The 44,549-nt window shown below is 49.7% G+C and carries 35 protein-coding genes, 2 tRNA genes and 1 pseudogene (1 of these 38 only partly in view); 31 read left to right on the top strand and 7 right to left on the bottom strand.

From position 1 onward, the window contains the following. The 11 genes from ACTQ3K_RS07845 to ACTQ3K_RS07795 all read left to right on the top strand — a co-directional run. Nucleotides 1-566: ATP-binding protein (locus ACTQ3K_RS07845; RefSeq protein WP_441578593.1), on the top strand; the 566-nt coding region annotated here is incomplete at its 5' end. 480 nt (nucleotides 567-1,046) lie between these two features. Further along, entirely contained in the window at nucleotides 1,047-1,295 is a 249-nt protein-coding gene (locus ACTQ3K_RS07840; RefSeq protein WP_021905858.1) for a type II toxin-antitoxin system prevent-host-death family antitoxin, read from the top strand. Nucleotide 1,296: 1 nt separating this feature from the next. Beyond that, on the top strand, nucleotides 1,297-1,596 hold the full coding sequence (locus ACTQ3K_RS07835) for a type II toxin-antitoxin system RelE/ParE family toxin (protein ID WP_441566867.1): 300 nt from the start codon (nucleotides 1,297-1,299) through the stop codon (nucleotides 1,594-1,596). A 226-nt stretch (nucleotides 1,597-1,822) separates the two neighbouring features. Next, nucleotides 1,823-2,035: a transposase gene (locus ACTQ3K_RS07830; protein WP_441566869.1), complete on the top strand. Its 213-nt coding sequence runs from the start codon at nucleotides 1,823-1,825 to the stop codon at nucleotides 2,033-2,035. Nucleotides 2,036-2,198: 163 nt separating this feature from the next. Continuing rightward, nucleotides 2,199-2,693: a YaiI/YqxD family protein gene (locus ACTQ3K_RS07825; protein WP_441566871.1), complete on the top strand. Its 495-nt coding sequence runs from the start codon at nucleotides 2,199-2,201 to the stop codon at nucleotides 2,691-2,693. Beyond that, nucleotides 2,690-3,076: a YccF domain-containing protein gene (locus ACTQ3K_RS07820; protein WP_441566873.1), complete on the top strand. Its 387-nt coding sequence runs from the start codon at nucleotides 2,690-2,692 to the stop codon at nucleotides 3,074-3,076. The genes ACTQ3K_RS07825 and ACTQ3K_RS07820 overlap by 4 nt, the downstream gene beginning before the upstream one ends. 271 nt (nucleotides 3,077-3,347) lie before the next feature. Continuing rightward, nucleotides 3,348-4,055 (top strand): phosphatase PAP2 family protein, encoded by a 708-nt coding sequence (locus ACTQ3K_RS07815; protein WP_441566875.1) that lies wholly within the window; start codon nucleotides 3,348-3,350, stop codon nucleotides 4,053-4,055. Beyond that, on the top strand, nucleotides 4,045-5,103 hold the full coding sequence (locus tag ACTQ3K_RS07810) for a lysylphosphatidylglycerol synthase transmembrane domain-containing protein (RefSeq protein WP_441566877.1): 1,059 nt from the start codon (nucleotides 4,045-4,047) through the stop codon (nucleotides 5,101-5,103). The genes ACTQ3K_RS07815 and ACTQ3K_RS07810 overlap by 11 nt, the downstream gene beginning before the upstream one ends. After that, nucleotides 5,087-5,707, top strand: coding sequence for a CDP-alcohol phosphatidyltransferase family protein (locus ACTQ3K_RS07805; RefSeq protein ID WP_441566879.1), 621 nt, complete (start codon nucleotides 5,087-5,089; stop codon nucleotides 5,705-5,707). Before ACTQ3K_RS07810 ends, ACTQ3K_RS07805 begins: the two co-directional genes overlap by 17 nt. A 75-nt stretch (nucleotides 5,708-5,782) precedes the next feature. Continuing rightward, nucleotides 5,783-6,676 carry a phosphatidylserine decarboxylase gene (locus tag ACTQ3K_RS07800; protein WP_441566881.1) on the top strand — a complete coding sequence of 298 codons (894 nt, stop codon included), beginning with the start codon at nucleotides 5,783-5,785 and terminating at the stop codon, nucleotides 6,674-6,676. Nucleotides 6,677-7,542: 866 nt separating this feature from the next. Beyond that, complete coding sequence (locus ACTQ3K_RS07795; protein ID WP_441566883.1) at nucleotides 7,543-17,346, top strand: Spy0128 family protein; 9,804 nt, start codon at nucleotides 7,543-7,545, stop codon at nucleotides 17,344-17,346. 159 nt (nucleotides 17,347-17,505) lie between these two features. Here the strand turns inward: ACTQ3K_RS07795 and ACTQ3K_RS07790 are convergent, their stop codons facing one another. Continuing rightward, nucleotides 17,506-19,260, bottom strand: a complete 1,755-nt coding sequence (locus ACTQ3K_RS07790) for an ABC-ATPase domain-containing protein (RefSeq protein WP_441566885.1) — start codon at nucleotides 19,258-19,260, stop codon at nucleotides 17,506-17,508. A gap of 309 nt (nucleotides 19,261-19,569) precedes the next feature. Between ACTQ3K_RS07790 and rpsB the strand changes: the two genes are divergently transcribed. Together rpsB and tsf are read left to right on the top strand one after the other, a co-directional pair. Then, nucleotides 19,570-20,301, top strand: a complete 732-nt coding sequence (rpsB, locus tag ACTQ3K_RS07785; RefSeq protein WP_441566887.1) for a 30S ribosomal protein S2 — start codon at nucleotides 19,570-19,572, stop codon at nucleotides 20,299-20,301. Nucleotides 20,302-20,340: 39 nt separating this feature from the next. Further along, on the top strand, nucleotides 20,341-21,276 hold the full coding sequence (gene tsf, locus ACTQ3K_RS07780; protein WP_441566889.1) for a translation elongation factor Ts: 936 nt from the start codon (nucleotides 20,341-20,343) through the stop codon (nucleotides 21,274-21,276). Nucleotides 21,277-21,461: 185 nt separating this feature from the next. Here tsf and ACTQ3K_RS07775 read toward each other — a convergent pair whose 3' ends face one another. Beyond that, nucleotides 21,462-21,698, bottom strand: a complete 237-nt coding sequence (locus tag ACTQ3K_RS07775; protein ID WP_441566891.1) for a chorion class high-cysteine HCB protein 13 — start codon at nucleotides 21,696-21,698, stop codon at nucleotides 21,462-21,464. A 222-nt stretch (nucleotides 21,699-21,920) separates the two neighbouring features. Between ACTQ3K_RS07775 and ACTQ3K_RS07770 the strand changes: the two are divergent. The 10 genes and pseudogenes from ACTQ3K_RS07770 to ACTQ3K_RS07725 form a co-directional block, all read left to right on the top strand. Next, nucleotides 21,921-22,349: pseudogene (locus ACTQ3K_RS07770) on the top strand (Lrp/AsnC family transcriptional regulator); the annotation flags it as partial. 128 nt (nucleotides 22,350-22,477) lie between these two features. Beyond that, the gene (locus tag ACTQ3K_RS07765; protein WP_441566892.1) at nucleotides 22,478-23,023 is read left to right on the top strand and encodes a DUF5662 family protein; all 546 of its coding nucleotides are present in this window, start codon (nucleotides 22,478-22,480) and stop codon (nucleotides 23,021-23,023) included. Between the two features lie 283 nt (nucleotides 23,024-23,306). Then, nucleotides 23,307-23,987 carry a response regulator transcription factor gene (locus ACTQ3K_RS07760; RefSeq protein ID WP_441566894.1) on the top strand — a complete coding sequence of 227 codons (681 nt, stop codon included), beginning with the start codon at nucleotides 23,307-23,309 and terminating at the stop codon, nucleotides 23,985-23,987. After that, nucleotides 23,984-25,453, top strand: a complete 1,470-nt coding sequence (locus ACTQ3K_RS07755) for an ATP-binding protein (RefSeq protein ID WP_441566896.1) — start codon at nucleotides 23,984-23,986, stop codon at nucleotides 25,451-25,453. The genes ACTQ3K_RS07760 and ACTQ3K_RS07755 overlap by 4 nt, the downstream gene beginning before the upstream one ends. A 34-nt stretch (nucleotides 25,454-25,487) precedes the next feature. Next, complete coding sequence (locus tag ACTQ3K_RS07750) at nucleotides 25,488-26,387, top strand: metallophosphoesterase (protein WP_441566898.1); 900 nt, start codon at nucleotides 25,488-25,490, stop codon at nucleotides 26,385-26,387. A 20-nt stretch (nucleotides 26,388-26,407) separates the two neighbouring features. Further along, a complete protein-coding gene (locus ACTQ3K_RS07745) occupies nucleotides 26,408-27,211 on the top strand; it encodes a segregation and condensation protein A (protein ID WP_441566900.1) in 804 nt (267 codons plus the stop codon). Between the two features lie 104 nt (nucleotides 27,212-27,315). Then, nucleotides 27,316-27,885 carry an SMC-Scp complex subunit ScpB gene (scpB, locus tag ACTQ3K_RS07740; RefSeq protein WP_441567009.1) on the top strand — a complete coding sequence of 190 codons (570 nt, stop codon included), beginning with the start codon at nucleotides 27,316-27,318 and terminating at the stop codon, nucleotides 27,883-27,885. A 10-nt stretch (nucleotides 27,886-27,895) separates the two neighbouring features. Further along, nucleotides 27,896-28,693 carry a pyrroline-5-carboxylate reductase gene (gene proC, locus ACTQ3K_RS07735; protein WP_441566902.1) on the top strand — a complete coding sequence of 266 codons (798 nt, stop codon included), beginning with the start codon at nucleotides 27,896-27,898 and terminating at the stop codon, nucleotides 28,691-28,693. 113 nt (nucleotides 28,694-28,806) lie between these two features. Then, nucleotides 28,807-30,072 carry an aminotransferase class I/II-fold pyridoxal phosphate-dependent enzyme gene (locus ACTQ3K_RS07730; protein ID WP_441566904.1) on the top strand — a complete coding sequence of 422 codons (1,266 nt, stop codon included), beginning with the start codon at nucleotides 28,807-28,809 and terminating at the stop codon, nucleotides 30,070-30,072. 105 nt (nucleotides 30,073-30,177) lie between these two features. Beyond that, nucleotides 30,178-31,362, top strand: a complete 1,185-nt coding sequence (locus ACTQ3K_RS07725; RefSeq protein WP_441566906.1) for a pyridoxal phosphate-dependent aminotransferase — start codon at nucleotides 30,178-30,180, stop codon at nucleotides 31,360-31,362. A 245-nt stretch (nucleotides 31,363-31,607) separates the two neighbouring features. On the opposite strand, the gene ACTQ3K_RS07720 is transcribed toward ACTQ3K_RS07725, so the two are convergent. Next, a tRNA-Leu gene (locus ACTQ3K_RS07720) sits at nucleotides 31,608-31,692 on the bottom strand. A 218-nt stretch (nucleotides 31,693-31,910) separates the two neighbouring features. On the opposite strand from ACTQ3K_RS07720, the gene ACTQ3K_RS07715 reads away from it, so the two are divergent. The 6 genes from ACTQ3K_RS07715 to ACTQ3K_RS07690 all read left to right on the top strand — a co-directional run bounded on the left by ACTQ3K_RS07715 (nucleotide 31,911) and on the right by ACTQ3K_RS07690 (nucleotide 35,989). Next, nucleotides 31,911-31,995, top strand: a tRNA-Leu gene (locus ACTQ3K_RS07715). A 334-nt stretch (nucleotides 31,996-32,329) separates the two neighbouring features. After that, entirely contained in the window at nucleotides 32,330-32,707 is a 378-nt protein-coding gene (locus tag ACTQ3K_RS07710; RefSeq protein WP_441566908.1) for a CidA/LrgA family protein, read from the top strand. Further along, nucleotides 32,700-33,395: an LrgB family protein gene (locus ACTQ3K_RS07705; protein ID WP_441566910.1), complete on the top strand. Its 696-nt coding sequence runs from the start codon at nucleotides 32,700-32,702 to the stop codon at nucleotides 33,393-33,395. Before ACTQ3K_RS07710 ends, ACTQ3K_RS07705 begins: the two co-directional genes overlap by 8 nt. Nucleotides 33,396-33,866: 471 nt before the next feature. Then, on the top strand, nucleotides 33,867-35,003 hold the full coding sequence (locus ACTQ3K_RS07700) for a sodium ion-translocating decarboxylase subunit beta (RefSeq protein WP_441566911.1): 1,137 nt from the start codon (nucleotides 33,867-33,869) through the stop codon (nucleotides 35,001-35,003). Between the two features lie 12 nt (nucleotides 35,004-35,015). Continuing rightward, nucleotides 35,016-35,174, top strand: coding sequence for a hypothetical protein (locus ACTQ3K_RS07695; RefSeq protein ID WP_441566913.1), 159 nt, complete (start codon nucleotides 35,016-35,018; stop codon nucleotides 35,172-35,174). A gap of 143 nt (nucleotides 35,175-35,317) precedes the next feature. Further along, nucleotides 35,318-35,989, top strand: a complete 672-nt coding sequence (locus ACTQ3K_RS07690; RefSeq protein WP_441566915.1) for an acyltransferase — start codon at nucleotides 35,318-35,320, stop codon at nucleotides 35,987-35,989. A 153-nt stretch (nucleotides 35,990-36,142) separates the two neighbouring features. Here the strand turns inward: ACTQ3K_RS07690 and ACTQ3K_RS07685 are convergent, their stop codons facing one another. The 4 genes from ACTQ3K_RS07685 to ACTQ3K_RS07670 form a co-directional block, all read right to left on the bottom strand. Beyond that, nucleotides 36,143-37,840: a [FeFe] hydrogenase, group A gene (locus ACTQ3K_RS07685; protein WP_441566917.1), complete on the bottom strand. Its 1,698-nt coding sequence runs from the start codon at nucleotides 37,838-37,840 to the stop codon at nucleotides 36,143-36,145. A gap of 11 nt (nucleotides 37,841-37,851) precedes the next feature. Next, a complete protein-coding gene (locus ACTQ3K_RS07680; RefSeq protein WP_441566919.1) occupies nucleotides 37,852-39,735 on the bottom strand; it encodes an NADH-ubiquinone oxidoreductase-F iron-sulfur binding region domain-containing protein in 1,884 nt (627 codons plus the stop codon). Next, nucleotides 39,735-40,211, bottom strand: coding sequence for a complex I 24 kDa subunit family protein (locus ACTQ3K_RS07675; RefSeq protein WP_441566921.1), 477 nt, complete (start codon nucleotides 40,209-40,211; stop codon nucleotides 39,735-39,737). Before ACTQ3K_RS07675 ends, ACTQ3K_RS07680 begins: the two co-directional genes overlap by 1 nt. A gap of 250 nt (nucleotides 40,212-40,461) precedes the next feature. After that, on the bottom strand, nucleotides 40,462-41,400 hold the full coding sequence (locus ACTQ3K_RS07670; protein ID WP_441566923.1) for a YihY/virulence factor BrkB family protein: 939 nt from the start codon (nucleotides 41,398-41,400) through the stop codon (nucleotides 40,462-40,464). Between the two features lie 539 nt (nucleotides 41,401-41,939). On the opposite strand from ACTQ3K_RS07670, the gene pheS reads away from it, so the two are divergent. Beyond that, nucleotides 41,940-42,959: a phenylalanine--tRNA ligase subunit alpha gene (pheS, locus tag ACTQ3K_RS07665; RefSeq protein ID WP_441566925.1), complete on the top strand. Its 1,020-nt coding sequence runs from the start codon at nucleotides 41,940-41,942 to the stop codon at nucleotides 42,957-42,959. A gap of 17 nt (nucleotides 42,960-42,976) precedes the next feature. Next, nucleotides 42,977-44,549 carry the 5' portion of a phenylalanine--tRNA ligase subunit beta gene (gene pheT, locus ACTQ3K_RS07660; protein ID WP_441566927.1) on the top strand. It continues 842 nt past the right edge of the window, so only the first 1,573 of its 2,415 coding nucleotides appear in the window; it begins with the start codon at nucleotides 42,977-42,979; its stop codon lies beyond the right edge, outside the window.

The raw sequence follows: 44,549 nt of genomic DNA, 5'->3' as shown, positions 1-44,549 counted from the left end.
ATATCATGGATATCAACTACACTTCCGGTCGCAAACTCAACAAGGCTCTTATTAACCGGCTTGCAACTTGTGAGTATATATCTGAACACCGGAACCTTTTTATTACCGGTGTTACAGGCTGTGGTAAGACTTACATGGCCTGTGCCTTTGGCATGGAGGCATGCAAGCGGTATTACAACACCAAGTATGTCCGACTTCCGGATCTGCTCATTGATCTGGAAATCGCAAGGACAGAAGGTAACTATCGAAAGGTCATGGTTAAATACGCTAACCCGTTGGTTCTCATTCTTGATGAATGGCTTCTTCTAAAACCAACGGAAGCCGAGCAGAAGGATATCTTTGAACTCCTTCATCGAAGACGCAAGAAATCATCTACGATTTTCTGCTCTCAGTATGAATTCGAAGAATGGTATGATCAGCTTGGTGGTGATGACAGTCCTCTTGCAGATGCAATCATTGATCGTATTGCCCATGACAGCTATCGAATAAATATCACAAGCATTGATGCGGAACATGATCGATCAATGCGAGAAGTATATGGCTTGGATAAAGCATTACGCGAGTAAACTCGCATATTTATTGTGGCTCACTCCGTCTGGACAGGTGGCTCACGTTACACTGGACAGGCGGCTCTGCCGCACAAGAATATTCATATAATTGGTCTTATTTCAGAAGGTATAGCTCAATATGGAATAGATACTATTTTTTTCTGCGGTTGTAAAAGAATTGTATCGAAAAGGTGAAACCAAAGAACAGCTATTACAGAAAATTGGGAGATATCCGATTTCAAAGGATTTAAAAAGAAAATTGAAAGAACACGTAGAAAAGGCATGAGGAGGACATTCAACCGATTTTACTTATTGATGATTAAGATCGACTATTTATAGGGTATGGTGAAGAATATCCAGATTTGTGTGTTTTGCATTATAAATAACCGAATGTAATTTGAATTAAAGCTGTAAAAATCTACGTTGAATTTTACAGCTTTTTGTGTATAATAGAAGTAACAGAAACAATTTAAAATCAAAGGAAGGAGCTGAAAGAATATGGCAAATATTTTACCAGTGTCTGATTTGAGAAATTATAATGAAGTTCTGAAGAACTGTCATAAAGGAGAACCAGTATATCTGACAAAGAATGGCAGAGGACGTTTTGTAGTTATGGATATTGAAGACTATGAGCGTGATCGTGCAGAGAAAAAGCTTCTCCTGAAGTTGCAGGAAGCTGAAGAAGCAGTGAAAGATGGCGAAGGTTGGCTGGATCTGGACGAACTGAAAGCACTTGTGGGGGAATAAGATGTTAAAACTGCGGATCAATCCGATTGTTGCGAGGGATCTTAAGAATATTCGGGATTACATTGCTGAAGATAATGAAGAGTATGCAGCAAAGACCATACAGGAAATTTACGGTAAATTTGAGAACCTTCAGATGTTTCCAGGAATGGGTTCAGATCTTTCAAAACGAGTCAGCTTTCGGACGGACTATAAATATGCAATATGGGAAGATTATGTGATTATTTACAAAATAGGAAAAGAATATGTAGAGATTTATCGTGTAGTTAATCGGTATCAAGATATTACAAGAATTTTTGAGTGATAAATCAATATCACCGTCATCCTCCTTGCGAGGATGTGAGTTGAAATGTCTCCACATACATAACAGAGTTTACATCTCTAGTCATCCTCCTTGTGAGGATGTGAGTTGAATTTTTTTAAATTTGGACTGGTGGTGCTATAATATAAATAGTACAAGTCAAAATGAGAATTTTTTATTACTTATTTTGCGATACTGTATATGTATCGCACTGAAGGAGGATCTCATTATGGCAAAACACTATGATAAACAATTCAAGATAGATGCAGTCCAGTACTATCATGATTACAGAGATTTAGGACTGCAGGGTTGTGCTTTAAACTTAGGAATCAGCCAGCAGTCTTTATCTCGCTGGCAAAAAGAACTGCGCGAAACAGGAGATATTGAAAACCGTGGCTTTGTAACTATGCTTCTGATGAAGCAAAAGAAATTGCACGTTTAAAGCGTGAACTACGTGATGCTCAGGATGCGCTCGATGTATTAAAAAAGCAATCGTGATTATGACTACAGGAGCCAATGAATCAGATACCAGTTCAGTTGAAGCGCGAAGCAGAATATGAGCAGCAGAGTTTATTCTTATAATGGCTCAGAGGAGAGATAGAAAGATGCAAGTATTTGTTGATGCAGATGCCTGCCCAGTAGTCGGTATTGTTGAAAAAATTGCAAAAGAGCATAAGGTTCCGGTAACATTACTGTGCGATACGAATCATGTCCTGTCATCAGATTATAGTGAAGTTATTGTTGTCGGTGCAGGAGCAGATGCGGTAGATTATAAACTGATCAGTATCTGTTGTAAGGGTGATATTGTCGTATCACAGGACTACGGTGTTGCGGCAATGGCGCTGGGGAAAGGTGCTTATGCCATTCATCAATCGGGGAAATGGTACACGAATGACAATATTGATCAGATGCTCATGGAACGTCATCTGAATAAAAAAGCTCGAAGAAGTTCCCATAAGAATTATATTAAGGGACCGAAAAGACGGACAGAGGAAGACGATGAAAGATTTGCACAGTCTTTTGAAAAAATGCTTTTGATGGCTCAGGAGAAACTTCAAATGAATAATAAAAAAATGGGGACAGGAGAAATGCTGTTATGAAAACTTTGGGAAACATTCTCTGGTTTATATTTGGAGGATTGCTGGGTGGACTGGCATGGATTTTTGCAGGATGCATATGGTGTATTACAATAGTTGGAATCCCAGTGGGAGTGCAATGCTTTAAATTTGCATCACTGGCATTCTGGCCTTTTGGAAAAGAAATTGTGTATGGAAATGGAATGTTTTCATTTCTGGTGAATTTAATCTGGATTCTGTTCTTTGGCTGGGAAATGGCACTCGGAAATCTGATAATTGGTTTCGTATGGTGTATTACGATAATTGGAATTCCATTTGGAAAGCAATTTTTTAAGATGGCAAAACTTTCTTTTATGCCATTCGGGGCAAGTGTGATAGGGCATGCGGACGGTGGAATTTACTTTTGAAAGTTTCGGGAAAACAGTCTTCCGTTTTTCCTCATTGATTTTTCCCTGTATTCTGTTATAATAGACACAGCAGTTTGAATCACGGACTAAACCTCGGAAAGGTCTGTACAACAGGCTTTTCCGGGGGTTCTTTTGTGTTTGCAGGAGAGACGGCGGAAGGCCGGGAACTGTCGGAGGTGTTAAGAAAACAGGTGAAAATCATGAAGATACCGGGAAAAAACTTGTCATTTTCGAAACGGTGTGTAAAATAGAGGTTATGAGAAAAGAAGAAATGAGAAGCAAACTGAAAACGGTAAGTCTAAAGACCTGGCTGGAGATTCTTCTGCCGCCGGCCTTTACGTTTCTGGTAAATTCTTTGGTATACTGGGGAGCGCCGCTTCTTCGGACGGGAATTCCAGTTCATAACCTGTCCGGCAGACTGGATGAGCTGGTGCCGTTTCTGCCGCCGTTCATCATCGTATATTTTGGCTGCTATGCTTTCTGGGTGGTCAACTACCTGATCATCGCGGTGCAGGAAAAGGAGCATCGTTACCGGTTTTTTACGGCAGATCTGTATTCGCGCCTGATCTGTTTTGTCTGCTTTGTGCTGATTCCGACGACAAATACCAGGCCGGAGCTTTCGGGAAGCGGATTTTGGGTTGAAGCAGTCCGATTTCTGTACCGGGTGGATAAGCCGGTCAATCTGTTTCCGTCGATCCACTGTATGGCAAGCTGGTTCTGCTGCATCGGACTTCGCGGAAGAACAGGAGTCCCGAAATGGTATAAAATGGTTTCCGTGGTGATTACCGTTCTGGTGTTTATATCAACACTGGCGCTGCGCCAGCATGTGCTGATCGATGTGATCGGCGGCGTGCTCACGGCAGAGCTTACCTGGTTTGTCAGCAGACATACCGGAGGTTATCTTATCTATGAAAGAGTTGTGGAATCTTTGGCGGGAAAGATGAGCAGACTGTTCGGAAAGAGGAAGCATGGGAAATAAGAAAAAAATGATTTTCAATGTGGTCTTTCTGATCCTGGTATTTGTGGCAACGCTGTACGGCGTCTTTCGTGGCGAGGATCTGAAAGAGACCATCGAGGTGTTAAAAACGGTGAATCTGGTGTGGCTGATCCCCGGAGTGATCGGAGTGATGATCTTTATCTGGGGCGAGTCCATTATTATTCATTACATGATGCGGACCCTGGGAATCCGGCTGAAAAAGTGGACCTGCTTTCTGTTTTCGTCCATCGGTTTTTTCTTCAGCTGTATCACACCGTCTGCATCGGGTGGCCAGCCGGCACAGATTTATTATATGAAGAAAGAGGAGATTCCGATCCCTGTATCGACACTGGTGCTGATGATCGTGACGATTACCTATAAGTTAGTGCTGGTAATGATCGGCATTCTTCTGATAATCTTCGGACAGGGCTTTATTCATCAGTATCTGGGAGATGTGCAGTTTGTGTTCTACCTGGGAACCGGGCTTAATGTGTTTTGTGTGACATCTATGCTGATCCTGGTGTTCCATCCGGTTCTGGCAAGAGAAATCCTGGTGCGTGGAATGAAGCTGCTGGAAAAGCTTCATCTCATGAAACGGAAGCCGGCAAGACTGGAAAAGCTCAGTGCGTCCATGGATCAGTACCGGGCAACGGCGGTTTATCTGCGGGATCATAAGCTGGTTCTGGTTAAGGCCTTTGCTATCACGGTATTCCAGCGGTTTGCGCTGTTTTCAGCAACCTGGTTTGTCTATAAGGCATTTGGATTATCCGGCTATTCGGCGGCGGTTATTATGCTTTTGCAGGGAACCATCTCCGTGGCGGTGGATATGCTTCCGCTGCCGGGGGGAATGGGAATCAGCGAGCAGCTGTTCCTGATCATTTTCCTGCCGGTCTTTGGCAGCGAGCTTCTTTTGCCGGGCATGATTTTAAGCCGGGGACTGGGCTATTATACGGAGCTGATCCTCAGCGCACTGCTGACGATCGTGGCGAATTTTACGATAGGAAGAAAGAAACACGGAGGGGTGGAAAAGAAGTATGTTAGGAGTTTATGATTATACGGTGATACTCACTTATATGAGTCTGATGGTGTCCGTGGGTGGAATCCTGTTTTCTGTCAATGGACATCTGAACCTGGCAGTACTCTGCCTGGCGGTTTCGGGACTTTTGGATATGTTCGACGGAAAGGTTGCGCGGACGAAAAAGAACCGGACTGAGGTGGAAAAGAAATTCGGGATCCAGATTGATTCCCTGTCGGATATTGTGTGCTTCGGCGTTGGTCCGGCAGTGATCTGCTACTGTATGGGCATGAAGGGTGTGACGGGGATCCTGATTCTGCTGTTCTACGTGACAGCGGGGCTGATCCGTCTGGCCTGGTTTAACGTTTCAGAGGAGATCCGTCAGAATGAGACGGAGGAAAAGCGGAAATGCTATCAGGGACTTCCGATTACGTCCATGGCCATTGCGCTGCCGCTTCTGGTGGTGTTCCGGCCGCTTTTAGGAAAACGGGAATTTATGCTGAGCCTTCATGCGCTGGTGCTGATCGTGGGGCTTTTGTTTATCACAAATTTTAAACTGAAGAAACCTGGAAATTTAGTGATCAGCGGTCTGGTTATTGTTGTGGCAGCGGCAGTTTTACATATTCTGCATATCTGGTAGAAAACCAATCGCAGCGGGAGGAACCGGGCAAAACGAAGGCTGTCCGGCTTTCGGAGAATAAGAGGAGGATTTCATATGGCAGAGATCTGGTATGCGGACCGGAACGGAAAGAGAAAAAACGGAACGACCGGTCAGGATCGGCTGTTGGAATTTTTATACGGGCATCGGCTGACAAGAATACTTCTTCGTCCGCTGGTGTCACCTGTGGTGTCCCGCCTTGGCGGGGCATTTCTCGATTCGGGGATTTCCCGGATCTTTGTGGATTCCTTTGTGAAGAAAAACGGGATTGATCTGAGTCTCTATGAAAAGCAGACCTTTTCTTCTTATAATGAGTTTTTTACGAGAAAGATCCGGCCGGAGCTTCGTCCGGCAGATCCGGACAGACAGGTGCTCATCAGCCCCGGCGATGGAAAGGTAAGTGTTTATCCGATCCGAAAAAACGGGCGTTTCCTGATCAAGCATACCCGCTATACGGCAGAACAGCTTCTGGGAGACCGGATGCTGGCAAAACGCTATCAGGGCGGCTGGATTTATGTGATCCGTCTGACAGTGGACGATTATCATCGCTACTGTTATCCGGCAGATGGCGTGAAGTCAGAACAGAGAATCCTTCCTGGTGTGCTTCATACGGTGAATCCGGTGGCAAATGACTGTTATCCGATCTATAAAATGAACAGCCGGGAATATTGTCTGTTAAAGACAAAGCAGTTCGGAACGCTGGTTTTAATGGAGGTGGGAGCTTTAATGGTCGGACGGATCTGTAATAACGATCCGGGAAAACAGAAGGTGACACGCGGAGCAGAAAAGGGACGGTTTGAATTTGGCGGATCAACGATCATCGTCATGACGCAGCCGGGGGTTGTGGAGCCGGATCAGACGCTGCTTGTTCATTCGGCAGAGCAGATGGAAACCCTGGTAAAGCAGGGAGAATCGCTGGGAAGGAGTAAAAAAATTCCCGGAGCACGTTAAAAACTGCCGAATTTCCAAAATACCAGGAAATACCGGCAGACGAAACCGCTGCACCGAGAAAAATAGGCTGTTTCAAAAAATGAAGCTGGCTGTAAAAATATTTAGATAAATAATAGTTGGATAAATGCTTCTTCACAGGCTGGATACAGGCCATAAAAGGGGACAATAGACCGGAAAATCTTTCGTCTGTGAAGAAGCGATACAGAGCAAAAACGGAGAATCATCAAAACAGCAGGCTATAACTGGGCGGGAGTATAGACCGGGGATCTGTTCCTGTGAGCTTCGCTTTCAAAATTCTCTGTGTATGCATTTATCATAAAAGGTTGGAAGAGAAAAAACAAGGGAATCTGCACAAGCGGTCAAAAATCCGCACAAGCGGTAAGCGGAAACACTGAAATTGAACGATTTAAGAAGAAAATTAACGAATAAACATGAAATTGCGCGAATTGTACAATTAAATTCAAAAAAAATATCGGGGGGGGTACAAAAGAAACAGTAACAAGGGAGCTGATACAGGCATTGACAGATCTTTGATATGGAAAAATGTTCCAAAATACTTGAAAAAACAGGAAATATATGATATTATATTTACCATAAGGGGGGGCTATTGATCCTGATTCCAGGGAAAAGAAAATCTGGGCACATAAGATAAAGAATTGTGTGACAGTTTATTTTTTCTTGTGGATGGGAGGCAATAGTTCTTTTTTGTTTGTTTTCCGGCGAAAAACCATCTCGGAGGGAGGGAAAAGAGAAGGGTTCTGGAACGTCGTTGAATACATATAGGCCAGAAGGGCGGACTGGCGGTGTCAGAGAGGGACTGACACAAAACGAAACAGCTTTTATAAAAAAAGGAAAGGAATGATGGTATGAAGAGTAAGTGGAAAAAACTATGGTCCGTGCTTCTTACAGTTATCATGACGGTTTCTCTGCTTTTGCAGCCGGGCTTCGGAATCTATGCGGCTGAAAACGGGGATACCGGGAGCAGTACCTCACAGACAGTGGCAGATCCGGTCACCATTGATAAATGGATCTGGACCCAGGGGAAAAATACCGCTACGATGGGAAGAATCTGGGCGGACAAGTCGGTCAGCTCCGATTCCATAACATATGGGAATCATACAAAGCTGACCGTTGAAAAGAGCGAAGCCGCCGATTTTCTGGTGGCACTGTCGGCACTGTCCTCGACTCAGCCAATGGAATCAGAAACACCGGTACCGCTGGATATTATCATGGTACTGGATGTATCAGGAAGTATGGATGATCCGTTTGGCAGAAATGACTCGACGAAGAGACTGACCGCGTTAAAAAATTCGGTGAATGCCTTTATCGATCTGGTAGAAGAACGGAATAAAAGCGAGGCAATTACCGACGACAGTCAGAAGAGCCGGATATCACTGGTACAGTTTGCCGGAAAAAAGAAAGATTCTGAATACTATGAAGACGGAAACAGAATCCAGCCGTCGAAGGTGCTGAACAGTTTTACGGTCTGTGATACCAATGGTGCAGACAAATTAAAAAGAAGCGTCAGCGGACTGCGTGCCGCAGGCATGACCCGCGCAGACTATGGCATGAGTCTTGCAGAAACGGAAATGGACAGTAGTGCCCGTAAAGACGCACATAAGGTTGTGATCTTCTTTACGGACGGTGCGCCTTCGTCATTCAGTTCGTTTGATTACAGTGTTGCCAAGGGAGCGGTTGAATCGGCAAATCGTATGAAGGCCTCCGGGACCACGGTTTATACCATTGGTATTTTCAGCGGAGCAGATACGTCCGATACGAGTAAAAAGGAAAATCAGTTCATGCATGCGGTTTCCAGTAATTATCTGACTCCCAGCGTGTCCACCGGGAGCTATTTGACAGATCCTAAAATTACTCTTGGAACCCGTGTGGCCGGTTCGGAGTATTATCTGAAATCTGAGAATGCAGAAGGACTGATGAAGAACTTTGAGGATATTTTCACCAAGATCACGGTAACTGCGTATGCACCGACGGAGATCGGGGGTGATAACCCGTCCCAGAGCGGTTATGTGACCTTTAGGGATGAGCTGGGCGCCTTTATGGAGGTTGCCGATTTCAATGCGGTAGCTTATGGCGATCATATTTACAAAGTACATGAAAAAGGCGAAGCGGAAACGCTGGCCAACGGGAATGTTCGGTATCGTTATACCTTTACGGAGGAGGCGAAGCAGCCGGCCAACTCCATTTATGCCGACGTGGATCTTCGGAACATTCTGATCACGGTCACGAAGAAGCAGGACGGCTCCGGAGATCTGGTAGAAGTAAAGATCCCTGCCACCATGCTGCCGTTATGGTCGTATGAAGTAAAAACTGACAAGGCAGAAAAGACCACGTTAACGATTACCGATACGGATCCCATTAACGTGTTCTATTCGGTACAGCTTCAGGACGGCGTGCGGGAGGCCATCGAGCAGGGAAATCCCATCGGGATCGATGCGCTGAACGAAACCCAGAAGCAGGCACTGAAAACATATGTGGCAGAGCATACGGATGAAAACGGAATGTTTTATCTGTATTCCAATCTCTTTACCGGAACGAAGGGAAGCGACGAAAATGGAAGAATCAACGGCGATACGGAGGTAACCTTCTCGCCGGCGACCACGAACTCCTTCTATTATTATACAGAGGATACGCCGCTTTATATCGATCAGAGTTGTACGACACCGGCATCGGGAGCGGTGGAGTTTGGAAAGACCTATTATTACAAATGGTCTTATTATGATAACAAGCTTCTGGATGATGATCCCAATGCGGACATTCTGGTGAATGGATCGATCAGATTTCAGCTGAACGAGGGCAATGATACCTCGGTGATTGGAAATGATGCAGACGGAAATCTGTATGTTAAGAAGGGAACACTGAAGGGCAGTATGCCGCGGGCGCTGGATAATCAGCTCGGTGGAAAGGATGAGAATACAACCGATACTGCGGGAATGCGAATCAATTTTGAATGGCAGATTGAGGACGGCATCGCGCATCTGTTCCTGGGCAATAATGGCCGGCTTGGATTTGCAGCGGCAGGAGACCTGCAGATCACCAAAAATGTGGAAGCAGAGACAGGAATGAATCCCAATACAGAGACGGAGTTTTCGATTGTCGTGAACTTCTATGATCCTGAGGGAACGGAGTTTTCTGATTCCAGGAATTATGAATATACCATCAGCAGAAAGTCCGAAACAGGAGAAAACGGCGATGCCGAGGAGGGAGCAGGCAGTAATTCTGCGGCAGCAGAAAGTGCTGAGACGAAAACCATCAGCAGCGGCGGAACGATCACGTTAAAGGCCGGTGAAACGGCAAAGATCCGAAATCTTCCGGCCGGAACGAAGTATCAGATCAGTGAGCCGGTGGTTCCCGATGCATACCAGTTAAAGGAAATAACAAACGGGACAGGAACCATCGAAGCCGGAAAGGTTGATGAGGAAGCACCGGAGGCAGTTGTTACCAATACCTATGATCCGGAGCCTTATGTGACACCGGGAGATCCTGCTGATACAGAGGATGTATTCCGGGCAAAGAAGGCGTTAGTACATGCAGACTGGGAGGATGGACTTTCCTTTACGTTCCGTCTGCTTGCGTTGAATGAAGCGAATCCTCTGCCGGACGATGCCGAGGTGTATACACTGGAGTCCCAGGCGAATGGAACCGCTTACCGTTATGTGGAAACAACGGTAAACAGCAGTGCGCCTGTCAGCTTTGGAACGATTACGTTTACAAAGCCAGGTGTATACGAATATGATATCCTTGAGTATATTCCGGAAAGCACCGGAAAGATACCAGGCTACGTCTATTCAACGGCCGTGTTCCGTGTGACCGTTACGGTTGCCGACGACGGGGAAGGGCATCTGTATTGTGCATCGAAGACGATTGCACTGGTGCAGCCCGGAAATGACAGTCTGGTAGATGAAGCAGACGGAATTCCGAAATTCAACAATGTATTTGATGCGGTGGAAGAATCGGTCAACCTGAAAGCAAAGAAAGTGTACCGCGATCCCTCCGATGCGACAAAGCTGGAGGCCGGACAGTTTACCTTTGAGGTATCGGCTGTCTCCGGACAGAAGGCGGATGGGACAGCAATTGATCAGACGGAGATCCCCATGCCGGAGGATGAGAATGGAAACCGCATTGTTACGGCATCGAATCTGGAAGATGGAGATATCGTATTCCGTGAGATCACGTTTGATGAGAACGATATCGGAAATACGTATTTTTATGAGATGAAAGAAGCCGTGCCCGCCGATGCCGATAAGGTACCCGGCATGCAGTACAGCAGTCAGGTTTACCGGGCAAAGGTGGTAATCGGCAAAGAGGTTTCCGGAGAAGAATCGCAGACCGTGATCGTGAAATCCACGATTACGTATCTGAAGCAGGATGCAGACGGAAACTGGGTGTCCATGGGCGGTGAGTACGGAAATGTGATTTTCCAAAACGAACTGGAGACCGTTCCGGCCACGCTGGAGGGTGATACAGCACTCGGTGTAACCAAGACTTTGACCGGACGGGAATGGAAGGAAACTGATGAATTCACCTTTACTCTGACCGCAAAGGATAACGCACCGATGCCGGCCGAGGGCGGAGAAACCGCTGTGGTTCGCGGAAGTGCAGGCGGAAACGATCCGATCCAGGCATTCTTCGGCCCGATCACCTATCACAAAGTCGGAGCTTATCAGTATACGATCACTGAAAATGACACAGAGCTCGGCGGGATCACAAAGGATCCCAGAACGGTAAATGTAACGGTTCAGGTAACCCTGAAGGCAGGAACAAACGAGCTGGAGGCAGCAGTTCTCTATGACGGAGCAGAAGAAAAGCCGATGTTCCGGAATACATATGCCACCACACCGCTGGCTGAAAATACGAATACGCTGTTTAAGGTACAGAAGGTCCTGTCCGGAAGAGAATGGAAAGATACTGACTCCTTCCAGTTTATCCTGACCGGTGAGGACGGAGCGCCGATGCCGGACCGAGACATGGTGTGGATCAACGAGTATCAGTCCGGACAATCAGTACAGATTGGTGACACGGTGATCTATGACGCGGCCGGAACCTATGTTTACTATATTACGGAGCAGACCGGAAGCATTGGCGGGATCACCTACGACAGAACCAAATATAAGGTGGCTGTTGAAGTGACTGACAACGGCGACGGAACCTTATCGGCAGCCCCTGGCTATTTCGTTGTCGGTGAGAACGGAGAGGAAACTCCTTATACGCCGGAAACAGCCAGCACGGTAGTCTTTACAAATACCTATCGGGCCGGATCGGTTACGCTGAGCGGTGAGGAAAATCTGAAGGCAGAAAAGATTCTGACCGGTCGTGACTGGGGCGAGAATGAGACCTTCCGGTTTGAACTGGCGGCAATCAGTACAACGGCTGATGAAGAAAACGCTGTGATTCCCATGCCGGCAGGTGCGCAAAACGGAAAAGCGATCCTGGAGCTGACCAAGGCAGACCAGAGTGGAAGCTTTGGAGATATCTCCTATCAGACGCCCGGAACGTATGTATATACCATTTCAGAGCAGGAAACCGGAAATGCGATAACCTCCTGGGATAAGAGTGTCTATACCATAACGGTAACCGTGACCGATGACGGAAGCGGAACCTTAAAGGCTCAGGCAGTTATGCGGAAGGACGGAACGGAGATCGGCGGAAAGACTGCGGTCTTTACCAATGGATACGATGACAGCACCGATCAGCCGGTCAAAACGGTTTCAAAAGAAGAAAACGGAACAAAGACGCTGATTGACGGAGCTATGGTGGGCGTTGGTGATATCCTGACCTATGAGATCCAGTGGAAGAATACTGCCATGGACGAAACAGGAGCTTATGCTCCGGCAGATGTGGTGATCACGGATCAGATTCCGGCAGGAACTGCACTGGTTTCCGGCAGCCTCAGCAACGGCGGCGTAAATGAAAACGGTATGATCACCTGGACGTTAAAGAACCAGGCGGCAGGGGCATCGGGAACGGTTTCTTTCCAGGTGAGAGTTCTGGAAAGTGCGGCAGCCGTATCACCGATCACCAATCAGGCATCGGTAACGATCGGAGATCATGATCCGAAGGTGACCAACACGATCACCAACTATGTACCGGAAAAGTCGGTGGCTGCGGTGACAGATCAGCAGGAATACCGGCCCGGGGATTTGCTGACGTATCAGATCCGGTTCCACAATACGGAGGGGGAAGACGCGGAAGCAGTTGTTAAGGATATCCTTCCCGATGGACTGAGCTATGTGACCGGAAGCGCGAAAGTACAGATCAATGGCGGCAGCGGAGCTCAGACAGAGCCTGTACTGTCCGGACAGACGCTGACCTGGAATCTCACAGGACTTTCGGAGAACGCGGAAGTGACGGTAATTTTCCAGGCAAAGATCGAGGACGGTGCTCCGGCACAGATCCGGAACCGGGCCTTTGTGAATGAGTATCAGACGAATGTCGTTCCCACTACGGTTACGCAGCTTGGAAGTCTGACGATTTCCAAGGAAGTACAGACAACCCTGACCAATGTAGACGGAACCGCAGCGGCCATCGATGCCGATAAGGAATTTACATTCCGGATCAGCTTCTGGGACAGCGAGAATCATGAGCTGACAGAGGAATTCCCCATCTCCGGCGGACGGACAGTGAAATCCGGGGATTCCATCACGCTGAAGCACGGCGAGAGCCTGACGATCCTTGGAATTCCGGAGGGCACCCGCTATACGGTTACAGAGGATGCGGCTGCCGGATATACGGCAGATGAGACCGTAAAGACCGGAACGGTACAGGGAAATACAGCGGATACCGTAATGTTTGTCAATACCTACAGAACGGAAACTCTGACAAAGAATACCAGTGAGCTGTTTAAGGTACAGAAGCTTCTGGAAGGACGCAGCTGGAAAGACAGCGACCAGTTTACCTTTACGCTCAGCGGCATAGGAAATGCACCGCTGCCTGATGAGAAAACGGTGGTGATCGGAGCCGGACAGGCAGATCATAAGGGTCAGATCGGTACCTCTGTGAACTTTGATGCAGTCGGAACATATGTGTATGAGATCACAGAAGCAGCCGGAGCTATCGGCGGAATCACCTATGATACAACGAAGTATCAGGTGGTGGTAACGGTAACAGACAAGGGTGACGGCACACTGGAAGCATCGGCAGTATATGCGACAGTTACTGAAGGCGGAGAGCTGGCACCGTATGAGGCTGTGGATCATACCGTGGTCTTCACCAACATCTACAAGGCCGGATCGGTGACGCTGGACGGCGAAACCAACTTAAAGGTATCCAAAACCCTGACCGGCCGTGCATGGGAAGATGAGGAAGCATTCCAGTTTAAACTGACCGGAACCGATGGCCCGGATGGCATCGAGATTCCCATGCCGGAGTCGGATACGCTGACCCTTACGAAGGCAGCACCCAATGGTTCATTTGGATCCATCACGTATACGGAGCCGGGAAGCTACCGTTACCGGATCGAGGAAATGGAAACCGGAAATGCCGGAATCACCTGGGATAAGAGTGTTTATCTCGTAACCGTAACGGTGACCGATGACGGAAGCGGAAGCCTGAAGGCAGAAGCCGTGATGACGAAGAACGGCGAGAGCGTATCCGGTGCAGATTTTACAAACGTCTATGATCCGGACGGAGATCAGCCGTTAAAGGACGTGACGAAGGAAACAGACGGAACAAAGATGTCCGTCAACGGAACCCTGGTGGGTGTGGGAGAAATCCTGACCTACGAGATCCGGTGGAAGAATTATGAAACAGATGGAAAAGGAAACTATGCGCCTGCGACTGTGGTGATCACGGATCAGATCCCGGCCAATACCGAGCTGGTGGAGGGCTCCGTTGACAACGGCGGAAGCTATGCAGATGGAACGATCACATGGACCCTTGAAAATCAGGATCCGGGAGCAGAAGGAACCGTAAGCTTTCAGGTGAAGGTTCTGGAGGGTGCGGCAGGTGCACCGATCAACAATCAGGCAGAGGTCAAGGTCGGGGAGCGCGATCCCAGACAGACCAACATGACCAGCAATGAAGTGCCCGGAAAGTGGGATATTACCGCAGAAGGCAAGCATAAGCCGGGAGATGAGCTGACCTATCAGATCATGTTCAAAAATACCAAGGGTGCAGAGGCGGCAGCCGTTGTGAAGGATCTGCTTCCGGAGGGACTGTCCTATGTGACCGATTCTGCCCGGGTAAGCTTTAACGGCGGAACTGAAACCGAAGCGGAACCGGAGGTATCGGGACAGACGCTTACCTGGAACCTGAGTGCCATTCCGGAAGAGGCAGCTGTGAAGCTGACCTTCCGTGCACAGATCAATGCGGATGCAGCGGAGCTGGTGGAAAATACCGCTTTTGTCGATGACCATCAGACCAACGTGGTTCCGACTGAGATCACGCAGCTTGGAGATCTGACGATCACCAAGGAAATAGAGACAACACTGAAAAACACAGACGGAACTGAGGCGGCAATCGATACGGAGCGGGTATTCGACTTTACCATTCGGCTGACCGATGAAAACGGAGACGAGCTGACAGACGGATATCCGACCAATGACAACCGGATGCTTCATTCCGGAGATACGATCATGCTGAAGCATGGGGAAAGCCTGACGATCAGGAATATTCCGGCAGGCTCCCAGTACACCGTGAACGAGGCGGCAGCCGACGGATATACGGCAGATGAGACCGTAAAGACCGGAACGGTTCACAGTCGGGAAACTGCAGCGGCGGCATTTGTGAATACGTACCATGCAGATACTCCGGCAGCAGTTGTGCTCCACGGAAGCAAGAATCTGACTACCAGTCAGGGAACCGAAAAAGTCCTTTCAGACGGACAGTTTACCTTTAATGTTTATCAGGATCAGGCCTGCACGGCGGCCAGTCTTGTGACCTCGGCGAAGAACCGGGCGGATGGAACCATCGAGTTCCCGGAAATCCGACTTTCACAGGTGGGAACCTATACCTGGTATATGAGCGAGGTGGACAGCGGACAGGGCGGTTATGTATATGACAAGGCTCTTTACCGCGTAACGGTGACCGTATCGGATCAGAAGGATGGTACGCTGGCAGCGTCCGAACCGGTTTACGAAAAGCTGACAGAGAATCAGTGGCAGGCAGTGGATGCAGCGGTATTTACCAATGATTATCATGCCGATCAGCCGGAGACCGATACCTTTGATCTGGAAGTGAAAAAGTCCCTGACCGGACGGCAGATGGAGGAGGGAGAATTCTTCTTCACCATCGAGGATGAAAACGGACAGATCGTCGGAACAGCAGAAAACGGTGCAGACGGAAGCGTACGCTTTAACGGAATCGGTCTCAATGCCGTACAGGAGCAGTATACGCTGCTGAGGACACAGCTGGAGGCGCTTCAGAAGGCAGAGACAGAAGCTGAAAACGAAAAGGTTCCGGAGACTGGAGCCGGGACCGGAGCCGAAACGAACGGATCGGACAGCGGAAACGCTCCGGCGAAGACCGAAGATGCGGTCGAGAGTCCGGAAGCTGAAAAAACATCGGAGCCCGAAAACGGGGCTGGAGCTCTGAAGGGAGAAGCACCGGAGCCCGAAAACGGAGCAGAGGCTCTGAAGGGAGAAGCACCGGAGCCCGAAAACGGAGCAGAGGCTCTGAAGGGAGAAACACCGGAACCTGAAAACGGAGCAGAGGAGCTGAAGGGAGAAGCAGCCGCTCAGGCTGACCTCGAAGCGGACAAAGCGGCTGAAATTGAGCCGGCTAAAGAGAATAAAGCGGAAGGAAAGAAGGAAGAAGCTGTATCAGAAAATAAGAGTGCTTCTGAGCTGTCCGGTCACATGGCCATTGCGCAGGCAGCCGGAGCGCCTCCCATGAGAGTGGTTACAGAGGAAGAGGCAGCTCTTGCCGAAACCATGAACGGTCTCATGATCCGCTGGTATACCATCCGCGAAGCGGCAGGAAACCGCGGCGGCGTGACCTATGACCCCACCGTTTACAAGGTGAAGGTGCCGTTGGTTGATGACGGAGAAGGAACTCTGACCTTTGATACAGAGCATATTCAGTACTTTGCCGAGGATGGTGTAACAGAGCTTACCAGGGAGCAGGTGGAATTTAAGAACAGCTATGTTTCCAATGAAGGTAAGGGAGTGGATCTTACCATCACAGCAAACAAGTTCCTTGCGGGACGGATCCTAAAGGATGGAGAATTTACCTTCGTTCTGACCGACGAACAGGGGAATACGGTAACTGCAGTCAATGATGCAGACGGACGGATACTCTTTACCTTCCATTTCGATGACCAGGACGGAACCGGCGTGCAGGAGACTCACACCTATACGCTGACCGAGGTCAACGACGGACAGGACCGGATCACCTACGATACGGCTGAGCATACGTTTACCGTGACGGTTTCCGATGACGGCGAGGGCTATTTGACGGCAGAGGTATCGGAGCATCAGGCACTGGAGTTCCATAATACCTACACACCGGCAGAACCGCCTAAGGAGCCGACTCCCAAGCCGCCGGTTACGCCTCAGACACCGAGTAAGCCGACGCCCGCAAAGCCGACGCCTGTGACAACCGCACCGGCGACCGGTGATGAAACCTCCTTCCTGAAATTCCTGCTTCTGTTAGCAGGAAGCGGCGTGGCCATGCTCGGAGCCTGGTTCAGTGCCCGGAGGAAGAAGGACTCATAAGCTTTCATAGAAGTATAAAAAAATAGAAATAGTTAAGCGGAACCCGTGGAGATCGTGAATAATGGAATCCACCGGGTTCCGCTTCTGTGTCTGGACAGGGCAGAAGTATGAAAAGCGAAGAGAAAAGAAATGCCGGGAGCGGAACAAAAGCGAAAATGCTTATCCACGGAACCGGTTTACGCAGGCGAAGAGCTCCTGCAGCCTTGGCATGGCCATAAAGGGCGGACAGGAGGGGTTGGTGACGGATTCCAGACCGTCGTCTGTTACCTGCTTATACAGAGCCGTTAGCCGGTCTGCCAGCGGCTTGTCTGAGGCAGGCTGTTCCAGAAAGGTAAGGAGCAGATGGCCCAGGGCACGAACCTGTTCCTCATCACTGAGCTGCTCCACATAACGGAGATCGACAAACTCTTTGTCTATTGAGAAACCGTCGGTTCCCTGCGTCCGGATCTTTACCGGGCGGAGGGCGGAGCCGTGCCGGTTATTTCGTGTTTTCCATGAACGGGAAAGGCGGACAGACGGGAAGTGCGTTTCCGAACCGGGTGAAAAGGCTCTGGAAGAGCCGGGTTCTGCTTCAGCGGTTGTTTTCTGTCCGTCTGAGAGCGCACCGGTCTGATAAAACCGTTCGGCTTCCTCGTGGGCCCGTTCGGTGATATCGTGAGCTTCATACTGGTCCATCTGGATCACGCAGTCTGCCGGCTGAAAGAAAGCACCGGAGCTTCCCACAACCAGGATCGTGGAAATTCCGAGGTCGGTAAATAAGGGGCGGATCCGGGCAAGAAACGGCGTGATGGGTTCTTTATCAGGGGCGATAACCCGCTTCATCAGCTCGTCCCGCACCATGAAGTTGGTTGCACAGGTATCCTCATCAATGAGGAATAAACGGGAACCGGATTCGATCCCTTCCATAACACCGGCTGCCTGGGAGGTGCTTCCGCTGGCATCGGCGGTAGAAAAGCAGGTAGTGTCCTTACCGCCCGGAAGATGATTGATGAATGGAGAAATATCCACATTCCGGACGCTTCTTCCTTCTTCAGCACGGAGCTTGACTGCGGAAGCGTCGGTCACAACAAATTCCCTCCCGTCTCCGGCGATATGGTTATAGACACCGGCTTCCAGAGCTTTTAGCAGTGTGGATTTTCCGTGATAGCCGCCGCCGGTAATCAGCGTGATCCCGCGCCGGATGCCCATGCCGTTAACAGATCCGCAGTGAGGGAGGGGAATGGTGACGGAGAGAGAAGCCGGGCTTTTAAAGGGAACAGCATGGGCTAACGGTGTGTCGGAGACGCCGCTGGTTCGGGGGAGAATCGATCCGTCTGCTACAAAGGCGCAGAGGCTATGGGACGAAAGATACCGGCGGAGCGCCTGCTGATCTTCATAAAGCTCAATGGCTGCGATGAGTGCTTTTTCATCGGTATTTCGTTTATACAGGGCATCGCTGGCACAGCGGGGCAGATAGTCAAAGAGGATCTTTCGGAGCTCTTTGGCATTGATGGTACGCCCGTTGGCCGGGAAACCGACTTCAAAGCGCATGAGGATCGTATTGCCCTCCATGCTGCAGCCTGTGCGGCGAAGAACGGTTTGGCCACAGCGGGTGGTAAAGATGGCGCCGCTTTTTCCGGAGCCCTTTGCCTGGAAGGAATAACGGAGGACGGCCTTTTCAAACCTGCGGAGAAGAAAATCACAGAATGCACACATCCTGTCAGGTGTCATCCAGAGCTCCTCGGAGAATCCGGCCGCTTTTCCGTCAATCCGGATCGTTAAACGGGAGGGGGAACCAAAGGGATCCCCCTGGACGTGATCGATGGAGAGAATATAAGTATGGAACCGATAGCTTCCTTTTAACGTTTTATAGGCCGGATAGCTTTTCCGGTCGATGTCTCGGAGCATCTGCTCCAGATCTGCGGATGTTTTCATGATCGTTTACGGCATAAGCGCCTTATGTCAGGCGGTTCAGCCATACTCCTTTCCGGCAGCAGATTCTCTGCCGCATACTGATTTCTATTTTAACGCAAATCCGCGTCATCAGGCAAGAGCGAAAAAGGGAAAATAAACAGGAATGGAAGATGACAGGCTGAAAAAATACTTGCATTTCCGGACGCCTTATGATAAAATGATAAGGCTGAAAAAATGTCACGCAGATGGATTCTCAGGATGGTGCTGCGAAAGCAGTCTCCGGGGAAAAAGGAAATCTGCGGAAGATCAAACCACATGGAGGAAAAAAACATGAGCGTAATTTCTATGAAGCAGCTGCTGGAAGCAGGCGTACACTTCGGACACCAGACAAGAAGATGGAACCCTAAGATGGCTCCTTATATCTACACCGAGAGAAACGGGATCTATATCATCGACCTTCAGAAGTCTGTAGGCATGGTAGACGATGCTTACAAGGCTGTTGCTGATATCGCTGCAAACGGCGGAAACATCCTGTTCGTAGGTACAAAGAAGCAGGCTCAGGACGCAATCCAGGCAGAGGCAGAGCGCTGCGGTATGTTCTATGTAAACCAGAGATGGCTCGGCGGTATGCTGACCAACTTCAAGACCATCCAGAGCCGTATCCAGAGACTTCGTGCTATCGAGAAGATGCAGGAGGACGGAACCTTTGATGTACTTCCCAAGAAGGAGGTTATCGCTCTGAAGAAAGAGCTTGAGAAGTTAGAGAAGAACCTTGGCGGTATCAAGGACATGAAGAAGATTCCCGATGCAATCTTCATCGTTGACCCCAAGAAGGAAAGAATCTGCGTACAGGAAGCTCACGCACTGGGAATCACGCTGATCGGTATCTGCGATACCAACTGCGATCCCGAAGAGCTGGATTATGTAATCCCCGGCAACGATGATGCAATCCGTGCCGTTAAGCTGATCGTTTCCAAGATGGCAGACGCTGTGATCGAAGCAAAGCAGGGCGAGGAAGTAACCGAGGAAGCTGCAGAGGCTGAGGAGAACGCAGAGGCATAAAGAATTTTCCGGACATACCGAAAGAAAGGATGTAAGATTATGGCAGCAATTACAGCAGCAATGGTAAAAGAGTTAAGAGAAGAAACCGGCGCCGGCATGATGGACTGCAAGAAGGCACTGGCAGCCAACGACGGTAATATGGAAGCAGCCGTTGAGTTCCTGAGAAAGAACGGACAGGCTAAGGCTGAAAAGAAAGCAAGCAGAATCGCAGCTGAGGGTCTTGTAAAGACTGTGATTGACGGAAATAAGGCAGCAATCGTTGAAGTAAACTCCGAGACAGACTTCGTTGCCAAGAATGAAACGTTCCAGACATACGTTGCAGAAGTCGCTGCTCAGGCAGTTGCTTCCGATGCAGCAGATATGGACGCTTTCATGGCAGAGGCATGGAAGGCAGACGCTTCCAAGACGGTTAAGGATGCTCTGGTTGAGAAGATCGCCGTAATCGGTGAGAACTTAAAGATCAGACGTTTTGAGAAGATCGAAGAGAACAACGGCTGCATCGTGGATTACATCCACATGGGCGGCAAGATCGGCGTTCTTGTTGACGTTGAGACTGACGTTGTAAATGATGAGATCAAAGAGATGGCAAAGAACGTTGCTATGCAGGTTGCAGCTCTGAACCCCAAGTATGTGGACAGAAGCGAGATCAGCGAAGCGTATATTGCCCATGAGAAAGAGATCCTGATGGCTCAGATCCAGAACGATCCCAAGGAATCCCAGAAGCCTGCAAAGGTAATCGAGGGCATGATCAACGGCCGTATCAATAAGGAAATGAAGGACATCTGCCTGGTAGATCAGGTATATGTAAAGGCTGAGGACGGAAAGCAGACCGTTGGCAAGTATGTTGCAGAAGTAGCAAAGGCCTGCGGCGCAAAGGTTTCCATCAAGGGCTTCGTTCGCTACGAGACCGGTGAAGGCCTCGAAAAGAAGAATGATGACTTCGCAGCAGAGGTAGCCGCTCAGGCTGGAATGTAAGCGTTTGGCACAAGCACGGCGCATATAGAAGAGAGTCCCGATTGCAAGTTTACTTGCAGTTGGGACTCTCTTTATATGTATCGATTTTAGAATTGTTTTCGGCGGAACCTGCCCTGCGGCAAACAAATGTCTGCCGCAGGGGCGATCCACCGGAAGAAATGTGCCGGAGCACATTTACTGTCTGGTTAGCAGCCGCCGCATACGCAGGAGAGCAGCAGGATCCAGAGCAGGCAGTTACAGCTTCCGCCGTCACCGAAGCCATTGAAGCCGAACAGTCCGCCGCTGCCGCATCCGCAGCCATCGTTGCTTCCGCAGCCGCCGCAGGCGCAAAGAATCAGTAACAGGAATAACAGGTTGTTGCCGCAGGAGTTGCCGCCGCAGCCGCCGCTGCAGCCACAGTTGGTTGCTGCCAGATCACTCATAGGAAGATCCTCCGAAGATAGATTACAGTATAGGATATGTGGAAGGCTTGCCCTTGTTTCCGGGGCATACAACGTATGATTAAAATACTTCAGAGTTATTATGGAAGGTAGAAAACTTCTGCATGAGTTTTATTTTTTTAAGCGTTTTAATATAAATACTTGAAAAAAATAAGCAAACACCCTATAATAGAAGAGGTAGTCCGACAGGAGGATAAAAACGTGATGGATCATATTGATAGACAGATTGTCAGGATTTTACAGAAAAACGCAAGAACACCTTTAAAGGTGATCGCAGAAAAAGCATATCTTTCGTCCCCGGCTGTCTCGGCCCGGATTGAACGGCTGGAAAAAGCAGGGATCATCACCGGGTACACAGCCAGAGTCAATGAGGAAAAGCTGGGATATTATATTCTGGCATTTATTAATTTGGAAGTGCAGCCGAAGCAGAAAAGTGAATTTTATCCATTTATAGAAGCGTGTCCGAATGTGTTGGAATGTAACTGCGTGACGGGGCAGTTTTCCATGCTGATCAAGGTAGCATTCAAGAGTACAGTGGAGCTGGATCAGTTTATCGGACGGCTTCAGGATTATGGACGTACCAGTACCCAGATCGTATTTTCTACACCGGTAGGGCCCAGAGGAATCCAGATCATGGAGTCTGAGAATGGCGGAAAGGAAGCTGCAGGAAAGAAAGCAAACGGATCCGAAAAAATGGAAGGTAGTGGTAAAAAGGCAGATGGAGCTGCCAGAACCAAACATGAGGGCGGAGGAACCGTTGAATGAAAGCCTGGGAGCATTTAAAGACGATCAGCCATCATAAGTACCTGGTTATGAAAAACTGTTTTCGGGTCGGTCTTTATAAGCAGGGTCTGCTTCATGACATGAGCAAGTATAGTCCGGCGGAGTTCTTTGTTGGCTGTAAATATTATCAGGGGACAAGAAGTCCTAATGCGGCTGAGCGGGAAGCAATAGGATATTCCTCAGCGTGGCTGCATCATAAAGGCCGTAATAAGCACCATTTTGAATACTGGATTGATGTGGATCCGAAAAACGGATTTCGGATGGGTGGAATGAGAATGCCGGTTCGCTATGTGGTTGAGATGTTTATGGATCGGATCGCAGCATCTAAAACCTATCAGAAAGAAGCTTATACGGATCGAAGTCCGTTGGAATATTACGAACGGTCGAAAGCTGTTATGTTGATCCATCCGACAACGCGCCGTCAGCTGGAGATCCTTCTGCACATGCTGGCAGAAAAAGGAGAAGAAGAAACCTTCCGTTATATCCGGAAGCATATCATAAGAAGAAAAGAACTGCCGCTTTAGGAGAAATCCGGAAGCGGCAGCTTCTGACTGGAAGAACTTTGAAGTGAAACGTGAGACAGGGCTGGCCGGAAGAACTTTGAGGGAGAGCGTGAGACAGGGCTGGCTGAAAGAACTTTGAAGCGGAGCGTGAGACAGGGCCGGCCGGACGGCGTTTCCGGGATTGTGAAACTTGCGTGAATTTCCCGCAGAAACTATGGAAAACCGTCGGTAAGTCTGATAAAATAGCTTCATATGTGAAGAACGAAAAGAACAGAGAAACTTCCGAAAAAGGAGGAATTTCAATATGGAAAAACTGAAGGTTCTTGTGGTAGATGATGAAAGCAGAATGCGGAAGCTGGTCAGTGATTTCTTAACAAAGAAGAATTTTGTTGTGGTGGAAGCAGGAGACGGCGAGGAGGCCGTGGATCTCTTTTTTGAGCAAAAGGACATCAGTCTGATCATCATGGATGTGATGATGCCGAAAATGGATGGATATGAGGCAGTGAAAACAATCCGCCAGTATTCTCAGGTGCCGATCATCATGCTGACGGCCAAGAGTGAGGAGCGGGACGAGCTTCAGGGATTCCAGCTGGGAATTGATGAATATATTTCAAAGCCCTTCAGCCCGAAGATCCTGGTTGCGCGGGTGGAGGCGCTGCTGCGCCGGAGCGGAACCGTAAAGACTGACAGTGTTCAGGTTGGAGGAATCGTTCTTGATAAAGCAGCCCACCAGGTGACTGTGGACGGAAAACCGGTGGATTTAAGCTTTAAGGAATTTGAGCTTTTGACGTATTTTGTGGAAAATCAGGGAATTGCCCTTTCCAGAGAAAATATTCTGAATCATGTCTGGAATTATGATTATTTCGGAGATGCAAGAACCATTGATACTCATGTGAAGAAGCTGCGGAGCAAGCTTGGTTCCAAGGGAGATTATATTAAAACGGTCTGGGGCATGGGATATAAATTCGAGGTGGATAAGGAATGAAAAACAGGATCCGGGTCAAATATATGATGATTCTGGCCGGGACTGTGGCGGCGGTGATCTTGGCGAGCTGGATCGCCATTAACATTGGTCTGGAGCCATATTATATGCAGCGCAAGCAGGAGACGCTGGAGAAAGCACAGAAAAAAATTGCCGAGAGCCTGGAAAATGAGGACGGAACGGTTACCGATGAGATGAAGCATTATCTCTGGAAGGTGAAGGAGAATTTCAATGTGGATATCATCTACTGGGATTCCTCCCAGAACCTGCTGTATTCCACATCGGGAAATAATCTGGTTCGGGGAGGCAATGATCTGTTTGCTTATGTGCTGGGAAAAAATCAGTCAGTAAAAAAAATCAAGGAGACCAGCCAGTATCAGATCAATAAGACTTATGACAGTACTCTGGATGCCTATTATATGGAGATGTTTGCGTCCTACTCTAACGGAGGGTTTTCTCTTCTGCGGGTGCCGCTTCAAAGCATTTCGGAGACAGTCCTGTTGATCAATCAGTTTCATATTTATGTGACTGTGGCCGTGGCAGCAGCAGGATTGATTGCAGCGTGGTTTATGATGCGGAACATGACAAAGCCGATTCTGGAACTTTCGTCTTTGGCGGAGCGCATGGCAGGGCTTGATTTCACTGCACGGTATGAAGGAAAGGATAAGGGTGAGATCGGGCTTTTGGGAGACAGCATGAACCACATGTCCGAGCAGCTGGAAAGAACCATTCAAGATCTGAAAACAGCAAACCTGGAGCTGAAGCGGGATATTGAGCAGAAGACCAAAACGGATGAGATGCGCCGGGAGTTTTTATCCAATGTGTCCCATGAACTGAAAACACCCATTGCTCTGATCCAGGGCTATGCAGAGGGCTTAAAGGAGGGAATCAATGATGATCCGGAGTCCATGGCCTGGTACTGCGATGTGATCATGGACGAGTCGGCGAAAATGAATACCATGGTGAAGAAGCTGCTGACCCTGAATCAGATCGAGTCGGGCGGAGAACAGATCTCCATGGAGCATTTTGACCTGATCGAAATGATCGAGGGCGTACTCAATTCTTACCGGATCATGGTGGAACAGAAACAGGCAAAAGTGGAATTAAAGAGCCCGGAGCAGGTTTATATCTGGGCTGATGAATATATGGCGGAGGAAGTGATCCGCAATTATATCGGAAATGCACTGAATCACATTGAAGGAGAAAAACGGATCTGGATCAGTGTGAAGAAAGAAAACAGCAAGGCCCATCTGGAGGTGCGGAACACCGGAACGCCCATTCCTGAAGAGGATCTCGGACGGATCTGGGATAAGTTTTATAAGGTGGACAAGGCCAGAACCAGAGAATACGGCGGAAGCGGGATCGGCCTTTCCATTGTGCGTGCGGTCATGGAAGCCCATAACTGTGCCTATGGAGTCCGGAATGAAACAGATGGTGTAACATTCTTCTGCGAGTTTGACTGTAAATAGAAGCCGTGTTATACTGGTGGGAAGAGGAGCGCTTATGATAGGTTGGATCATCGCAGGAACGGTGATTGCTGCCGGAGCTGCGGCGGCTGTCTGTTCCCATTATGAACGAAATCATGTCCGGTTTCCACGGTATGAGGTGGAGTCGCCGGGAATCGGATCAGCTTTTGACGGATATACCATTGTAGTATTGGCGGATCTTCATGAAAACGGAGTCGGAAGACGGAATAATCGTATGCTGGCGGAAATCCGCCGGATTCACCCGGACGCTGTGATCGTGGCCGGGGATCTGGTCATGGCGAAGCATGGAACAGCGATATTTTCGGAGACGGTTCATCTGATGAAACGTCTGGCATACCGTTATCCGGTCTACTACGGGCTGGGAAACCATGAGGCCAGAATGGGGTGGAAGCCGGAGGAATACGGTGATGCCTATGCGCGCTGGTATGAGGAAATGAAGCGGATCGGCGTAACAGTGCTTGATAATGTTTCTTTGACACTGCGCGACGGTGCGGACGCTTTGACTATCACCGGGCTGGATCTGGACCGGCATTACTATAAGAAGGTTAAACAGCCGCCTCTGGAGCAGGACTATCTGGAACAGACGCTGGGGATTGCCGGAAAGGATGAGTACCATATCCTGCTGGCTCACAGTCCCTGTTATTTTAAGAATTATGCGGCATGGGGCGCGGATCTTGTATTCAGCGGACACTATCATGGAGGAACGGTCCGTCTGCCTCTGTTAGGCGGAGTGATTGCCCCGAACTTCCGTCCATTCCCCTGTTACAGCCGTGGAAAGTATACAAAAAACGGAAAAACCATGATCGTAAGCGGCGGTCTTGGAACCCATTCGGTGAATTTCCGGCTGGGAAACTGTTCGGAGGTCCCGGTGGTCACACTGCGGGCGTCAAAGGAGCAGGGGACGCAGAGAGAATGAAAAAGAAATGAGGAAAAGTCATGCAGCCGGTATTGTCGGTAAAGCTGGAGGCCTTTGAAGGACCTCTGGATCTGCTGCTTCATCTGATTGATAAAAACAAAGTGAATATCTATGATATCCCCATTGCCGAGATCACGGATCAGTATATGGAGTATGTACGGGCCATGGACAAGGAGGATCTGGATGTAGTCAGCGACTTTCTGGTGATGGCGGCAACGCTTCTGGATATCAAGTCGCGGATGCTTCTTCCTGCAGAGGTTAACGAGGAGGGAGAAGAAGAGGATCCCAGACAGGAACTGGTGGAACGGCTCCTGGAATATAAAATGTATAAATACATGGCAGGTGAGCTGAAAGACCGTCAGACGGATGCGGAGCGCATGATCTATAAGCCGGAGACGATTCCGGATGAGGTGGCGAAATATCGTCCGCCGGTAGATCTTCCGAAGCTTCTGGAGGGGGTGACCCTGGCAAAGCTCAATACGATTTTCCAGTCGGTGTTAAAACGACAGGAAAACCTCATTGATCCGGTTCGTTCCAAATTCGGACAAATTGAGAAAGAACCATTCCGTGTATCGGTGAAGATCGTGGAGGTTCTGCGGCTGGCCGCGGCGAGGCGGGATCTGACCTTTCGGGAGCTTCTTTCGGCGCAGTCGGGGAAAATCGAACTGGTGGTGACATTTCTGGCAGTGCTGGAGCTGATGAAGATGGGGGTCGTGACCTTAAAGGAGACGGAAGAGGAGGATTTCCTCATGGTGCCGTCACAGGAGCTTATTGAGAACACGGATGAGCTGGCGGAGGAGATTGCCGCCAACATTGATGCGTAGAATTATTGAAAGTAAGGAAGATGATTGAAAAAACAGGAGGAGCCGGAGAAGGTGCCGGCTTCGGAACAGAGATAGAAAAAGCGGAACAGAAAAGGCAGGAATCTATGGAGATCAGGGAAGCAAAAACGATCCTGGAAGCAGTGCTGTTTGCCATGGGCGGATCCGTGGAGCTGAAAGTACTGGCACTGGCGGTGGAGCAGGACGAGGAAACCACAAGAAAGCTGGTACACAGCCTGGCGGATGATTATGACGCTGAGAAACGTGGTATGAAGATCATTGAGCTGGACGGCGCGTTTCAGATGTGCACCAGACCGGAGTATTATGAAAATCTGATCCGGGTGGCATCCCAGCCGAAAAAGTATGTGCTGACCGATGTGCTTCTGGAAACCCTGTCGATCATAGCCTATAAACAACCGGTGACGAAAATGCAGATCGAGCAGATCCGTGGGGTGAAGTCTGATCATGCGGTCAACAAGCTGGTGGAATATAATCTGGTGGAAGAGGTAGGCAGAATGAATGTGCCGGGCCGCCCCATTTTGTTTGGAACAACAGAGGATTTCCTGCGGAGTTTTGGCGTGACTTCCCTGGAGGAGCTTCCGTCCATGCGGCCGGAGCAGGTCGAAGAGTTCAAGCAGGAGGCAGAGGAAGAGGTTCAGTTAAAGCTGGATCTGTAGGAGGAGCGACATGAAACGAATTGGTTTTATTGGCTGTGGAAACATGGCGGGCGCTATGATTGGCGGGATCGTCGGGAAAAAGCTGGTGGCACCGGAGGAAATTTATGCGTCCAACCGCAGTCAGGGCGCCCTGGACCGGGCAAAGGAGCAATGGGGAATCTGTGTGACGCGGGATAACCGGGAAGTGGCAAAGGAATCGAAGATCATTGTTCTGTCGGTGAAGCCCCAGTTTTATGAGCTGGTGATCGGGGAAATCAGGGATGTGGTGACAGACGATCAGATCATTTTGACCATTGCACCGGGAAAGTCTCTCGGCTGGCTGGCAGAGCAGTTTGGAAGAAAACTGAAATTTGTTCGTTGTAATCCCAATACGCCGGCACTGGTGGGAGAGGGCGTTACCTCGGTCTCGCCCAGCCCGGAGGTGACAGAGGAGGAGCTTTCTGAGGTCATGGAGATCCTGGAGAGCTTCGGAAGGGCAGTGATCCTTCCGGAAACCATGAGCGAGGCAGTGATCGCGGTCAGCGGAAGCGCAGTGGCATATCTGTTCATGGTGATCGAAGCCATGGGAGATGGCGCGGTAGCGCTTGGCATGCCGAGAAAGCAGGCGTATGAATTTGCGGCGCAGGCCATGCTGGGGGCAGCAAAGATGGTTCAGGAGACCGGACTTCATCCGGGAGCCCTGAAGGATATGGTATGCTCTCCCGGAGGAACCACGATCCAGGCAGTTCGTGTTCTGGAGAAAAAGGGGCTTCGGAGCAGTCTTATAGAGGCTATGATCGCGTGTGCGGAAAAGGCGAAGGGAATGTAAATCAGCAGATAATGATTCAGCGTCAAGAGAAAATGTGCCCCGGGCGCTGAATTGTTTCAGGAATATAAATATAAAAAGGAAATGGGAAAACAACTGCCAGGAAGGAGAAAGACATGAAAAAAGTGACGGAGATGACGAGAACAGAGCTGGAAAGCCTTCACGAGGAACTGGTAAAAGCCTATGAGGACTATAAGGCGCAGGGTCTTTCCCTGGATATGTCCAGAGGAAAGCCGGCAGCAGCCCAGCTTGATCTTAGTAATGATCTGTTTGAGGCGCTGGATGATTACCATACGGAGTCTGGTCTTGATGCGAGAAATTACGGGGTGCTTGACGGAATTCCCGAAGCAAAGAAGCTGTTTTCGGAACTCCTCGGAATTCCGGCAGACCAGATCATTGTCGGTGGAAGCTCCAGCCTGAACCTGATGTACGATGAGATCGTCCGTCTGGTGCTGTTCGGAACCCATGGTGAGAAGCCCTGGAAGGATGTTAAGGTAAAATGGCTCTGCCCCAGCCCCGGATATGACCGTCACTTTGGCGTGACGGAAGCTATGGGCTTTGAACTGATTCCGGTTCCCATGACTTCGGAAGGTCCTGACATGGATGTAGTAGAAAAGCTGGTGGCTGAGGACGATACCATCAAGGGAATCTGGTGTGTACCGCTTCATGCAAATCCTACCGGTGTATGCTATTCCGATGAAACGGTGGATCGTCTGGCAGCGATGAAGACGGCGGCAAAGGATTTCCGGATCTTCTGGGATAATGCCTACGGTGTTCATCATGTATACGAAGAGGTAGCGTTAAAGGATATTTTCAAGGCCTGCAGGGATGCCGGTCATGAGGATCGTCCGATGTATTTCTTCTCTACCTCAAAGATCACCTTCCCCGGCGCAGGCATTGCCATCATGGCTTCCAGCCCGGCTAATGTGGAAGAGATCAAGAAACACATGGGTGTTCAGACCATTGGGTTTGACAAGCTGAATCAGCTTCGCCATGTGAAATACTTTAAGAATGCAGAAGGCGTCCGTGCCCACATGAAGAAGCTTGGTGAAGCAATCCGTCCCAAGTTTGATATGGTATTAAAGACTCTGAGCGCAGAGCTTGGAGAAACCGGTCTTGCCACCTGGTTAAGCCCTAAGGGCGGTTATTTTGTGGCACTGGATACGCTTCCCGGCTGCGCAAAGAGAACGGTAGCCCTTGCCAAGGATGCAGGTGTCAAGATGACCGGCGCAGGTGCAACATGGCCTTATAAGAACGATCCTCAGGATACCAATATCCGAATTGCGCCGACGTATCCGACTCTGGAGGAGCTGGATCAGGCTATCCATCTGTTCTGCCTGTGCGTGAAGCTGGCCGGCGTGGAGAAGCTTTTAGCAGAATAATATAGCGGAATAAAAGATCAGGAACCTGACGTATGGCTCACATACGGAGGTTCCTGATTTTGAGAACCGGAAAATCAATCAGATCATAAAATCAGGAGGAGAACGATGTTTGCAGAGAAAATGGTGGAGCTGGGAAGCCGCCGCTCCACGATCCGGGAAATTTTTGAATATGGAAAGAAACGGGCCGCTGTTGTAGGCAGGGAGAATATTTTTGATTTCAGTATTGGAAATCCCAATGTTCCTGCACCTCAGGCAGTGACAGATGAGATTGTCCGTCTGGCACAGACAGAAGATGCGGCGATGCTTCATGGTTATACCAGTGCCCAGGGGGATGCCGGTGTACGGGAACGGATTGCAGAGGCCATTAATCAGGCTCATGGGACCTCATTTCAGGGCGATAACCTGTATATGACGGTCGGCGCAGCTGCTTCTCTTTGCATTTGCTTTAAGGCCATTGCGGAAGCAGGAGATGAGTTTATCACGTTTGCGCCGTTCTTCCCGGAGTACAAGGTTTTTGTAGAAGGAACCGGAGCGAAGCTTTTTGTGGTTCCTGCGGACATCGAGCGTTTTCAGATCAATTTTGAGGAGTTTGAGAAGATGTTAAATCCCCATACGAAGGGTATTATTGTCAACTCCCCCAATAATCCCTCCGGCGTGGTTTATTCAGAAGAAACGATCCTCCGGCTTACAAAGATTTTAAAAGAAAAGTCTGACCAGTATGGTCATCCGATCTATCTGATCGCCGATGAGCCATACCGGGAGATCGCTTATGATGGTGTGAAGGTTCCGTATCTGACAAAGTATTATGACAACACCTTTGTCTGCTATTCCTACAGCAAATCCCTGTCCCTTCCCGGTGAGCGCATCGGTTATATAGTTGTGCCCGATGAGATGGAGGAGTCAAAGAAGGCATATGCGGCAGTCTGCGGCGCCGGCCGTGTCCTGGGCTATGTGTGTGCCCCTGCCATGTTCCAGCGTGTGGCGGCAGCCTGCACCGGCATGACGTCTGATATTTCTGTTTATCGGAAAAACCGGGATCTGCTCTACGACGCACTGACTGAAATGGGATATTTCTGTGTTAAGCCTCAGGGAGCATTTTATCTGTTTCCCCGCGCGCTGGAGGCCGATGCGAATGCCTTCTGTGAAAAAGCAAAGCAGTTTGATCTTCTGCTGGTGCCCGGCGATGACTTCGGCTGCCCCGGTCATGTGCGGATCTCCTACTGTGTTCAGACAGAGATGATCGAACGGTCTCTGGGAGCGTTTAAAAAGCTGGCAGAGCTGTATAAATAAAAGAAGAGAAAGACTTCCGGGCACCGTCATCCAGATCCGCCAGTCGCTTTCAGGCAAAGTTACCTCTGACGGATATTGGAAGTATCGGTACCTGGAAATCAAACACAGCAAAAAAGTGAAAGTCAGGAATGTTCCTCATTACCCGGCAGAAGAGGTGGAAGGAGGATTCCTGGCTTTTACAGTTATTGGGATAATCAGATAGTAGGAAATGAAAAAAGCGAACATCCAACTGAATGTTCGCTTCGTGCAGTTGGAGGGACTTGAACCCTCACGAGCGTAATGCTCACATGAACCTGAATCATGCGCGTATGCCAATTCCGCCACAACTGCATATTCTTTTTTGTTAAGAAACAACTCGTTTCTTTTTGCTTGTTCTGTGTTTTTTGTTGACCACCGAACAATCAGTAGTATACTCCGAATCGTCACAAATGTCAACACAATTTTGAAAAAAAGTTAAAAAATTTTTCCTGTAAAAAAATCGTCAGAAACTATTGACAATTATCACGTTCAATGATATTATTATACCTGCGTCAAGCAATTGACGGTTCGCAGTTGTGGCGGAATTGGCATACGCGCTAGACTAAGGATCTAGTGAGCATTGCGCTCGTGCGGGTTCAAGTCCCGCCAACTGCACTGCTAAGGCTCTTCGGAAACGAAGAGCTTTTTTTCGCGAAAGCTACAAGCCATGCCATCAGGAACGTTGTTTGCCCGGCATGCTTGCATGAACCGGGCAAACAACGTTCCTGATGATAGGGCGCCAGCCCGCGAGCGACAGCGCGAAGCGCTGGAGCGTGCATGGCGAAGAAAGCAGACCGGCCGGAAAGGGCGCCAGCCCGCGAGCGACAGCGCGAAGCGCTGGAGCGTGCATGGCGGAGAAAGCAGATGGCCGGAAAAGCCGCCAGTCCGCACGCGAAGCTCTGTCGAAATGGCCCGTAACATTTAGATAACTCTTGGAAAGGAGTCCCCTATGAATGCGATCAAATACTTAAAACAGCTTATGCTTATCATGTCCGTATCGTTTGTCGGTGAGCTCTTGAACCGTCTGCTTCCGTTTCCGGTACCGGGAAGCGTCTACGGTCTGGTCCTGATGCTGATCTGCCTTTTAACCGGTCTGATCCGTCTGGAGCAGGTAGAGGAGACGGCGGATTTTCTGGTGAAGATCATGCCGGTGCTGTTTATCGGTCCCTGTGTCAGTATGATCACCGTGGTTGGCGGACTGGCGGACGCGCTGGTGCCGATCCTGGTGGTTTGTGTGGTCAGTACCATAGTGGTCATGGCAGTGACCGGCTGGGTGGCACAGGCAGTCCTTGGACGAAAAAAGAATAAGGAGAATGATCATGAATAGCTTTCTTCAGAACAACGTGTATTTTGGCTTTTTTCTGGCCATCGGATCTTATCTGATCGGCGTATATTTACAGAAGCGGTTTCCGTATACAATTTTTAATCCATTGCTGGTCAGTACGCTGATCTGTATTGCGGTGCTTTTGCTGTTTCGGATCGACTATGAGGTGTTTGATGCCGGGGCATCACACATCACCTATTTTCTGACACCCTGTACGGTTTGCCTGGCCATTCCCATGTATCGCCAGATCATGGTTCTGAAAAAGAACCTGGCGGCGATTCTGATCAGTATTTTCAGTGGCTGTCTGGCAGCAGCGCTTTCCATTTGGGGATTATGTAAACTGTTTCACCTGAATGCGGAGGTATATCATTCCCTTCAGCCGAAATCAGTGACAACTGCGATTGCCATGGGCGTTTCCGAAGAGCTGGGTGGGATCACGACGCTGACGGTGGCCGCTGTGGTGGTGACCGGACTGTTTGGCGCTGTAGCGGCCAAGAGCCTGCTCCGGATCTTTCGGATCAAACATCCCATTGCCGTAGGGCTTGCCATTGGAAACAGTGCTCATGCACTGGGAACCAGCCGTGCCATGGAAATCGGTGAGCTGGAGGGAGCCATGTCCAGTCTGGCTGTGGTTGTCGCCGGAATCGTAACGGTGTTGCTTGCATCGATTTTTTCCGGACTGATTTCCTAGAGAGCGGTCTGAAGCAGATAAAGGCGGCAGTGAATAACCGGATTGGAAACGAGTATTTTTCTGTCAAAACAAAAAAAGGGTTGAGAAAATCAAAAAGAACGAGTATTATATACATAACGTAACAATAAGGGGAGTAGCCGGCATGAAAATGGATTCCATGGCGTCAGTACGGTCGTAAGACCCGCCGGGAATTGAAATGGCGAGACTTTATTGCAGCTTATTCAGGCTGCAATAAAGTCTCGCTTTCTTTTTCGCGAAAGCTACAAGCCATGCCATCCGAAACATCTGTGCCCGAGCATGCTTGCATGAACCGGGCAAACGATGTTTCGGATGATAGGGCGCCAGCCCGCGAGCGACAGCGCGAAGCGCTGGAGCGTGCAGGGCGGAGAAAGCAGGCGGCCGGAAAGGCCAGCCCGCGAGTGACAGCGTGCAAGGCGAAGCTGTGTGTAACGATTTGGAAAGGAGAATTTTATGGAGTTTTTATGGCAGGGCGTATTATCGATTACCTGGCAGCAGGCGGTCATGTATCTGGTAGGACTGTTATTGATCTGGCTGGCGATCCGGAAAGGGTATGAACCGGCACTTTTACTGCCAATGGGATTTGGTGCGATCCTGGTGAACCTGCCCATGAGCGGCGTGCTGAATCAGATGGTAACAGGGGTCGGAGAAACAAACGGAGTGATCCAGTGGCTCTTTCAGGTGGGCATTGAAGCGTCGGAGGTTATGCCGATCCTGTTGTTTATCGGTATTGGCGCCATGATCGACTTCGGACCACTGCTGGAACAGCCAGTCATGTTTTTTTTCGGAGCAGCGGCGCAGTTCGGAATCTTTGTGGCCTTGTCCCTGGCGTGTCTACTGGGTTTCCCGTTAAAGGATGCGGTTTCCATCGGGATCATCGGAGCAGCAGATGGACCGACCTCGATTCTGGTTTCTCAGATTGTTCATTCTAACTACATTGGTCCCATAGCGGTGGCAGCCTATTCCTATATGGCACTGGTGCCGATCATCCAGCCGTTTGCGATTAAACTGGTGACGACGAAAAAAGAACGGCAGATTGAGATGGAGTATGAACCGGGAAATGTTTCGAAAGCTATGCGGATTGCATTTCCCATTCTGGTAACGTTCATTGTGGGGCTGCTGGCACCGTCGGCAGTGGCGTTGGTTGGATTCCTGATGTTCGGAAATCTGCTGCGGGAATGTGGCGTTCTTGGGACACTGTCAGAGACGGCTCAGACCACATTGACCAATCTGATCACCCTGCTCCTTGGAATCACGATTTCTTACAGCATGCGGGCGGAAGCCTTTGTCAATTGGAAAACACTGATGATTATGGCCATCGGATTGTTCGCGTTTGTGTTTGATACGGTTGGCGGTGTGCTGTTTGCAAAGATTTTAAATCTGTTTCGGAAAAAGAAAATCAATCCGATGATTGGTGCGGCGGGAATCTCAGCGTTTCCCATGTCATCGCGGGTGGTGCAGAAGCTGGCCATGGAGGAAAAGCCCGGAAATGTTCTGATCATGCAGGCGGCAGGAGCAAACGTTTCCGGACAGATTGCTTCCGTTGTGGCAGGCGGAATCATCATCAGTCTGGTAGGGCAGTATTTATAAAAGGAGGACAGTATGAGCAATCTGGATAATTTTATCATCTCTCTGGAACTTATGGGAAAAGGTATGGCCGGGATCTTTGCAGCGATTCTGGTGATCGTGATTCTTGTACAGATCATGGGAAAGGTGGGAAGAAAAACGGAGAAATCTTCAAAGAATAAATCAGGAAAGTAAGATAGGAAGCGGGTAAAAGGAACCGTGTAAAGGGAACCGTGTAAAAGCGCATGCAGGGGTGGCATTTTCCGGAAGAATCGCTTATAATAGGGAACAGCTTGAAAACGCGAATTCAAAGGCAGAGCGGAAAAGGAGTCAAAACCATGAAGAAAGAAATAACCATAAAGGAATTGTATGATCTGGATCATACTCTGGCGGAGGAATATCTGTCGCAGTATACCTATCCCTGGGAGGCGCTGGCAGGACTGGGAGATTTTATCCTGGAGCTGGGAGCGAAGCTTCCAAAGGAAGAATATGAGGAGATCAGAGAGCATGTGTGGGCGGCGAAGTCGGCGAAGATCGCGCCAACAGCTTTTATCAAAGGACCGGCGATCATCGGGAAGAATACGGAGGTGCGCCACTGCGCCTTTATCCGCGGCAATGCGCTGGTAGGGGAGAACGCTGTGGTAGGCAATTCTACGGAGTTAAAGAATGTGATCCTGTTTGATCATGTGCAGGTGCCGCATTATAATTATGTGGGTGATTCGATCCTGGGCTATTATGCCCATATGGGAGCCGGTTCCATTACTTCCAATGTAAAGTCAGATAAGAAGCTGGTGGTAGTAAAAGCCGGAGAGGAACGGATCGAGACAGGGCGGAAAAAGGTCGGAGGTATGCTGGGGGATCATGTGGAGGTCGGCTGCGGAACGGTTATCAATCCCGGCTCTGTGGTGGGGCGAAACACCAGTATCTATCCTCTTTCCATGGTGCGCGGCTGCATCCCGGCCGATTCGGTATATAAAAATCAGGGAGAAATTGTAAAGAAGCAGGATTAAATGAACAGGTGAAATAAAAGGAAGAGGACGAAACCTCTTCCCAATGATAAAGGACAGCCCCACAGAGGAACTGTCCTTTTCAGGCTCAATATTCGTTGGAACCGAATGGATGACCGGTTTTGGAATCCATTCAGTCTCACGACAAATCATGAGTTATGAGGAGCAGAACTGATCGTTATGGAGCAGTTTATGCTCTTTCCCCTTTAAGAGGCCTTCATAGAGGGAGAGAATCATGGGATTCTCGTCACTCTTCTTAATAATGGAAATGTTGTCGGCCTTGTAAAGTCCCTCGGCACGGGCAGCCTTGGTGCGGTCACCGGCAAGACGGGGCTGGCCGCCACCCATGATACAGCCGCGGCGGCAGGCCATGACTTCAATCAGGTGATAACTCTTTTCCCCGCTCTTTACCTGTTCCATAACAGCTTTTGCATTGGCAAGACCGCTGACTACGCAGATATTCAGCTCTGTGTCACCGTAGGGAACGGAGAATTCCTTGATGAAGCCGTCCTTGCGGACACCGCTTTCTGCGATATGATCCAAAGTGGTCTTATTATGGCTGGGAGTCAGACGTCGGAGCACAGCCTCAGTCACGCCGCCGGTCACACCAAAGATCACACCGCCGCCGGAGCCAAAGCCAAACGGAATATCGGAGGCCTCCGATTCCAGATTCGCAAAGTCGATACCGGTGGTGCGGATCATCTGAATAAGCTCGGTGGTGGTGATCACATAGTCGGTATCCTGTTCCCCATCCGTGAAGCTGTTGGGACGCTTGGCTTCCATCTTTTTCGCCGTACAGGGCATAAAGGAGACCATAACGGTGCGCTTGCCCTCACTGTGGGCAGGATCGCGGAAGTATTCTTTTACGACGGCGGACATCATGCCCTGAGGAGAACGACAGGTGGAAATATGATCAGCATACTCAGGGAAGTGATCACCGGCAAATTTTACCCATGCAGGACAACAGGAGGTGAGAAGCGGAAGCTTTTCTCCGGATTCCAGCCGGGACAGAAATTCTGCAGATTCTTCCATGATGGTAAGGTCAGCACTGAAGGAGGTGTCATAGACCTCGTCAAAGCCCATACGGTGAAGAACGTTGACGATTTTTCCCATGACGCTGCGTCCCTTTGCGAGACCGAAGGCGGCGCCGACTGCCACGCGGACCGCAGGAGCAATCTGAGCGACCATACGGACACTGGGGTCAGCCAGAAGATCCCATACCTGATCCTTATTGGTGCGAATGCTGATAGCACCGGTGGGGCAGAAGACGCGGCACTGTCCACAGCTTACGCAGTCGGTGGTGGACAGCTCCCGGTCAAAGGGAGGCATGACCATTGCTTCAGAACCGCGGAAGGCAAAGCCCAGCGCGCCAATGCCCTGAAGCTCGCTGCAGGCGCGGACACAGTTGCCGCAAAGAATACATTTATTGGGATCACGGACGATAGCGGGAGAGCTCAGATCCAGAGGACGCTCCTCCCGGTAATTTTCGTAGCGCACCTGGGTCACATCGAAGCGGTGTGCCAGAGTCTGAAGGTTGCAGTCACCGCTCTTGACACAGGTGGTACAGTCGCGGCAGTGGGCAGCCAGTAAAAGCTCAATGATCAACTTCCGGTATTTTTTCAGCCGGCCGGTATTGGTGTAGATCACCATGCCATCCCTGGGCTCCTCGGAGCAGGAGGCGAACATCCGTCCCCGCTCGTCCTCCACGGTACACAGACGACAGGCACCAAAGGTGGAAAGCTCTGAGTGGTAGCAGAGGGTCGGGATATCGATTCCGGCTTTCCGGATAATGGTTAAGAGATTTTTCTCGTTGGTAAACTCAACTTTTCTTCCGTCAATGGTAATTGTACCCATGCTCAGCCCTCCTATGCTTCAATGTAAATGGCGTCAAATGCACAGTTGTCCTTGCAGGCAGAGCACTTGATACATATTGCCGGGTCGATATGGTAGCATTCCTTGCGGACACCGGTGATGGCACCCACAGGACAGTTTTTGGCGCATTTTCCGCAGCCCTTGCAGTATTCCGGATTGATGACGAACTTCCGCATGGCCTGGCAGACCTTGGCGCGGCATTTATGATCCCTGATATGTTCCACATATTCCTCGCGGAAGGTCGTTAAGGTACTGATGACCGGCAGCGGAGCACTTTTTCCGAGGCCGCACAGAGCCATGGAACGAATCATGTCAGCCAGCTCTTTCAGCCGGTCCAGATCCTCCATCTCGCCCTTGCCGTCTACGATCCGTTCCAGGATCTCCAGCATGCGCTTGGTGCCTTCCCGGCAGGGAACACATTTTCCGCAGGATTCCCGCTGGGTAAAGCTCATGAAGAACCGGGCAACCTCCACCATACAGGTGTTGGTGTCCATGACCACCATGCCGCCGGAACCGACGATGGCGTTGAATTTTTTTACAGAATCGAAGTCCAGAGGTTCATCCAGATGATCCCTGGTTAAACAGCCGCCGGAGGGACCGCCGATCTGAACAGCCTTGAACTCGGCACCGTTCTTCAAGCCGCCGCCGATGTCGAAGATGATCTCACGCAGAGTCGTACCCATGGGAACCTCGATAAGACCGGTATTTTCGATGGAGCCGGTCAAAGAAAAGGTCTTTGTTCCGGGACTTCCCTCGGTTCCGATACTGCGGTACCAGTCAGCACCCTTTAAGATGATGCCAGGTACGTTGGCGAAGGTTTCCACATTGTTTAAAACGGTCGGCTTTTCCCAGAGCCCCTTTTCTACCGTGCGGGGAGGCTTTACACGGGGCATGCCGCGGTTTCCTTCGATGGAAGCAGTCAGTGCCGAGCCCTCACCGCAGACGAATGCACCGGCGCCGCGGTTAATATGTAAATGGAAGGAGAACTCAGTTCCTAAAATGTGATCGCCGAGCAGTCCTGCGTCCTCCAGAAGTGCAATGGCATGGCGCAGTCTGGCAACGGACATGGGATATTCAGCCCGGACATAGATATAGCCATCAGCTGCCTTTACAGCGCGGGCTGCGATGGTCATGCCCTCGATGAGCTTAAAGGGATCTCCCTCCATCACGGAGCCATCCATGAAAGCTCCGGGGTCTCCCTCATCGCCATTGCAGACCACATAGCGAATCGGCTCCGGCTGACGGGCTACCTGTTTCCATTTCTTTCCGGCCGGGAAGCCGCCGCCTCCTCGTCCGCGGAGTCCGGAGCGGTCGATCTCATCGACAACCTCATCACTGGTCATTTCGAACAGAACCTTTTCCAGAGCCCTGAAGCCGCCGACTGCCAGGTATTCATCCAGAGATTCGGCATCCAGCTTTCCGCAGTTTTCAAGAACCAGTCTGGTCTGCTTTGCCATGAAGGGAATGTCCTCGGGATGGCGGTAGTGGATCTCTTTTTTTGTATAGAGCAGGTGTTCCACGACCTCGCCCTTCAGTACAGTCTGCTCAAAAATTTCGTAGCAGTCCTCAGGCTGTACCTTCACGTACTGGATTGTTTCGTCTCCGCGCTGGATCCGAACCAGGGGCCCCAGTTCACAGAAGCCCTGACAGCCGGTTCTCTTTACGCCAACGCTCGTTTCGTCCTGGTCATGAGGTGCAAATTCCAGGGTTACGCCATCCGTGTCACGGGCGAGATCAGCGAAAATATCATGGATTTTTGCGGAACCGGTGGCGATACAGCCGGTGCCGGAACAGACAAGAATCCGGCAGTCCTGGAACGAAATGGTCTGTTTCGCAGCTTCCCGGATCTGAGTTAATTCATCTCTGTTTTTAATCATCAGCCTTTCCCCCTCAGTTCATGAATGATTTCCAGTGCCTTTTCCGGTGTCATGGATGGGTGTACCTCCTCGCCGACCATCATGGTCGGTGCGAGTCCGCAGGCGCCGAGACAGGATACCGTCTCTACGGTGAACATCATATCGTCCGTGGTATGTTTCTTCTTGTTGAGTCCCAGTTCTTTGAAAAGTGCTTCCAGGACCGGAGTGGATTTGCGGACATGACAGGCGGTGCCGTCGCATACCTTAATGACATATTTTCCCTTGGCTTCAAAGGAGAAGTTTTCATAAAAGGTTGCTACACTGTAAGCCTTTGTTTCGGTGACGCCGATTTGCTTCGCGACATAGGTTAACAGCTCACCGGGCAGATAACGATACTCCGCCTGGATGTCCTGCATGATCGGAATGAGAGAAGCAGCCTTTCGACCGTAATGGTCGATGATCTCATCGGCTTTCCGGTAATACGTCTGATCGAGCATGGTTTGACCTCCTGTTAAATTTTTGGCTATCTCGTATAAAATTATACTTTTGCAAAAATCTTACCATGTTTTATAAAAAATAAATACAGTGAAAAACAACAAAAATACCGAACTGTTTTTGGCAAATCAATCAGTTCGGCCTTGAAATTCAGAAAAGTTCACTTTTTTGAAAATGTCGATTGTTTTTAATGACTTCCCTGAAAATATTGTTCATATTTTAACAAAATAATTCTATTATCTGATAATTTATTCACGAACCGGAATCCTTATGGGAGGTCGGGGCTTTTCCGTCGGAGACAGGGGCTTCCTGGGGAGATGCAGGTTCCTTCGGTGTTGTCTGATTGGTTTTCCGGAGCCGTTTTTTTTCATCGGCGCTGTCTGTCAGGAGCTTGTTGAGAACTGCGCCCAGCAGGACGATGTTCATGCAGATATACAGCCAGAGCATTAAGAGGATTAAAGCGGTCAGACTGCCGTAAATATAAGAAAAGTTTGCCACATGGTCAATGTAGAGCGAATACACATAGGAAAAGATCATCCAGCCGAAGGTAGTAAAGGCTGCTCCGGGGATCTGCCGCCAGAAGGAAAGCCTGGTGTTTGGCAGGATCGTGTAGATAAATACAAAGAACAGCATGAACAGAGCAACGGAAAAACCGGCACGGAAAAAAATGATCACTGCGGAAAACTGAGCCAGATGGGGAAGCCAGGATTCCAGAAGAAGCTGAAGGCGGTTGCCGAACAGCAGGACACCGATGGCGAAGATCAGGACAAATACAAAGCCAACGGTGTAAACGATGGACAGCAGGCGCTGGACCACCACGTTTCTTGTTTCCTTAATATGAGCAATGTTGTTGAGGCCCTGCTGGAGCGAGTAGATGGCTTTGGATGCAGACCAGAGGACCGTAACCGTGGAAATCGAAACGATGGTTCCTGCAGAGTTGGTGTAAACGTCGTTGATCAGGCTTAAAACCAGATTCTGAAGCTCCGAAGAGTTTGGAAGAACTGCCAGGATCGTGCTGGTCATGGTTTCCCTGGAAAAGGGGATCAGAAACTGGATCAGCGGAATCACCAGCATGATAATGGGGAGCGCGGAAATGACAATAAAAAAAGAAACCTGCGCTGCATAGACCGTAAGCTTATCCTCAAAGATATTGTTTATGATTTTTCCCAAAAAGATCCGAAATCGTTTCATTTGACACCTCGTCTGCCGCTGTCCGGCGGTTTCATCCATGAAATCATAGCATGAAGCAGATGAAATTTCAAGCGGAAAGCCGGGCACGGAGCAAAGAATCCCTTGACAAGAAGAAAGATTATGTTAAAATATGTCATAGGTTTATACAAAAAAGGCGATGAACGTGTTATTAGATGCAGCGCTTTCTGTCAGAGAGAGGAGGCCACCGGCTGAAAGCCCCCTTGAGTTCAGGCGTGCATTGAAATTCCCACGGGAGCCGTATCTCCCAACAGAACCCGCAGGTGAAGACCGGTAAAACCGGCCGGCGAAACGGAGTGATCAGTAAGAGATAACGTAAGCCGCGCGTTAGACGGAGTATGAGAGCCTGTGAAAACAGGAATCAGGGTGGTACCGCGAGAACATCGTCCCTTTGCCGAAAGGCAGAGGGATTTTTTATTTCATAGGAAAGTTCTTTCTATGAAATAAAAAAATTCCACGGGAATTTGCGTCCGGTGAAATACAATGGTTTCATAGGACTTTATGAAGAAAAGGAGAGCGTTATGAAAGAAAAGCTGGAGAAGATCAGACAGGCCGCGCTGGAGCGGATCGCTGATTCCGATGCGCTGGAGACCTTAAATGAGATCAAGGTTGCTTATCTCGGCAAAAAGGGAGAATTGACCAGTGTATTAAAGAGCATGAAGGATGTTGCACCGGAGGATCGTCCTAAGGTCGGTCAGATGGTCAATGAGACCCGTGCCGCCATCGAGGAAAAGATGGAGGAGGCAAGAGCCAAGCTTGCCAAGCATGCAAGAGAAGAAAAGTTAAAGAGAGAGGTCATTGATGTGACTCTTCCCGCAAAGAAGAATCATGTGGGACATAAGCATCCCAACACGGTTGCTTTGGATGAGGTAGAGCGGATCTTCGTCGGCATGGGCTATGAGGTAGTGGAAGGTCCTGAAGTGGAATACGATTATTACAATTTTGAAGCACTGAATATACCGAAGGGGCATCCGGCAAGAGATGAGCAGGATACGTTCTATATTAATGACAGGATCCTGCTCCGCAGTCAGACCTCTCCGGTACAGGTCCGTACCATGGAGACCAGAGAGCTTCCTATTCGGATCATTGCTCCCGGCCGTGTGTTCCGTTCCGATGAGGTGGATGCGACCCATTCGCCTTCCTTCCATCAGATCGAGGGCCTGGTTGTCGATAAGAACATCACCTTTGCAGACCTGAAGGGAACACTGGCGGAGTTTGCCAGGGAGCTGTTCGGCGAGGATACAAAGGTAAAATTCCGTCCTCATCATTTCCCGTTCACAGAGCCCAGTGCCGAGGTGGATGTGACCTGCTTTAAGTGTCATGGAAAGGGCTGCCGGTTCTGCAAGGGCAGCGGCTGGATCGAGATCCTCGGCTGTGGTATGGTACATCCCAATGTGCTTCGGATGTGCAACATCGATCCTGAAGAGTATTCCGGCTTTGCGTTCGGCGTCGGACTGGAGCGTATTGCCCTGCTGAAATATGAAATCGATGACATGCGTCTGTTATATGAAAACGATATCCGTTTCCTGAAGCAGTTCTAAGAGAAAGAGAGGAAGTTATGAATACAGCGTTATCCTGGATCAAAGCATACGTTCCTGACCTTGAAGTAACGGCTCAGGAATATACCGATGCCATGACTCTGACCGGAACAAAGGTCGAGGGCTTTGAGCGTCTTGATAAAAATCTGGAGAAGATCGTGGTCGGCCAGATCGTTTCCATTGAAAAGCATCCCGATGCCGACAAACTGATCATCTGCCAGGTGAATATCGGTGAAAGGATGATCCAGATCGTTACCGGTGCTCCCAATGTGAAGGAAGGGGACAAGGTTCCCGTGGTTCTGGACGGCGGAAAGGTAGCAGGCGGCCATGACGGCGGTGCGCTCCCTGAGGACGGGATCAAGATCAAAAAGGGAAAATTAAGAGGCGTGGAATCTGACGGTATGATGTGCTCCATCGAGGAGCTTGGTTCCTCTAAGGATATGTATCCCGATGCACCGGAGTACGGTATTTATATTATGAAGGAAGATACTCCCGTGGGAGCAGATGCCGTTGAGATCCTCGGTCTTCATGATGTGGTATTTGAATATGAAATTACCTCCAACCGGGTAGACTGCTACAGCATCCTCGGAATCGCCAGAGAGGCAGCAGCAACCTTCGGAAAGAAGTTTGTTCCGCCGGTTCCCGAAGTAAAGGGCAATGAGGAAGATGTTCATGATTATGCTTCCGTGGAGGTAGCTGACACCGATCTCTGCCCCCGTTACTGCGGTCGTGTGGTAAAGAATATCAAGATCGGACCGTCTCCGGAGTGGATGCAGCGCCGTCTGGCAGCCAGCGGAATCCGTCCCATCAACAACCTTGTGGATATTACCAACTACGTTATGGAAGAGTACGGCCAGCCCATGCATGCCTTTGACCTGGACACCATTGCCGGTCATAAGATCATTGTGAAGCGTGCCAAGGACGGCGACCAGTTCCAGACTCTGGACGGCCAGATGAGAACCCTGGACAAGGACATTCTCATGATCAACGATGCCGAGAAGGAAGTCGGCATTGCCGGTATCATGGGCGGTGAAAATTCCAAGATCACCGAGAATGTCAAGACGGTCCTGTTTGAGAGCGCCTGCTTCGATGGAACGAATATCCGCCTTTCTGCCAAGCGTCTCGGCCTTCGTACCGATGCATCCGGAAAGTATGAAAAAGGACTGGATCCCAACAACGCAGAAGCTGCCATCAACCGTGCCTGCCAGCTCATCGAGGAGCTTGGCTGCGGCGAGGTAGTCGGCGGTATGATCGACGTATGCACAAAGAAGTCGGAGCCGAGGAGGATTCCGTTTAATCCGGATAAGATCAACAGGCTTCTTGGAACCAGTGTGTCCAGAGAAGATATGGTTTCTTATTTTAAACCGCTGGAAGTAGAGGTGGACGGTGATACGGTAATCGCACCGACCTTCCGACAGGATCTTGTATGTGAAGCTGATATTGCCGAAGAGGTAGCAAGGTTCTTTGGCTATGCGAACATTCCGACAACCCTGCCCTCTGGTGAGGCGACCACCGGAAAGCTTTCCTTTAAGCTTCGTGTGGAGCAGGCCGTCCGCGAGGTAGCAGAGTTTTGCGGTTATTCCCAGGGCATGA

The organism is Candidatus Paralachnospira sp. LCP21S3_A2, assembly GCF_052118925.1.
Classification (GTDB): domain Bacteria; phylum Bacillota; class Clostridia; order Lachnospirales; family Lachnospiraceae; genus Lientehia.
Note: the sequence above shows the minus strand (reverse complement) of the source record. Positions and strands in the feature narration are given on the sequence as shown.

Coding starts and splice junctions, on each gene's coding strand:
- ACTQ3K_RS07840 (WP_021905858.1), top strand. CDS start 1,047: ATGGCAAATATTTTACCAGTGTCTGATTTGAGAAATTATAATGAAGTT.
- ACTQ3K_RS07835 (WP_441566867.1), top strand. CDS start 1,297: ATGTTAAAACTGCGGATCAATCCGATTGTTGCGAGGGATCTTAAGAAT.
- ACTQ3K_RS07830 (WP_441566869.1), top strand. CDS start 1,823: ATGGCAAAACACTATGATAAACAATTCAAGATAGATGCAGTCCAGTAC.
- ACTQ3K_RS07825 (WP_441566871.1), top strand. CDS start 2,199: ATGCAAGTATTTGTTGATGCAGATGCCTGCCCAGTAGTCGGTATTGTT.
- ACTQ3K_RS07820 (WP_441566873.1), top strand. CDS start 2,690: ATGAAAACTTTGGGAAACATTCTCTGGTTTATATTTGGAGGATTGCTG.
- ACTQ3K_RS07815 (WP_441566875.1), top strand. CDS start 3,348: ATGAGAAGCAAACTGAAAACGGTAAGTCTAAAGACCTGGCTGGAGATT.
- ACTQ3K_RS07810 (WP_441566877.1), top strand. CDS start 4,045: ATGGGAAATAAGAAAAAAATGATTTTCAATGTGGTCTTTCTGATCCTG.
- ACTQ3K_RS07805 (WP_441566879.1), top strand. CDS start 5,087: ATGTTAGGAGTTTATGATTATACGGTGATACTCACTTATATGAGTCTG.
- ACTQ3K_RS07800 (WP_441566881.1), top strand. CDS start 5,783: ATGGCAGAGATCTGGTATGCGGACCGGAACGGAAAGAGAAAAAACGGA.
- ACTQ3K_RS07795 (WP_441566883.1), top strand. CDS start 7,543: ATGAAGAGTAAGTGGAAAAAACTATGGTCCGTGCTTCTTACAGTTATC.
- ACTQ3K_RS07790 (WP_441566885.1), bottom strand. CDS start 19,260: ATGAAAACATCCGCAGATCTGGAGCAGATGCTCCGAGACATCGACCGG.
- rpsB (WP_441566887.1), top strand. CDS start 19,570: ATGAGCGTAATTTCTATGAAGCAGCTGCTGGAAGCAGGCGTACACTTC.
- tsf (WP_441566889.1), top strand. CDS start 20,341: ATGGCAGCAATTACAGCAGCAATGGTAAAAGAGTTAAGAGAAGAAACC.
- ACTQ3K_RS07775 (WP_441566891.1), bottom strand. CDS start 21,698: ATGAGTGATCTGGCAGCAACCAACTGTGGCTGCAGCGGCGGCTGCGGC.
- ACTQ3K_RS07765 (WP_441566892.1), top strand. CDS start 22,478: ATGAAAGCCTGGGAGCATTTAAAGACGATCAGCCATCATAAGTACCTG.
- ACTQ3K_RS07760 (WP_441566894.1), top strand. CDS start 23,307: ATGGAAAAACTGAAGGTTCTTGTGGTAGATGATGAAAGCAGAATGCGG.
- ACTQ3K_RS07755 (WP_441566896.1), top strand. CDS start 23,984: ATGAAAAACAGGATCCGGGTCAAATATATGATGATTCTGGCCGGGACT.
- ACTQ3K_RS07750 (WP_441566898.1), top strand. CDS start 25,488: ATGATAGGTTGGATCATCGCAGGAACGGTGATTGCTGCCGGAGCTGCG.
- ACTQ3K_RS07745 (WP_441566900.1), top strand. CDS start 26,408: ATGCAGCCGGTATTGTCGGTAAAGCTGGAGGCCTTTGAAGGACCTCTG.
- scpB (WP_441567009.1), top strand. CDS start 27,316: ATGGAGATCAGGGAAGCAAAAACGATCCTGGAAGCAGTGCTGTTTGCC.
- proC (WP_441566902.1), top strand. CDS start 27,896: ATGAAACGAATTGGTTTTATTGGCTGTGGAAACATGGCGGGCGCTATG.
- ACTQ3K_RS07730 (WP_441566904.1), top strand. CDS start 28,807: ATGAAAAAAGTGACGGAGATGACGAGAACAGAGCTGGAAAGCCTTCAC.
- ACTQ3K_RS07725 (WP_441566906.1), top strand. CDS start 30,178: ATGTTTGCAGAGAAAATGGTGGAGCTGGGAAGCCGCCGCTCCACGATC.
- ACTQ3K_RS07710 (WP_441566908.1), top strand. CDS start 32,330: ATGAATGCGATCAAATACTTAAAACAGCTTATGCTTATCATGTCCGTA.
- ACTQ3K_RS07705 (WP_441566910.1), top strand. CDS start 32,700: ATGAATAGCTTTCTTCAGAACAACGTGTATTTTGGCTTTTTTCTGGCC.
- ACTQ3K_RS07700 (WP_441566911.1), top strand. CDS start 33,867: ATGGAGTTTTTATGGCAGGGCGTATTATCGATTACCTGGCAGCAGGCG.
- ACTQ3K_RS07695 (WP_441566913.1), top strand. CDS start 35,016: ATGAGCAATCTGGATAATTTTATCATCTCTCTGGAACTTATGGGAAAA.
- ACTQ3K_RS07690 (WP_441566915.1), top strand. CDS start 35,318: ATGAAGAAAGAAATAACCATAAAGGAATTGTATGATCTGGATCATACT.
- ACTQ3K_RS07685 (WP_441566917.1), bottom strand. CDS start 37,840: ATGGGTACAATTACCATTGACGGAAGAAAAGTTGAGTTTACCAACGAG.
- ACTQ3K_RS07680 (WP_441566919.1), bottom strand. CDS start 39,735: ATGATTAAAAACAGAGATGAATTAACTCAGATCCGGGAAGCTGCGAAA.
- ACTQ3K_RS07675 (WP_441566921.1), bottom strand. CDS start 40,211: ATGCTCGATCAGACGTATTACCGGAAAGCCGATGAGATCATCGACCAT.
- ACTQ3K_RS07670 (WP_441566923.1), bottom strand. CDS start 41,400: ATGAAACGATTTCGGATCTTTTTGGGAAAAATCATAAACAATATCTTT.
- pheS (WP_441566925.1), top strand. CDS start 41,940: ATGAAAGAAAAGCTGGAGAAGATCAGACAGGCCGCGCTGGAGCGGATC.